Genomic DNA, 55703 nt, shown 5'->3' with positions numbered 1-55703 from the left:
TGTTTCAGGGCCACGGAAGTCATGGCGTAAAACTACTCTAATGCGGCTTGCGCTTCCCGGCGATTTTCCGCTTGAATGCGCCTGAAATCGTCACGAAAGGCCATGCAATGACGAATTTCGTCACCCTCGACGATTTCGACCATCGGTTGCTGGCGCGGGTCCGACGCAACAATCTGGAGCCGGCGCGGGTGACGGCCGAGGCGGTGGGCCTGTCGGAATCCGCCGTGCTGCGCCGGCTGCGTCGTCTGCGGGCCGAAGGGGTCATCGCCGCCGATGTCGCCGTGATCGATCCCGCCCGGGTCGAACCGCGCATCGTCCTTCATGTCCAGGTCGAGATGAACACCCAGGATCGCGGGGTGATGGACGCCTTTCAGCGCGCCATGAAGGCCAGTCCCGAGGTCCAGGGCGCGTGGGACGTGACGGGCGAGACCGACTATCTGCTGACCGTCGCCGTCCGTTCGATGCAGGACTACGAGGCCTTCGGCATCCGCGAACTGATCCCCGAAAAGGGCGTGCGCGGCTTCAAGAGCATGATCGTGATCCGCGAGGTTGTCGGCTTCGATCCGGGCCGCGCGGTGCTGGAGCGTTGAGGCCTCAGAACAGGGGCACGGTGACGCGCAACGACACGACCACCACATTGTCGGCGTCGCGCAGACCGCCGGGATTGCGGATCAACTGGATGTCGGGCTGGATGCCGAACCGGCCGATGGTGTCGGCATAGGTCAGTTCCAGTCCCTCTTCGTGGCGGCCGGGATTCAGGCCGGCGTCGGCGAAATTGGCGCGCGCCTTGCCCGACAGCCATCCCTGATGAAGGCCGAAGGACAGTTGACCCTCAGGCCGTGACGCGAAGATCTGGCGCATCAGGACGCCGGCCTGCCAGCCGCCCTTGAAATCCGTCGTGTCGCCGTCCGACAGGCCAAGGCGGGCGAAGGCGTCGATCTGCAGACCGTCGGCCGCGCCGTAGAGGCGGCCCTCGGCGAGCGCATAGGCGCCCTGGGCCCGGCTGTGGTCGGGGTCGCCGGCGGGGGTCAGGTCGCGGATGTCCTCCTGACGCTGATCATAGCGCCAGACGCCGAACGCATAGCGGACGGGGCCGCCGACGCCCGCCTCGGCGATGCCCAGCACGCCTTCGTCCAGGGTGGTGTCCACCCCGCCGTGGTCGCCCAGGGTCCGGGCGTCGGCGTTGACGACCGCAACCTGACCGTAGAGGGCGTCGCTGTCGCCCAGGCGAAGCCGCGCCGCCAGCGACGACGACGGGAAGATGGCCGGGCCGTTGGGGCCGGTCGAGGCCAGTTCCGAGCCGATGCCGAACGGCGGCGCGATCAGCAGGCCGGACGCCTCGGTGGCGTAGAATTCGCTGTTGAGGTCGTACAGGCCCGCCAGAAGCGAGGCCGATCCGCCCAGGTCCTGTTCGATCCAGGCCTCGAACAGTCGCGCGCCCTGGGCGCCCACCTCGATGTTGTCGACGCCCTGCAGGGTGCCGGCGAGAGCGTTCGGCTCGCCGCCGCCGTTATAGAGGCCCGACACATGCAGCCGTGCGCCACGCCAGCCGACGGCCTGTTCCAGGTCGCCGTCCAGCGCGACCGACAGATTGTCCAGGTAGCGGCCGGCGCGCGAGACGCCGCCCGAGACCACGCCGGAAACATCGGCCGTGTATTCCGCCGAGACCGTCCAGGCTGGATCGACGACGCGGGCGGCGGACGGTCCGGCGATGCAGAAGGCGCAAAGAGCGGCCGCTGCGAAAAGAGGGGTCGTAGTCGTGGGCTTAGCGTTCTGCATGGCCATACATCCGTTCTGTGTTGCAGACCGGTGTAATCCGAGAAGGTGAATATCGCGCTTACGCGCTGAGTGCCAAGGCGAACAAACCGTTAACCAGAATTCATGTACCGGTGTTTCACGATGGGGCGCAGGGGATAACGAAGATGATCTGGACGATCGGCAAGAAGGTTACGGCGACCGGCATCGGCGTTCTGCTGCTCTCCGTCGGCACGGCGGGTGTCGGCCTGATGATGAACACCCAGTTGGGCGATGCGCTGGACAAGGCTTCGGAGTCGTCCAACATTCTGCGCAACCATATGCAGGCCGACATGATGCATGACGCCTTGCGGGCGGATGTGTTCGCGGCCTTGCTGTCTTCCGATCCGGCCAACGGGGTCGCCTTGGACGATGTTCGAGCAGCCTTGGCCGAACACCGTGCGATCTTTGAGAAATCGGTGGCGGAAAATACCGCCCTGGTGACGGACCCGGAAATCAAGGCGGCCTTGGAGTCGGTGGACGCGCCCTTGACGACCTATGTCGAGGCGGCGGGCAATGTGATCGACGCCGCCGGGCGCGATACCGCCGAGGCGCAGCGGCTGATGCCCGACTTCCTGACCCAGTTCACGACGCTGGAGACCGCGATGGGTGCGGCGGCCGACAAGATCGAGGCCGAGGCCCTGCGCAACCACGATGCCGCAGAGGCGTCGGCGGCCAGTGGTCGAATGGTCATGATCGGGGCTGTGATCCTGAGCCTGCTGATCAGCCTGGGCCTGATCCTGGGCGGGACGCGCGGCGTGGTCGCGCCGATCCGGCGGCTGACCGCAGACCTGCGCGCCATGGCCCAAGGCAAGACCGAGGTGCAACTGAGCGAGGCGCGGCGCAAGGACGAGGTCGGCGACATCGCCCGCGCCGTGGTCGACATTCAGGCGCTGATCGTCAAACGCGCCGAGGCCGAGGCGGCCCAGGCCGAACAGCAGCGCCTCAAGGAGGACGAGGACCGGATCGCCGGCGAGCACTCGCGTCAGGCCTCCGCTCGCGAGCAGGCCACGGTCGTGACCGGCCTGAGCCAGGGTCTGGAGGCGCTGGCCGCCGCCGATCTGACCTACCGGATCGTCCAGCCCTTCCCCGCCGCCTATGAGCAGTTACGCTCCAACTTCAACGCCGCCCTGGACGGGCTTCAGGAGGCCATCGGCTCGATCGCCTTCAACGCCGGAGCCATCAACGCCGGCGCCGGAGAGATCGCCCAGGCTGCCGACGATCTGTCGCGCCGCACCGAACAACAGGCTGCGTCTCTGGAAGAGACCGCCGCCGCCCTGGACCAGATCACCGCCACCGTGCGGGCGACCGCTGCGGGCGCCGTCCAGGCCGCCGGCGCCGTCCAGGCGGCCCGCGGCGACGCCGACAAGAGCGGCGACGTCGTTCGCGACGCCATCACGGCCATGGGCGAGATCGAACGGTCGTCTAACGAGATCGGCCAGATCATCGGCGTCATCGACGAGATCGCCTTCCAGACCAACCTGCTGGCCCTGAACGCCGGGGTCGAGGCCGCGCGGGCGGGCGACAGCGGTCGCGGCTTCGCCGTCGTCGCCTCCGAAGTGCGGGCGTTGGCCGAGCGATCGGCCCAGGCCGCCAAGGAGATCAAGTCCCTGATCACCCAGTCCGCGAACCAGGTGGGATCGGGCGTGCGTCTGGTCGGCGAAACCGGCGCGAGCCTGGAGCGGATCGCGGCCCATGTCGCCCAGATCGAAACCCTGGTGACCGACATCTCTGGCTCGGCCGCCGAACAGGCGACGGGCCTTCAGGAGGTCAATACGGCGGTCAACCAGATGGACCAGATGACCCAGCAGAATGCGGCCATGGTCGAGCAATCCACCGCCGCCAGCCATTCCCTGTCGCAGGAGGCCGACAGCCTGAACGCGGCCGTGGCTCGGTTCCAGGTCGGCGCGCCTCAAGGCCAGGCCGCGCGGCCGGCCCCGGCGAGACATGCCGCACCCGCCGCACAGCGCACGGTCACGGCGATGAAGACGGTGGGTCGCGGCGGCGCCGCCCTGGCGCCGACGGTGCAGGCCGACGGCTGGGAAGAGTTCTAGGGGCGGACCTAGGTCGCCGAGGCCTCGACCACCAGGATCGCGCCGACGCCTTCGCCTTCCCCGGCGTCTTTCCCGGAGTGTGGGGCCTGGTTCACGATGGTGCCGCCGATCTGGCGCACCAGGCTGTCGATCACGCGCATGCCCAGGCTGCGGTCGCTGCGGGCGGCGATCAGGTCGAAGCCCTTGCCCTGGTCGGCCACCGTCACGGTCAGGCGTCCGTCCGCGATCCGGCCGGTCACGGTGATGCCGCCGCCGTCGGGGCCATAGGCGTATTTGATGGCGTTGGTGACCAGTTCGTTGACGATCAGGCCCAGCGGAATGGCGATGTCGGCGCCCAGCGGCGCGTCGGAGGCCTCGCAGGTGATGACGTGACGATCGCTGCCGGTGTCGATGGCCGCGCACAGCTGGCACAGGAAGTCGGACAGGATCACGGTCTGGACGTCGGCGCCGCGCCACAGCTGATCGTGGACCTGGCTGATGGCCTGGATGCGCGCGCCGGCGGTGGCCAGGGCGGCGCGCACGTCGTCTGAGGCCGCGCCGCGCGCCTGCATCGACAGCAGGCTGGAGACCAGGGACAGGCTGTTCTTGACGCGGTGGCTGACCTCGCGCGTCAGCAGGGCCTGGTGTTCGATGGCGGCCAAAAGCCGCTGCTCGGTCTGCTGGCGGGCGATGGCGGCGCCGACGACGGCGGCGAAGGCGTCCAGGAACAGGGCGTCGCGGGCGTCGAACTGGCCTTCTTCGGGGCTGTCGACCTCAAGCACGCCCCAGGGTTCACCGTCCAAGTCGGGCCGGATCAGCACGTTGATGGCGCGGCGCACCCCGTGATCGGCCAGCAGTTTGGGCGTTTTGAACCGGTCTTCGATGTCCAAATGGTTCGAGATCAGGGGCTTGCCGGTCTGGAAGGCGTAGCCGGCCGGGGAATCCAGCTCGACGCCCAGCGAGGCGCGGCCCTCGACCTCGCCGCTCCAGCCCACGCCGGCGACCAGGACCAGGCGGTCGCGCGCCTCGTTGTGGATCAGCACCTTGGACAGGGGCGTCTCCAGCCCGTCGGCGCAAACCTCGCAGGCCGCGTCGAGCAGGGCCTGGCGGTCCCGCTCGCGCAGGGCCACCTCGCCGAACCGCGCCAGCAGCGACTGCTGCTTGAGGCGATAGCGCAGCTCGTCGGCGGTCGAGCGGGTCTCGGTCGCCGGGGGCGCCTCGACCTTGGGCGCGACCGGTTCGTCCATGCGGATCTGGGTCTCTGCGGCCGTATCGGCCCACACCTCCGCGACCAGTTCGGCGATCTCTGGCGTCAGGCCGGTGTCGGAAGGCGGGCGGGTGTGGGGCAAGGGAGAAAATCTCGGTTCGCGCGACCGCGTCATATAGGCCTACATAGCCGCTCTGAAAGGGTCGCGCAGAAATGATCGCGTTCGCCCCCTTGCGCCGTGCGGCGAGGCCTTATCTTTTGCGGGCCACAAATTCACGGAGACTTCCCCCATGACCGACTTCAGCTACGACGCGTCCCGCCACCTGAAGAAGGGCCGGGGCAAGGTCTATGACTCGATCGTCGACACCATCGGCGACACCCCCATCGTGCGGCTGCCGCGTCTGTCGGCGGAGTATGGAGCCAAGGCCACGGTGCTGGCCAAGCTGGAGTTCTTCAACCCCATCGCCTCGGTCAAGGACCGGATCGGGGTCGCCATGGTCGAGGCGTTGCAGGACGCGGGCAAGATCAACAAGGATACGGTCCTGGTCGAACCGACCAGCGGCAACACCGGCATCGCCCTGGCCTTCGTGGCGGCGGCCAAGGGGCTGAAGCTGATCCTGTGCATGCCCGAGAGCATGTCCATCGAACGGCGCAAGATGCTGGCCCTGCTGGGCGCCCAGCTTGAGCTGACCCCTGCCGAGAAGGGGATGAAGGGGGCCATCGCGCGGGCGCAGGAACTGCTGGAGACCACGCCGAACTCGGTCAGCCCGTCGCAGTTCGAGAACCTGGCCAACCCCGCCATCCACCGGGTCACGACGGCCGAGGAAATCTGGAACGACACGGACGGGGCGGTGGACATCGTCATCGCCGGTGTCGGCACCGGCGGCACCATCTCGGGCGTGGGTCAGGCGCTGAAGGCGAAGAAGGGCTCAGTGAAGATGATCGCGGTCGAGCCGGAGGCCTCGCCCGTCCTGTCGGGCGGCGCGCCCGGCCCTCACAAGATCCAGGGCATCGGCGCCGGCTTCACGCCCGCCATCTACGATCCGTCGGTGGTCGATGGGGTCGAACAGGTCTCGAACGACGACAGTTTCGACATGGCGCGCAAGGCCGCCCGCGTCGAAGGCATCCCCGTCGGCATCAGCTCGGGCGCGGCCCTGACCGCAGCGTTCAGGCTTGCCGCTATGGACGAGAATGCGGGCAAGACCATCGTGGTCATCATCCCGTCCTTCGCCGAACGCTATCTGTCGACGGCCCTTTTCGAAGGACTTTAGGCGGCTCACGCCCGGTTAACCGCTGGCGCCTAAACTGGGCGAATGGGCGAACTGTCAGCCATGATGGGGGAAGAGGCGACGCCGGAGATGCCGCTGCGCGCACGCCGTGCGCTGCTGAAGCGGCTGGCCGATGTCGTGTCCCTTCCCGCCAGCCGGATCAACGCTTTCGAGCGGGCGGTCACCGGCGATCTGCTGGTCGAGATGCTGCGTCTGGCGTCGCGCGAGGAGCGTCGGCGGGTCGCCTCGCGCCTGGCGCCGCTGGCCGAACTGCCCAACAGCGTGGCGCGCATCCTGTTGCGCGACGAGCCGGAGATCGCCGGTCTGCTGATCGAACAGTGCGCGTCGTTGAGCGACGCCGATATCGTCGGCTGTGCGCGCGACGCCAGTTTCGAGCATCGCCTGCTGATCGCGGCGCGGCGCAATCTGTCCGAGATCGCCACCGAGACCCTGTTCTCCTTCGGCGAGATGGAGGTGATCGAGGCGGTTCTGCGCAACAAGACCGCGCGGCTGTCGCAGGTCGGGATAGAGACGGTGGTGGGCCTGAGCCGTCAGTCGCCGGGTCTGTGCGGTCTGCTGCTGAAACGGCCCGAGCTGAGGCCGTCGGGCGCCTATGTCATGTTCTGGTGGTGCGCCTCTGAGGATCGTCGCACCATCCTGCAGCGGTTCGCCGTGTCGCGCGAAGTCATGCAGGAGGCGTCCGAGGACGTCTTCCCCATGGCCGCCGAAGAGGGCTGGGCCGATCCGGTGGCGCGCAAGGCGCTGCAGTTCATCGAGCGGCGCCAACGCAACCGCGCCGCCATTGAAAAGAGCCCGTTCGACAGTCTGGAACAGGCCGTCATGGTCGCCGCGCGCGACGGGCTGACGCGCGAGACGGCGTCGGAAATCGCCTTCCTGGCGGGGGTCAAGCCGCTGACGGGGGCCAAGCTTCTGGGCGATCCGGGCGGGGAGCCTCTGGCGATCCTGTGCAAGGCGACGGGGATGTCGCGTGTGGACCTGACCAATCTGTGGCGATCGATGCGTCGGCCCGAGACCCTGGCGGACGGCAAGATCCATCCCGACTGGGAGCGGGTGCAGATCACCTATGAGATGCTGGCGGTCGACCGGGCGCAGACGGTGTTGCGATACTGGAACTGGTCTTTGTCGTCGGCTTTGACGCCCAGCCTGTTGCGGGCGATCCGTGACGGCGAGGACGATGCTGTCGACGAATATTCGGCGCCCGAGCGCGCGGCGATGATGGTGCTGGCCGAAGACTTCGGTCGCTGATCCTAACCACTAGAGATACGCGTATCTACGTGCATATCGCACCGCTTTGGCGCGTGTTTGCTTTCAGGCCAAAACAACTCTATCAGGATGTGAGGATGACTCGACTGGAGAATCAGTCGAGCGCACATGGATCATGAAAGCGATGTCGATAATGGAAGATAAGCCCGAACTGCTGGAGATGACTGCGGACATCGTGTCGGCCTATGTCGGCAACAACTCCGTCTCGGCAGACGCTCTGCCGGCGCTTATCTCCAATATTCACGCCGCCCTGTCGGGCGTTTCCAATGGTCCGGTCGAAGCTGAGCCCGAGCCCAAGGAGCCGGCGGTGCCGATCCGCAAGTCGATCGCGCCTGACTTCCTGATCTGTCTGGAAGACGGTCGCAAGTTCAAGTCGTTGAAGCGCCACCTGCGCACCAAATACGACATGAGCCCCGAAGACTACCGCGCCAAATGGGGTCTGCCGAAAGACTATCCCATGGTCGCCCCGAACTACGCCAAGGCCCGTTCGGAACTGGCCAAGTCGATGGGCCTGGGCCAGGGCGGCCGCAAGCCCGCCCGCGCCGCCACGACGGCGCGCGCCAAGAAATAAGCCGGATTTTTTCGGTAAAAGGACGCCCGCTTCCGAAAGGAGGCGGGCGTTTTTGCTTTCTCCCTCCCCTTTATGGGGAGGGGTGATCGCGCAGCGATCGGGGTGGGGTCGAGTGGGCAAGAGCGGGCTTTTGACTGCCCCACCCTGGCTCGGACTGCGTCCTCGCCGTCCCTCCCCATGAAGGGGAGGGAGATTTCCAGTCAGGCCGCCTGGGCGCTGCGGCGCATGCGCCAGAAGCGCAGGGTGCGAAGGGCGGCGTCGCGGGTCAGTTCGCCGTACATCCGGCCGTAGGCGGCGGCCTTGCCCATCGGATTGTCTTCCGAGCCCAGGACGGCGACGGCGTAGGTCAGATAGATGGCGCGGTCCATGTCGGCCGCCTTGCAGACCACCGACAGGGCGTCCAGGTCCTTGCGCTCGACGATGCCGCGCGCGGTGTGGAAGTCGATGTCGGCCAGTTTCGACAGGGCGATCAAGAAGGGCGTGCGGCCGTTCGAGCGCAGGAAGCGGATCAGCACCTGGGGCGTCAGCTGTCCGGCGGCCTTCAGCTCGTCCACATAGGCCAAATTCTCGGCATAGTCGGCGGGCAGGGCGCCGTCGTCGGTGGCGACCCGGGTGCGGCCGGCGGCCAGGGCCGCCTCCAGCAGGTCGGGGTCCATGCGGGCGTTCTGTTCCAGGATCTGGTGACGCAGCCGGGCCTCGACGACGAAATACATCTCGTTCAGCAGGTCGGCGGGCAGGCTCTGGCGCTCGACCGTGGCGGCGTGCAGGGCCGGATTGGCCTTGGCGCGTTCGACGGCGGTCTCGGACGCCGCGCGCGACAGGCGGGCGCCGTCGTTGCGCAACAGAGCGTCCAGGGTGTCGTCGTCGCCGCGTTCCACGATGATGTCGGACACGGCCTCGGACACGGTGGCCCGCTCCGACACGGCGCGCAGATGGCCCTGGCCGCGCCGGCGCACGACGTGGATCAGGTCCTCGTCGGTCAGGACGCTGGAGGCGCGCAGCACCTGTTCGGCGACCTCCAGCTCGTCGTCGGCGAAGCGGCGGATCAGGCTGTGGGGGGCGTTGGGCGCCTCGGCGAAACGGGCGGCCAGTTCGGCGCGGACCGCCAGCTCCATCTCGTCGGACAGCTTGGCCAGGACCGAGCCGTAGAGATCGGTCTCGTTGGCGTTGTGGTCGGGAACGCCGAAGAAGTGATCGGTCAGTTCGCGCAGCAGCAGGCGGCGTTTCTCGCTGGATTCCTCGCCGGCCAGGGCGATCAGCTGCGGCAAGCGCGAGCCGGGGATCACGGCAGGTTCGATCACGACTTGATCGCTCATGGCAGGTTGTCGGCTTCGGTCTGGGGCACGGCGCGCAGGGAGCCGTTGGCGTTGCGGATCAGGGCGGGCGGGCCGTCCGGCTGGGCCAGATCGTTCGAGCGCGGCGTCTGGGTCATCTCGACCGGCAGGGCGTCCAGATAGGTCTGCTGCGGGGCCTGGATGGCGTCGGGGTGACGGCCGGCCTGGCGGTGGACGGAATAATAGCGGGCGCTGTTGTCGCCGGTCGGGGCCATCTGGGCCGCCTGCTGATTGGCGGTGACGGCGGCGCCGTCGAGGGGGACGCCGGCCTGGGGCCGTTGCAGGCGATAGATGGGGGCGTCGCGGCGCGGCGCCATGGGGTCGGCGACCGCGGCGGCTTCGGCCGGTTGCGGCTGGGGTTGCGGCTGGGGTTCGGGCGCGGCCTGGACCGTCTGCTGCGGGGCGGGCGTGGGGGCAGCCTCGGCTTGCGGTTGAGGTTGCGGTTGGCTCTGGACCGGCTCGGGCGCCTGCGGCTGAGGCGCGGGGGTGTAGGGGGCAGGGGTGGACTGAACGGGGGCGGCCTGCGTCGGGGCGGGGGCAGGCTGGCCCATCCAGGCGCTGGCGGGCGTCAGGCCGTTGCTGCGCGGTGTGGCGGCGGAGGGCGCGGGCGCCAGGCGGGCCAGGGGAATGGCGCCGGGGATGGTGCGGTTGGCGGCGACGACGGTCGGCTGCGGGGCCTCCGGCTGCGTTACGGCGGGCCTCGGGGCGGGGCTCGGGGCGGATCGGGCGGCGACCGGCGGCTTGCCGGGCCACGACAGGTAGCGCAGGCCGGACGGATTGGTGGAAGCCTGCTGGGCGACAGCGCCGCTGGCCACGAGGCTGGCGGCGGTCAGGACGGTCGAAAGGACGAGGGCGCTGCGCAAGGCGGCTCTCCGGTAAGGAATTGCAGCCCGCACACTAGGGTTCGACCACTTAATCCCGCGCTAACGCCACGGCCGGTTGCGACAACGAAGGCGTGTCAGCCGCGACCGGGCAGATAGTTGTCGGTGAAGGCGTCGCGCCAGTTCAGGTCCGCCTCATAGACGCCGGCCTGGGAGGTCACGTCGAAGAAGGCCTGCCAGCGCTCCTCGGTCAGGGCGCCCAGGCCGTAGAGTGCGGCGTCGCCGCCGTCGACGATGGCGTAGTCGCGTAAGCGTTCGCGGGCCTGGTCCAGCACGGCTTGCGTCATGTCCGGGTTGTCCTTGCGGATCAGCGCGTCAGCGGCCGAGGCGTCGCCCCGGATATAGTCGCGCCACCCCTCGGCCGAGGCGGCGATGAAGCTGCGCAGGGCCGCCGCATTGTCGCGGGCGAAGGCGTTGGGCGCCAGGACCATGGCGGCGTAGGAGGGATAGCCTTCGTCGGCCATCAGGAAGACGCGCGGGTCGAAATCGGCCGCCTGTTCGATGGCGTAGGGATCGCTGGTCAGATAGCCCTGCTGCACCGCGCGCGTGTTGGCGATGAAGGCGGCGGGGTCATAGGCGTAGGGTCGCAGCTGCTCGTCGGTGAAGCCGTAGCGGGCCTTCAGCCAGACCCAGAAGGTGTTGATCGCCGTGTCGGCCAGCAGGAAGGGTCGGCCGGTCAGGTCGGCGATGGTCTCCAGCGCCGGATCGGGATGGGCCATCAGGACCTGGGGATCCTTCTGGAAGAAGGCGGCGACGGCCTTCACCGGGGCGCCGGCCGCGACCAGGTTCAGGGGGATGAAGCTGTTGGAGCCCATGCCCAGCTCGACCGCGCCCGAGGCCAGCAGTTGCGGCACGTTCACGCCGGGACCGCCCTGGACGATCTGGACGTTCAGCCCGCGCTTCTCATAGGCCCCGCTGGCCAGGGCCTGATAGAAGCCGCCCTGTTCGGCCTGGGCGCGCCAGTCGGTGGCGAAACGCAGGCGCACGCGACCCTGCTCGTCCACCGGCGCCTCGACCCGTCCGCAGGCCCGCAGCCCCACGGCCCCCGCCGCCACGGCCGCACCGCCCGCGATCAGAGCGCGGCGGCGGGTCAGCAGGCGATTCCTCAGCATAGTCATGCGCCTGACTTACGGGGGGATAGGGGCCTTGGGAAGGCGCGGGTTCAGTTCTGATCCGCGTCCATAGGCTTGTCGGTGTCCTGAAGCCTGTAGCGTACCGGAACCACGCATCGGACGCCGGCCTCGAACCCCGGCGTGGCCTGGCTGGTCTGCACCAGCCGCAGGGCGTCGACGCCGAAGGCAGCGGCCGGCTGGGCCTCGATCACCGACGCGTTGCCGATCTGGCCCCAGGGGGCGATGTCGAAGCGTATCAGCGCCCAGCCCTCGACCGAGCGATCGCGGAAGACGGTCGGAAACACGGGATTGGCGCGAACGGAGAACCGGTCGCCGATGGTCGCCGGGCATTGCTGCAGCGGGTCTTCACGCTGATCCTCCGGCGTCACGGGTGGAGCCGCCAAGGTCTCGCCAGAGCGATAGAGGTTGTAGACGCAGCCTTTCCTGGCCGGGCCGGGACGCATCCGCGTCTCTGCCGTCGCGCGACGAGCCTCGGAGTCCAGGTCGGCATCGCCGGACGAGCCAATGGTCTCGACGTCGGTCGCGCGGCCTTCGGCGTCGATGTTCCATCGGGTCACGGACCAGCTGCGACCGCCGGGCGCGGGCTTGCGCCCCTTTTCGAAGTCGGGAAACACGACAGTGTCCGGCTGGCGGCCGCCGAACCGGTCGCCGCAGTCGGCGCCCTCTCCGCCCAAGCGTTTCGCCACGGCGTCGCGCAGGGCGCCCCGATCGCGGTTGATAGCGAAATAGTTCAGCAGGTCCGGCGTCTCGGCCTCGTCCAGTCGAACACTGCGCCAGCGGATCGTCAGGCGGCAATCCTTTCGTGCCCGCGCAGGAAAGCGCCAGACGGCGAGGCTAGCCTGGAAATTGGCGAAGGCTATAGGCGCTGCGTCGGCGGGCCGGATATCGACCGTTCGCCCGTCCCCCGCGACGGAAAACGCCAGGACCGTTTCGGGGTCAGATTCGCCTTGTCGTGCGGCCTGTTGCGCCGGCAGGGTCTCGCTGTAGAGGGGCTGCACCGCAAGGCCCTCGCACGTCGATTCCGTTTCGGGCAGACGCAGGACGGTGTTCTCGACCGGCTGGCCCAGAGCGCCGAACCTGACGGCGACCGGAGGGGGTGGAGGCGTCGGGGTGATGATGGGCGGCCCGACATACTCGGGCTGTTGATCGGCGTGGGCCGAACCCGCTGAAATCACGCCGACGGCGAAGGCGCAAAACGCGGTCTGGATTGCACGCATGACTGTCTCCAACTGCACGGTATGGATGCAGATGTCGGAGCGGCTGTCTAGCGCAAGTCTGTGAACTCAACCCCCGAGTTGAGCGACGCCCAATTGAGCGAGGGGACGAAGCGTGCGGGCAAGCCCGTGCTCTTCGTCCCCTCGCCAAGTCCGGGTTGGACTTGGCCGTTCGGGTCAGGGCCTTGGCGTCAGCGCCGTTTCGAGCGAACCCGAAAGGGCGGTCGGCTTTGTCCTGTCGCGCTCCTGGTCTTGGGCGTCCCACGGCATTGCGTCCGCGTCGTCCGTCGATCCCGATCCGGTTCTCTCGTCCCTCGTCGATCCGAAGACCGTCGAGGACTGGAGCCTGGATCCCGCCTGTCGCACGTTACGATCCGAAGATCGCCCGATCGCGCCGGGTCGGAGAGCCGGGCCGGTTCGCTTGATGTCCGGGGTCTCCCCTGGATTTCCGCGCCGCCGTGTCCCTTGGCCTGTTGACGTTCGGACGAAAGCGGCTATGAGGCAAGCGCCCTATCTCGCCCCGATGTGCACGACTGGCCCGGCGGCGGTGGACAAGCCTGTGAACATCGGTGGACGGATCAAATTCGCTTTGGCGGATCAGCGGTTTGTCTTGTCCACAAGAAGACGATGATGCGGGCTTATGTTCGGCGGCGGACACATTGCGCTGCAACCGCCCGGCGCGCTTTGGGTTCTGTGATCAGCGGATGAGAGTCCTTGGGGGAAATGTTTGTCCATCACCGGGTCTGGCCACGCCTTGTCTAACGGTATCAATCGCGGCCAGCTGGCCCATATGTTCGCCCATGCGCCGGGGTTCATGGCGCTGGTCACCGGACCCGAGCATCGGTTCGAGCTGACCAATCCGAACTATCAGAAGGTCATCGGCCATCGCGAGGTGATCGGGCGGACGGTCGCCGAAATGCTGACCGACGCCGTGGCGCAGGGCTATCTGGACCTTCTTGATCAGGTCTATCGCACGGGCGAGGCGCACCGGGCCGACAGCGCGCTTTACGCCGTTCAGGCCGAGCCCGGCGGCGACGTCGTGGACCGCTACGTCGATTTCGTCTTCCAGCCCCTGAAGGAGGACGGTCAGGTCTGGGGCGTCTTCATCCAGGGCATGGACGTCACGGATCGCCACCGCGCCGACCAAGCCCTGGCGGCGAGCGAGTCGCGATACGGCGCCCTGTTCGCGGCCATGGCGACGGGGTTCTGCGTCATCGAAATGAAGTTCGACGAGGCGGATCGCCCCATCGATTACTGTATCGTCGAGGGCAACCAGGCCTTCGAGGAGATGACGGGCCTGGTCGATCCTTACGGCAAATGGGTCAGCGAGATCGCGCCGGGGCTGGAGCAGCACTGGTTCGACCTGTACGGCCGCGTCGCGCGCACGGGCGAGCCGGCGCGGTTTGAAAACCCCGCCGACATCTTCGGCCGCTGGTATGACGTGCAGGCGCTGAGGATCGGCCAGCCGGGCGCCTATCAGGTCGCGATCCTGTTCAACAACATCACCGAGCGCAAACAGAGCGAGGCGCGCCAGAACGCCCTGCTGGAGCTGAACGACGCCATCCGCGACCTGACCGACGCCGAGGAAATCGCCCAGGCGTCCGCCGAGGTGCTGGCGCAGACGATGGGCGTCAGCCGCGCGGGCTACGGTACGATAGATACGCTCGCCGAGACCATCACCATCGCACGCGACTTCAACCAGCCGGGGGTGACTAGCCTGGCCGGCGTCCTGTCCTTCCGTGACTATGGATCCTACATCGAGAACATCAAGCGCGGGGAGACGGTGGCGATCGACGACGTCACGCGCGATCCCCGCACGGCGGACACCGCCGAAGCCCTGAAGGCCATCAGCGCCGGATCGTTCGTCAACATGCCGCTGATGGAACAGGGCCGGGTCGTGGCCCTGGTGTTCGTCAACCATGCGACGGCGCGTCACTATACCGACAGCGACCTTCAGCTGATGCGCGACGTGGCCGAAAGGGTGCGGATGGCGACCGAGCGCGCCCGCAGCGAGGCCGCCCTGCGCGACAGCGAGGCCCAGTTCCGGGTCTTCGCCCAGGCCACGCCGAACCAGATATGGGCCAGCTGGGCCGACGGGTCGCTGTATTGGTTCAACCCCCAGGTCTATGCCTATACCGGGTTGATCGAGGGCGCGCTGGACGGGACGGACGGGTGGGGCCAGATCGTCCATCCCGATGACCGGGAGAAGGCGACTGCGCGCTGGTCGCAGGCCCTGGCGAGCGGTCAGGTCTATGAGGCGGAGTTCCGCATCCTTCGCCACGACGGGGTCTATCGCACCTTCATGGTGCGGGCCGAGCCGGTCCATGACGAGGAGGGCCGGATCACCCGCTGGGTCGGCTCCAATATCGACATTGAGGAACTGCGTCGCCAGTCGGCCGAACTGGCCCGGTTCAACGAGACGCTGGAAGACCAGGTCGCCGAACGCACCAGCGCCCTGATGAAGGCCGAGGAGGCGCTGCGCCAGAGCCAGAAGATGGAGGCGGTGGGTCAACTGACCGGTGGCATCGCCCACGACTTCAACAATCTGCTGGCGGGGATAAGCGGCAGTCTGGAGCTGATCACCAATCGGATCGCCCAGGGTCGGTATGGCGATGTCGAACGGTTCACCGCAGCGGCCCAAGGGGCGGCGAAGCGGGCGGCGTCCCTGACACACCGGCTGCTAGCTTTCTCGCGGCGTCAGACGCTGGATCCCAAGCCGACCGATCCCAACCGGCTGATCCGCGGAATGGAGGACCTGATCCGGCGCACGACGGGGCCGAGCGTCCATCTGGAAGTGGTCGCCAGCACCGGCCTGTGGCCCGTCCTGATCGATGCGCATCAGCTGGAAAACGCGGTGCTGAACCTGTGCATCAATGCGCGCGACGCCATGCCGGACGGCGGGCGGCTGACCATCGAGACCGGCAATCGCTGGATCGACGCGCGCACGGCCAAGGCCCAGGACCTGGACCCCGGCCAGTATGTCTCCATCTGCGTCAGCGACACCGGCGGCGGCATGGCGCCGGACGTGGTTGCGCGCGCGTTCGAGCCCTTTTTCACTACCAAGCCGCTGGGCGAGGGGACGGGGCTGGGGCTGTCGATGATCTATGGCTTCGTGCGCCAGTCGGGCGGCCAGGTGCGGATCTATTCCGAGCCGGGTCAGGGGGCGATGGTGTGCCTGTATCTGCCCCGTCACCACGGTGCGGTGGACGAGGGCGAAGCCGTTCCCGAGGTCGAACAGGCCCCGCGCGCCCAGGCCGGCGAGACGGTCATGGTCGTGGACGACGAGCCGACGGTGCGGATGCTGGTTGCCGAGATCCTGCACGAGCTGGGCTATCAGTGCATCGAGGCCTCGGACGGCGCAGCGGGTCTGAAGCTGCTGAACTCAGAGGCGCGGATCGACCTGCTGGTCACCGACGTGGGCCTGCCCGGCGGAATGAACGGGCGTCAGATGGCGGACGCCGCGCGGCTGGAGCGGCCGGACCTGAAGGTGCTGTTCATCACCGGCTATGCCGAGAATGCGGTGGTCGGCAACGGGCATCTGGACCCCGGCATGCACGTGATGACCAAGCCTTTCGGGATGGAGGCTCTGGGCAGCCGGATCCGCGAACTGATCGAGAGCTAGAGCCGGGCGCCCAGCCAGTGGCGGATGGCGGCGCGCGCGCCCCGAGCCGCCGGGCCGCCGAAATGCAGGAAGCCGTGCGGGGTCTCGGGGACGCGGATCAGGTCGGCCTCCGACGCCTCGCCCCAGCGGGTCGCCATCAGCAGGCTGTCCTCGAACAGGGGGTCGTCCTCGCCGGCGATGAACAGGGCGGGCGGCAGGCCGGTCAGGTCGGCATAGAGGGGCGAGACGTCGGGCCGGCGCAAGCCCGCCTCGTCGCGGTCGGGCGCCAGCCGGGCCAGGTCGGCGCGCATGGTCGGGCCGTTGAACAGCAGGGTCTCGGGCCCGGCCGAACGCACGCTCTCGGTCCCCGACAGATCGAAGACGCCGTAGGTGAAGACGCAGCCCTTCACCAGGTCGATCAGCCCCTGGTCGCGCAGGGCCACCGCCGTCAGGGCCGCCAGATGGCCCCCGGCGGATTCGCCCGTCAGGAACAGGGTCGAGGCGCCCAGCCGGTCGACATTGGTCACGGTCCAGTAGGCGGCGGCTAAACAGTCGGCGATGGCGGCGTCGATGTAGATCTGGCGACGCTCGGACAGCAGGCGGTAATCGACCGAGACGACGCAGAAGCCGTGGTGCGCCAGATGCGCGTTCAGCCGGTCGTTCAGCCCCGCGCTGCCCAGCACCCAGCCGCCGCCGTGGATGTCCAGAATGACGGCGCGGGGCGTGCCGACGGGATGCAGGATGCGCAAGGGGACGGGATGGTCGCCGTCGGTCTGGATGATCTCGACCGTGACGCCGCGCTTTCTGAGGCGCGGGACCGTGACCCGCCCGGCGGCGGCGTCCAGCCACAGCGACAGCCGCTGGCCCGCATCGATCCGCCAGCCGTCGGTGCGCAGGCGCGGCGCGCGGGCCAGGACGGCGTTGATCCGCCGCACCGCCGCCTGCTGGGGCGGGGCGAACTCGACGAGGTGGGTGCGCAGGGTCATGAAGCTTGAGTGTGCGGCGGCGGATTTGGTTTCAAGCGCCATGAAACCGTCACCCTCGGGCTTGTCCCGAGGGCCTACGGCGGGTTCAGGCGCGGGGCGGATGTGCTTGCGTTGGCGCTGGCCTGCGGCGTCTTGCGGCCGAGGGGTGGAAAGGTGGGCCCTCGGGACGAGCCCGAGGGTGACGGGATTTGAATTTACCCCGCCAGCGCCGCCTTCTTCTCTTCCAGTTCCAGCCATTCCAGTTCGGCGCTTTCCAAGTCCGCGCGGGCCTTGTCGGCGGCCTTCATCGTGGCGTCGAAGGTCTTGGGGTCGCGGGCGTAGAGGCCGGGGTCGGCCAGCGCAGCATCATGTTTTGCGATAGTGGCGGGCAGGGCGTCGATCAGGGCTTCCAGTTCCTTCAAGCGGTGGGCGTCCTTGAAGGTCAGCTTGCCGGCTTTCTTGGGGGCGACGGCGGCCGGTGCGGCCTCGGCGGCGCGCTGGGCGGCGGCCTTGTCCTGGGGGCGGTGGTTGGCGCCGGGCTGGAGGAAGCCGGGGTTCTGGCGGATGAAGTCGGTCCAGCCGCCGGGGGTCTCGACGATGTCGCCGCGTCCGTTCAGGGCCAGGGTCGAGGTGGACAGGCGGTCGATGAAGTCGCGGTCGTGGGAGACCAGGATCAGGGTGCCGTCATAGCCCTCCAGCAGCTCTTCCAGCTTGTCCAAGGTGTCCATGTCCAGGTCGTTGGTCGGTTCGTCGAGGATCAGCAGGTTCGCCGGTTTCGCCAGGGCGCGGGCCAGCAGCAGGCGGTTGCGCTCGCCGCCCGAGAGGGTCGAGATCGGCTGGCGCAGCTGGGCCTCTGAAAACAGGAAGTCCTTGGCGTAGGCGGCGACGTGTTTGGACACGCCGCGCACCAGGATCGAGTCCCCGCCGCCCGGCGTCAGGGCGTCCCACAGGGTCATGTCCGACTTCAGCCCCTCGCGCGACTGGTCCAGATAGACGGACTCCAGATTGGAACCCATGCGGACCGTGCCCTCGTCAGGCGGAAGTTCGCCCAGCAGGGTCTTGACCAGGGTGGTCTTGCCCGCGCCGTTGGGACCGACGATGCCCAGGCGGTCCCCGCGGATGATGCGGGTGGTCAGGTCCTTGAACAGGGTGCGGCCGTTGAAGCCCTTGGACACGCCCTTGATCTCGGCGACCAGCTTGCCCGAGGTGCCGCCGGAATCGACGCCCAGATAGAGCTCGCGCGGGGCGTCCTTCATCTTCTCGGACCGTTCGGCGCGGAGCGCATTCAGCGAGCGGGCGCGGCCTTCGTTGCGGCTGCGGCGGGCGGTGATGGAAGAGTAGAAGGTGGCGGTCTCGCGCTCGATGGTCTTGGTCAGGCGACGCAGGGATTCGGCCTCTTCCTCCATGACCTTGGAGGACCATTCGTCGAACTCGACGAAGCCCTTGTTCAGGGTGCGGACGCGGCGGTTTTCCAGCCAGTGGACGGTGTTGGTGACGCGGTTCAGGAAGGCGCGGTCGTGGCTGACGACCAGCAGGGCGAACCGGGCCTGGATCAGCTCGTTCTCCAGCAGTTCGATGGCCAGGATGTCGAGGTGGTTGGTCGGCTCGTCCAGCAGCAGCAGGTCGGGCTCTTCGGCGAAGGCCTTGGCCAGGGCGGCGCGGCGGGTCTCGCCGCCGGACAACCCTTGCGTGGATTTCTCGGGGTTCAGGCCGAAGGTGGCCAGCCAGGATTCAGCGGTCCAGCTCTCGGCCTCGCCGGAGGAGGCGTAGTCCAGCAGGGTCTCGCCGGTGATGACGGGTTCCTGGGGCACATAGGCGAAGCGTACGGCGGACTGGACCGAACGGTCGCCGCTGTCGGGTTCGATCATGCCCATCACGACCTTCATCAGGGTGGACTTGCCGGCGCCGTTGCGGCCGACGAGGGCCGCGCGGCTGCGCGGTTCGACCGCAAGGTCGACGCCGTCGAAGAGGGGGCGCTGGCCGTCCTGAAGACGGACGTCCTTGAGTGCGACGAGGGGGGGTCTGGCTGCCATGTGACTTTCGATCCTCGCCCGCGAAACGGAGGAGGGGGCCGCGCGTGGCGCGGTAGAGGGGGCGGAAACGGGTGTGATCTAAGGGTTGTGGCCCAAATATTCCACTGGAAAGGTCGGTGGGACGTTCGGCCCCTCCACCGCTTCGCGGTCCCCCTCCCCCGCAGGCGGCGGAGGATTTGCGCCGATATTGACAGTTACCGTCCGGTTGGTATGTAGCGGCCATGGACACGATTACACGCCGCCGCGCGCCCGACGACACCCGCGCCGAGATCATCGACAAGGCCCTGGAGGTCGCCGCCGAGCTGGGGGCGTCGGGCTTTACGCTGGATGCGGTGGCGGCGCGAACGACGGTCAGCAAGGGGGCGCTGCTGCATCATTTTCCCAGCAAGCTCGCCCTGCTGGAGGGGATGGTCGATCATCTGGGGCAGATGCATACCGACGGCATCCTGGCCGAGGCGGCGCGCGATCCCGAACCCTATGGCCGCAATGCACGGGCCTATCTGCGCTCGACGGTGACGGAGCCGGTGACGCCGCAAGATGTCAGCATCGGCCGGGTGATCATGGCCGCCTGCGCCATAGAGCCGTCGCTGGCGAAGCGCTGGGGCGGCTGGATCGATCGGGTGAAGGTGGACGATCCGGGCGACCCGGTCGGCGCCGACGACGCCCTGATGCTGAGACTGATCGCGGACGGGCTGTGGCTGTCGGACCTGTTCGGGCTGCATGAGGTGTCGGCAGAGCAAAGGAAGGCGCTGTTGTCGCTGCTGACGCCCGGCCATCCGATCACCGCGAACGACGCATGAGCCCGCTGACGTGAGCCCGGTCACATGGGCGGCGCTGCTGGGTGCCATCGGGCTGGAGGTGGCGGGGACGACCCTGCTGCAGGCCTCGCAGCAGTTCACCAGGGCCTGGCCGACGGCGGGGATGGCGGCCTGCTATGGACTGGCCTTCTATCTGTTGTCGATCGCGCTGAAGCAGATGCCGGTGGGGATCGCCTATGCGATCTGGAGCGGGCTGGGCGTCGTGCTGATCTCGGTGATCGGGACGGTGGCGTTTCGCCAGCGGCTGGACCTGCCGGCCATCGCGGGCCTGACGATGATCGTCGGCGGGGTGGTGGTGATCAATCTGTTCTCCAAGACCGTGGGTCACTGAGCGGTCAGATTTCCTTAAGCATGTCGGCGCAAACCTTGGCTGTATCCATGGCTGCGCCCTGCTCCCTCTAGGCGACGTCGTGGAGAGGTGGGGATCTCAGATCATGTCGAAAACGGACGCGGGCGTCAGGCCTGAGCGTATTCTCGAACTGTCCGAACGGCTGAATGTCGTGGCGGGCGAGAAGATCGGCGAGATCGCCTCGGTTAACCGGGCGGCCAAGATGCTGGTGGTCAACGCTCAGGTCGTGGCGGCGCGCAGCGGCGAGGCCGGGCGCAGCTTCATGGTGGTCGCCGAGGAGTTCAAGCGGATTTCGGGTCAGATCGACGATGTCGCCGGCGCGCTGGAACAGCAGGTGCGGGCCGACCTGACCGAGCTGTCGGCCATCGGCGGATCGATCCTGGGGCAACTGCGGGGGCAGAGGCTGGCGGACCTGGCGCTGAACGCCATCGAGATCATCGACCGGAACCTGTACGAGCGGACCTGCGACGTACGCTGGTGGGCGACCGACAGCGCGGTGGTGAATTGCGTCGCCGAGCCGGACGAGGCCAAGGCCCAGCACGCCAGCCGCAGGCTGAAGGTCATCCTGGACGCCTATACCGTCTATCTGGATCTATGGATCTGCGGCCGGGATGGGGTGGTGGTCGCGAACGGTCGGCCGGATCGCTATGCGGTGCAGGGCCAGTCGGCGCGGGACATGAGCTGGTTCCGGGACGCGATGGCGACGGCATCGGGCGACGATTTCGCGGTGGCGGACATCGTCCGGCTGGAGGCGCTGAACAGGGCGCCCGTGTCCACCTATGCGACGGCCATTCGTGAGGGCGGGCTGTCGAACGGCAAGGTCATCGGGGTGCTGGGCATCCATTTCGACTGGCAGGCCCAGGCCCAGACGGTGGTCGACGGGGTTCGGCTGACGCCCGAGGAAAAGGCGCGGACGCGGGTGCTGCTGCTGGACCAGACGCACAGGGTGCTGGCGGCCTCGGACGGGGCGGGGGTGCTGAGCGAGACGCTGGAGCTGAACGTCGGCGGCGGCGTCATGGGCAGCTACGCCAAGGGCGGTCGGACCATCGGCTATGCGCGGACGCCGGGATACGAGACCTATGAGGGTCTGGGATGGTATGGGTGTCTGGTCCAGGACGCGGCGGCCATCTGATCGCCGCATGTCGCCGTTAGGCGGCGCGTCCCCTAAAGCCTTCGGTTCGTATGCTGTCAGTTCCCGATCCCGCCCGTCCCTACTGGGAAACCAAGACCCTGGCCGAGATGTCGCCTTCCGAATGGGAGGGGCTGTGCGATGGCTGCGGGTTGTGCTGCGTGATCCGGTTCGAGGACGAGGATACGGGCGACGTCGTTCCGACGCGGGTGCACTGCAAGCTGTTCGATTCCCAGGCCTGTTCGTGCTCGGACTATGCGAACCGCAACGCCCAGGTGCCCGACTGCATCAAGCTGACGCCCAACAATATCGAGGCGCTGGGGTGGATGCCCTTGTCGTGCGCCTATCGCCGGCTGCACGAAGGGCGGCCGCTGGCGGGGTGGCATCATCTGATCTCGGGCAGTCGCGAGACGGTGCATACGGCCGGGGTGTCGGTGCGGGGGCAGACGATCTCGGAACTGTCGCTGGCCCAGCCGGAGGATGCGCTGGACTTCGAGGCGCCCGAATGGATGCTGGAGCGGGGCTGAGGCTGTTAGGGTAGACCCCGCCAGCTAGCGCAATGACGCTGGTGGAAACGTTGCGAAAACAAGCTGTTGGCGAATTATGTGGGCGTTCTTCCGGCCTGAGGACGCTGCTGCGCTATGGTTTGGGCATGACGGGAAATCGGGATGACGAAGAGGGCGGCGGCGACGGTGCTCGCGGGAGCGCTGCGGCCTGCGCCGGGTGGCTAGAGCCGATGTTCCTGATGCTGAAGGCCAAGATGGAAGAGGCCGCGCAGAAGGTTTGCAAGACAGAGATCGAGGACGCGGCCGCAGCCGAAAAGGTCGCGCGTCAGATCGGCGTGATCGCGCGCTCGGCCAAGGCGGTCGAGGCGATGCGGCTGATGTGCCTGAGCGACAACGAAGAGGACGAGATGGGTGGACGAACCTACGATCCCGCAGAAGACGAGCGAATCCGAGGAGAACTGCTCGTCGAATACGAGCGGCTCGACAGCATCATCGAGAGAAAAGATGCTGAAGCGGCTGAGCGGGCAAGAGCTAAGGCTGAAGCGCAATCATGCGCGCCTGCTGGACCACCAACACAAGCCGCGTGATCTCGACCTGCGGACCTGGCTTCTGCTGGGTGGGCGAGGGTCAGGCAAGACCTTCGCCGGATCAGTCTGGGTCGACAAGATGGCCCGGAAGTTGTCGGGCATTACTATCGCCCTGGTCGGCCCCGCCCTGCACGACGTGCGTGAGGTGATGGTGGAGGGGGCGTCGGGGATCAAGGCGCTGGCGGAACCGGGCGATCGGCCGCGCTGGGAGGCGGGGCGGCGGCGGTTGGAGGGCGGACCCAGCCCCGATCGGGCGGACGCACTGGTGTGGGCGGTGTCGCGGCTGATGCTGGGACCACAGTCGGCGGGGCCGAGGGTGCGGGGGCTTTAGCCCTTTCGATTTTCAATGACAGGAGAGAGACATGCCGGCCATTCCCGAGCGGGACGGATTGCTGAACCATGGGCGCGATGCGAGCGGGCCGGCGCGGCGCGCGGGGGGAGTGACGCCCAGCGATACGGTCGATCTGACGACCTATGCCAAGGCGCTGTATGTCGGGGCGGCGGGCAATGTCCGTGTACTGACGGTCGGGGCTGAGGATGGGGATGCGACGACGTTCGCCAATCATCCGGTGGGCTGGTTGCCGGTGCAGGTGCGACGCGTGCTGGCGACCGGGACGACCGCGACGCAGATCGTGGCGGCCTTCGACTGATGTCGGGCGTCGAGATCGGGGCGGCGACGGCGGCGCCGGGCGGGGTGCTGGGGCGGCCTGGGTTTTCCGTGAGCGACCTGCCGGTCTGGTCGGCGGCGGTGCGGACGATGCAGGCGGGCGGGCGCGAGGCGCGGCTGCTGTGCATCGGCGACAGCGTGACGCAAGGGTTTGGCGGTGTCTCCGGCGGCTGGACGCCGAACGGTCGGGCGGGCGCCTGGCCCGAGCGGCTGGCGGCGATGATGAGCGGGCGGGGGCTGCCGGCCTCGGCGGCGTCGGTGGCCGGGGCGGGTGCGGCGGACGGGGCGAGCGGGGGCTATTCGGCCTATGATCCGCGCGTGACGATGGGCGCCGGGTGGGGCGTCAATGCGCTGACGGGGATGGGCGGCAAGCTGTTCTCGGGCGCGACGGCGTCCAGCGGGGGCTGGAGCTTTCAGCCCGATGCGGTCGTGGATCGGTTCGACCTGTGGGCCGTGACCAACACGGCGCTGGGGGTGATGACGGTCGAGACGGACGGGGTGGTGCGCGCGAGCGTGAACACGACCAAGGCGGCGTCGATGGAGGTGACGACCGTGGCCTTTCCCGAGACGAGCGGGCCGGTGACTGTGCGCTGGGCCTCGGGCGGGGCGGTGTTCATCGCCGGCGGGGTCGCGTGGCGGTCGGACGTGCGACGGGCGCGGGTGATCAACGCCGGATGGGGCGGGGCCAGGGTTGCGGACTGGATCACGACGGATCAGCCGTACCGGGCCTATGGATCGATCCCGGCGGCGGCGCCCGATCTGTCGGTCGTCTGTCTGACGATCAACGACTGGAATGGCGGGACGGCGGTGGCGGCTTACAAGGCCGGGCTGGGGTCGTTGGTGGATCGGTGCCGGACGACGGGGGACGTGCTGCTGATGACGGGATGTCCGTCCGATCCGGCGCAGGGCAAGGCGAGTTCTGCGACGCAGGGCGCGATCCGGGATGCGGTATTGGAGGTGGCGGCGGCAAGGGGGCTGGCGACGCCCATCGACGGAACGGCTCTGTTCGGCGGCGGGTTCGCCGGCGGACTGATGTTCGATTCCGTCCATCCCAATGCGGCGGGTCAGGCCAGGATCGCCGAGGCGGTGCGGGCGCGGGTGATGATCTGAGGTTGTCGGTTCTGCGCGCGCGATGTTAACCGTGGCGGATGGGGGAGCGGTTCTACGGGGTGCAGGCGCTGCGGTTCGCGGCGGCGACGGCGGTAGTCGTCGCCCATGCGCTGGACCTGGCGGGGACGCGGCTGGGGCTGGAGACAGTTCTGGCGGGCGGGGCGCTGGAGGATTTCGGCGCCGTGGGCGTGGATGTGTTCTTCGTCATCAGCGGCTTCATCATCGCCACGACGACGCGTGGGCAGGCGGGCAGCGGGGCGGCGGGCGCCTTTCTGTGGCGACGGTTTCGACGTGTGGCGCCGATCTACTGGCTGCTGTCGCTGCCGATCCTGATCGGGATGGCGCGGGGCGGGACGCTGAGCCCGGACGTGGCGGCGGCGACCTTTCTGTTCTGGCCGTTCAGCGGACTGGAGATGACGTTTCCGGCGTTGGGGCCGGGGTGGACCCTGTGTTTCGAGATGCTGTTCTACGCCGGGTTCGGCCTGGCGATGGCGGGCGGGAAGCGCGTCGGCTGGGGCTTGGTGGCGGCCTATGCGGCGATGATGGCGGCCGGGTTGGTCGTGGCGGCGCCGGTGCTGAGGTTCTGGGGCGCGCCGATCATTTTGGAGTTCTTGCTGGGCGTGGGGATCGCGTCGGTGTGGCGGGCGGCGCCGCGTCGGTTGGGCTCATTGGCGGTCGGGCTGGCGCTGGTCGGGTTCGGGCTGACGTTGGTGGTCGGCTATGGCGGGATCGATGATGTGCGGGCGCTGAACGACCCGTGGAACGGGTTGAGGCGGGTGGTGATCTGGGGGCTGCCCAGCGCCTTGATGGTGTTCGGCGTGGTGCGGATGGAGCGGACGGACGCGGCGCCGGGACGCCTGGGGCGTGCGGCGGCCTTCATGGGGGATGCGTCGTATTCGATCTATCTGACGCATGTGCTGGTCATCCGGGCGCTGGGGCGGCTGTTCGAGAGTGGGATGGTCGCCATGCCGGGGGATGCGGTGGTGGGGCTGACTGTGCTGGCGAGTTTGGCTGCGGGGGTGGTGGTGCATCTGTGGATCGAGCGGCCGCTGTTGAGGCTGCTGACACCCTCTCCCAGAGGGAGAGGGCTTGAGCGCCCGAGCGCGTAGCGGTCGGACTTGCGCGAAAGGGTGAGGGGTTACGCTGTGCGATCTTGGTCCACACCGTAACCCCTCATCCGGCCCTGCGGGCCACCTTCTCCCTCAGGGAGAAGGAAGAAGGAAGTTCAGGGAGATTGCGATGGTTTCGATCCGGTGGCCGTTCGGCCAAGCGGGGCGCGGGCGTGCGCCTGAGGCGAAGGAGAGCCGGGCGGGCGGGGTGATCGCGCTGTCGGGCGTGGGGCGGCCGCGGTGGACGCCCAACGACTACGCCAGCCTGGCGCGCGAGGGGTATCAGAAGAATGCGGTGGCCTATCGCTGCATCCGCATGATCGCCGAGGCGGCGGCTGCGGCGCCGTTCGCGGTGTTCGTGGACGGAGTGCGCGACGAGGCGCATCCGCTGGCGAAACTGATCCGCCGGCCCAATCCCGAACAGTCGGGAGCAGAGCTCATGGAAGCGGTCTATGGAGCGCTGCAGGTGTCGGGCAACGCCTATGTCGAGGCGACCGGCGATGCGGACGGGGACGCGGCGCCGGACGAGCTGTGGGCGCTGCGGTCGGACCGGGTCAAGGTGATCCCCGGCCGGTCGGGCTGGCCCGAGGCGTGGGATTATTCCGTGGACGGACGTTCGGTTCGGATCGGGCGGGCGGCGGACGGCTGGGCGCCGGTGATGCATCTGAAGCTGTGGCACCCGCTGGACGACTGGTACGGGCTGTCGCCGATGGAGGCGGCGGCGCAGGGGGTGGATGCGCACAATGCGGCCGGGGCCTGGAACAAGGCGCTGCTGGACAATGCGGCGCGGCCGTCGGGGGCGCTGGTCTATGGGGCGCGGAACGGCGAGCGGCTGACGGACGGGCAGTTCGAGGCGCTGAAGGACCAGTTGTCGAACGTCTACGCCGGGGCGACGAACGCCGGGCGGCCGATCCTGCTGGAAGGCGGGATGGACTGGAAGCCGCTGAGCCTGACGCCGGCGGAGATGGATTTCACGGCCGGCAAACATGCGGCGGCGCGCGAGATCGCCCTGGCCTTCGGGGTTCCGCCGCAGCTGCTGGGTATCCCCGGCGACGCGACCTACGCCAACTATCGCGAGGCCAATGCGGCCTTCTGGCGACAGACGGTGATCCCGCTGGTCAGGAAGGCGGCGGGGGCGATGACGGGCTGGCTGGGCGAGCGGTTCGCCGGGTGCGAGGTGCGGGCGGACCTGGAGGCGGTGGCGGCGTTGCAGCCTGAGCGGGACGCCCTGTGGGCGCGGCTGGAGGGGGCGAGCTTCCTGACGGACGAGGAGCGACGACGGATGGCGGGGCTTGAAGGATGACCGAACATCAAATCCGGCGCGTGCCGACGGCGCTGCTGATCGCCGTGGTCGTACAGACGGTCGGCGGCCTGGTCTGGGCCGGCGGGGCGGCGGCGCGGATCGCGACGCTGGAGCAGCGGGTCGGGGAGCAGAGGCTGGTCGCCGAACGGCTGGCGCGGCTGGAGGTCCAGGGCGAGGCGACGGCGGCGGCGGTGGAGCGGATCGAGCGGCGGTTGGAGGGGGCGAGATGACAGGCGAAACGTCTTCCTTCTCCCCTTGCGGGAGAAGGTGGCCCGAAGGGTCGGATGAGGGGTTTTTAAGCGGTGGCCGCAAGGGGCTGTTCGACCCCTCACCCGACCGCGCCAGGACGACGGCTGCGCCGCCGTGCGCGGTCTCCCTCTCCCGCAAGGGGAGAGGGAGCGTCGAAATCCAAGGCTACGCCTCACTGTGGGGCGTGGCGGATCTGAACGGGGATGTGGTGCAGGCGGGGGCGTTTGCGGACAGTCTGGGCAAGACGGGGGCGCCAGGGGTGCGGATGCTGAACCAGCATGACGCGCGGGCGCCGGTCGGGGTCTGGGAGCAGATCGTGGAGGACGCGCGGGGGCTGTTCGTGCGCGGCCGGATCGAGGACTGGTCGGCCGAGGCGCGGTTCGCCGGCGCCCTGAGCCGGGCGGGGGCGATGGACGGACTGTCGATCGGATACCGCACGGCGCGGGCCCGGCGTCAGGGGCGGCTGAGGGTGCTGAGCGCGGTCGAACTGTGGGAGGTGTCGCTGGTGACGTTTCCGATGTTGCCGGGGGCGCGGTTCAATTTGGCTTGAGGGCCTCGAACACGCCGTTGCGATCCAGGCTGTCGGCGATGTCGGACATCATCACGCGTCCCTTGGGGCTGTGGATGTAGCGCAGCGCCCAGGCGGCGACGACGGCGGCGAAGACCCAGCCGAGATGCAGGACGAACTGGGCAAACAGGACGAACATCACCGCCAACGCATAGGCGCCGAGATAGACCAGGGCCAGCTTGCCGACGCGAGAGGCGGTCGGGTTGGAGGCGCTGGCGAGGATTTCGGACAGGCTGGGCGTGGCGGCGGTCGCCGGGGCGGGGTCCGCAGGCTTGGCGGCAACCGGGGCCTTGGTCTGGATCTGGGCCTGTGGGGCCGGTCGGGCGGCGGGTTTCGGCCTGAGGGCGACGGGATCGGGGGCGCGCCAGGCGGGGCGGTAGAGGACGGATTGGCCACGGGCGTCGACGGTGAAGACCTCGCCGAAGGGGGTGCTGGAGAAGTCGATGGCCCGGGTGTCCTGGCCATAGCTCTGGCCGTGCAGGGCCGTCAGCCGCCCCTGGCGCAGCTCGATCTGGAACCCGATGGGATCGGGCAGGTCGCCGACCATGACATGGACCGTGCCGAACAGGCCGGTGGCGTCGGGATTGCGGGTCGCGCGGTTCGCATCGACGATCATCCGGGAATAGAGGCCGGCGCCGGTGTTGCGTCGCAGGCCCGGCGAGCTGGACGCCGCCTGGGCCGCCAGATCGGGGACGCTGTCGCCCATCTGCCAGACCATGGCGTCCATGATGGCGCTTTCGAGGGGCGTCAGGTGGGACATGGCGCGTCAGTCCGTTTCAGCATTCGCTGATTTTTCTCTTTCGGCCGTGAGCGTCTCGATTTCGGCGGAGATGGCCTCGATTTCGGTTTTGCATTGCTCACGCGTGATCGTCGCGGCACGAGGAGACGACATCCCTCTATCGTAGGCCGCCAACAAGATGGCCGAAGCCAGCCGATTTAGCGGGTCGGCGTCGTTCGCCCCCGACGTTTGAATCCTTGTTCTGGCTTCGGGCGGGAACTGATGCCCGCAGGTACCCACCGTCTCGAAAAAGCGGATCATGCTTCGAAGAGCCGGGCTGACTTGCGCCGCCTGTTCGGGAGTTAGGCCGGGACTATCAGGTTGCGACTGAAGCAAAAGCGCGCCGGAAAAGGCCAGAGCAAGCGCGAGCATGTGAAGCGATCCTCGAGAGAGCCGGATCGGTAGCACGGTTTCGCGGGCCTGCCAGCCGTTCAATCACAGGTTTCGGGCGCTGGCCCGGATCATCGCGTCTTCTGAGGACGCATTCACCGGAGACACCATGAAAGAGACCAAACAGGCTTCCGGCTCGCCGGAGGCGCGCGCTGTCGTGCATGAGATGATGGCGGCGTTCGAGGCGTTCAAAGGGGCGAACGACGTCCGGCTGGACGAGATCGAGAAGAAGGCGGCGGCAGACGTGCTGCTGGAGGAGAAGGTGGCGCGCATCGACCAGGCGGTGGCGGCGGCCCAGGCGCGACTGGATCGGGTGATGAGCCAGAACAGGCGTCCGGCTATCGGAGGCGAGCCAGTGGAACCGGCGAGCGCGCCGGAGGCGAAAGCGGCATGGGACGGCTATCTGAAGACCGGTCAATCTGGTTCGCTGGAGGTCAAGGCCGGCCTGTCGGGCGGCGCGACCTCGGGCGGCTATGTCGTGCCGTACGAGACCGAGCGGGCCATCGAGCGGCGGCTGATGGCGGCCTCGCCGATGCGCGAGATCGCCACGGTGCGGACGGTGGCGGCGGGGGTGTTCAGAAAGCCGGTCTCGACGGCGGGCGTGGCCTGCGGCTGGGTGGCGGAGACCGCCGCGCGGCCGGAGACGGATCCGGCGACCCTGGCCCTGCTGGAGTTCCCCTCGGCCGATCTGTACGCCAATCCGGCGGCGACCCAGGCCCTGTTGGACGACGCCATGGTCGATCTGGACGAATGGCTGGCGGCCGAGGTCGAGGACGCCTTTGCGGCGCAGGAGACCCAGGCCTTCGTGGGCGGCGACGGGGTGAACAAGCCCAAGGGCTTCCTGACCTATCCGACCGTGGCGGATGCGGGCCAGGCCTGGGGTCAGATCGGCTCTGTGGCTTCGGGCGCGGCGGGCGGTTTCGCGCCGACCAGTCCGGCGGACCGTTTGATCGATCTGGTCTATGCGCCCAAGGCCCAGTACCGGCCGAACGGGCGGTTCGTGATGAACCGCAAGACGGTCTCGGCCGTGCGCAAGTTCAAGGACGCGGACGGCAACTATATCTGGCAGCCGGCGACGCGGCTGGGCGAGACGGCGTCGCTGCTGGGCTATCCGGTCACCGAGATCGAGACCATGCCGGACGTGGCGGCCAACAGTCTGTCGATCGCGTTCGGGGACTTCCAGCGCGGGTATCTGATCGTGGATCGGGCGGGGGTGCGAGTGTTGCGCGATCCCTATTCGGCCAAGCCCTATGTGCTGTTCTACACGACCAAACGGGTCGGCGGCGGGGTGCAGAACTTCGACGCGATCAAGGTGATGAAGTTCAGCGCGGGGTGATCTGATGTGATGGCGCTCCCTCTCCCAGAGGGAGAGGGAGACCACGCGCGGCGGCGATAGCCGTCGCCCTGGCGTGGTCGGGTGAGGGGTTACGGTGGCGCCCGTCGAACACCGTAACCCCTCACCCTTTCGCACAAGAACGACCGCAAGCGGTCGTGTGCTCAAGCCCTCTCCCGCTGGGAGAGGGGAGGATATTTGGAGATTCCAACATGACAGCACCCGTCAGCCTGGCGGAGGCGAAGCTGTTTCTGAGGGTCGAGCATGAGGCCGAGGACGGGCTGATCCAGACCTTGATCGAGGCGGCCCAGGCGAAGGTCGAGGGGGATGTGGGGCTGGGCCTGACATCGACCTCGCCGGCGCCGTTGCGGCTGGCGATCCTGATACTGGTGCTGCGGGCCTATGAACGGGGCGAGCCGGTGGCGGTCGAGCCGGTCGAGGGGTGGATCGCGCCGTATCGTGTGGTGCGGTTGTGAGAATTCTGGCGGGGCTGTTTCAGTCGGTCGAGTCTGAGACGCCTTATGGCGGACGCAGCGTGACGTTCGAGGCGGTGGGGTCGGCCTGGCTGAAGTGCGGGGCGCGTCGGCGGACCGAACGCGGCGAGGGCGATCAGCGGCGGGCGGTCGAGACGATGGGGGCGGAGGCGCGGGCGAATCCGAGGCTGGCGGTCGGGCGGGTGCTGCGGTTCGGCGGGGCGGACTGGCGGATCGTGGCGATAGAGGATGCGCGGCCGGGGCGGGTCAGGCTGGATCTGGAGCGGGTGCGATGAGGGATCACGAGAGCGCGCTGCAGAAGGCGGTGGTCGCGGCGCTGAAGGGGGATGCGGCGGTCGGGGCGCTGCTGGGCGGGCGGGTCTGGGATCAGGCTCCCGAGGGGGCCGAGTTTCCGCATCTGGTGATCGGGCGGTGCGAGAGCCGGCCGGTGGCGGCGGACGGGGGCGGGGTCGAGCAGAGGCTGACCCTGACGGGCGTGTCGCGGTTCGCGGGATCGGAAGAGGCCAAAGCCGTGGCGGCGGCGGTGCGGGCGTGTCTGCACGAGGCGGTGCTGGAGGCCGACGGCGTGCAGACGGCGACGCTGAGGGCGACGTTCGCGGACGTGTTCCGGGCGGGCGACGGGCGGCGGACCTATGCGGTGGTGCGGCTGAGGGCGGTAACCGAGGAAGTGGGAGACGGCTGATGACCGCACAGGCGGGCAAGGACATGCTGCTGAAGATCGAGGGCGCGCCGGGCGTGTTCACGACGGTGGCGGGGTTGAGGGCGCGGACGATTTCGCTGAACGCCAAGACGGTCGATGCGACCGACGGCGACAGCGCCGGGCGGTGGCGCGAGCTGCTGGCGGGGGCGGGCGTCAAGTCGGCGGCGGTGTCGGGGCAGGGCATCTTTCGCGATGCGGCGTCGGACGCCCTGGTGCGCGAGGCCTTCTTCGATCAGGCGGCGAAACGGTGGCGGCTGATCGTGCCGGACTTCGGCGTGCTGGAGGGGCCGTTCCTGGTGGCGGCGCTGGAATACGCCGGCGAGCACGAGGGGGAGGCGACCTTTGCGTTGAGCCTGGCCAGTGCCGGGGAGATCGGTTTCAGCGCGATATGAATGGGGGCGCGGGGCGAGGCGGCGGTGACGCTGGACGGCGCGCGGCGGCGGGTGTGTTTGACGCTCGGGGCGCTGGCGGAGATCGAAACGGGGCTGGGCGTCGATGGGCTGGCGGCCGTGGCGGAGCGGATGAAGACGCTGTCGGCGAGAGATCTGATGGTGGTGTTGGCGGCGGTGTTGCGTGGGGGCGGGGAGACGGCGGTGGATGTTGCGGCGGTCGATCCCCGCGAGGCCGCGGTGGCGGTGGCGCAGGCGTTTACGGCGGCTGCGACGTGACGCCCTGGGGCGAGATGTTGAGGCTGGCGGCGGCGATGGGCGTGGCGCCGGAGGGGTTCTGGCGGCTGTCGCTGAAGGAATGGCGGATGTTGACGCAAACGCCGCGCGGCACGGCGCCGCTCGGGCGCGAGGGGCTGGCGCGATTGATGAAGGGTTGGCCGGATGGCGGATGAGTTTGGGCCGGGCGGGATCGATCAGGTCGCCCTGAGAGCGGCGGAGGCCGGGGCGGCGCTGGAGGCGCTGAAGGCGCCGGCGCAGGACGCGGCTGACGCCATCGAGGAGGCGTTCGGGCGGGCGGGCGACAGCCTGACGCGGTCGCTGGCGCGGGCGGCGGCGGACGGCGAGGTGTCGCTGGCCGAACTGGCGCGGGCGGTGCTGAACGCGGTCAATTCGGCGGCGGGATCGCAGGGCGGCGGGCTGAGCGGCGCGATCCAGGCGGCGATGTCCAGTTTCGGCGGGGTGCGGGCGGACGGCGGGCCGGTGCTGGGCGGCGGGGCCTATCTGGTCGGAGAACGCGGGCCGGAGGTGTTTCGACCGACGACGGGCGGCGAGATCGGGCCGGTCGGCGGTATGGCAGGCTCAGGCGGCGGGGTGACGGTCAATGTGACGGTGGATCGCGGGGCGCCGGCCCTGCTGAGGTCCGAGGCGCAGATCGCCCAGATGATGGCGCGGGCGGTCAGCCTGGGCGCGCGGCGGATGTAGAAACGCCGCCCCGTCGAGGACGGGGCGGCGCTGGAGACGTGCCTTACAGGCCCTTGGGGTTCGGGCCGAAGCGGTTTTCGCCCTTCTGGCTGTCCGTTATGCCAATCCAAAGCAGGAAGGCCAGGTTGACGAGCGTGGCGATGGTGAAGGCGCCGAAGGCCGGCCCCATGATGGACAGCGCGGCCATCGGGTTATCCTCGTAATAGCTCTCGTCCATGCCGCTGGCGGCGATGCTGGCGAACATCATCACGAAGCCGGTGATGACCAGTATCGTGGAGATCGCCCAGGGAATGGCGACCAGCCAGCCGCTCTTGCCCATGTCGTGAAGACGCTTCACCGAAATGGCGAGGTTGGGCCAGATCAGGGCCAGGGAGATCAGCCCGCCCAGGAGGGGAATCCAGCCCAGCACCAGGCTGGCGCCGAAGATGATCAGGAAGCCGATCCAGAAGTGCGAACGGCGCAGGCGTCCATTGAACGACAGCATGGCGGACTGGAAGTCGAAGCCCGAGCCGGGCGCGCCGACGGCGGCCGAGGCGGCCGAAGCGGCGTAACCGCCGGCGACGCCGGTGGTGGTCGCCGCGCCGGCGAGGATCAGGATCTGGGTGGCGACGGCGCCTTCGGGCACGAAGTCGACGCGGACGCCGGCGGCGGGAACGGCCGGCGACTGAAGCGCGGCCGAGGTGAAGTCGTAACGGGCGCCGTCGTCGCCGCTGATCAGGCCGGCGCCGGTCGTGGCGTCGTAGCTGAGAATTTCACCGCGCACGGAGGTCTCCTTGGTTGTCGCCGCCCAGCGGCAGTTTGCGAACTTCGCCGGACGACGTGCGCCGACGAAGACTTAAAGGTCAAGCTTGGCGAACGGTTCCTGAGAATTTCTCTCAAATAGCGATTTGGCCTGTGCCCTTGGGCGGCGCGCCGTAGACACTCACGGCCGGTTGCGAGGGCAGGAGGCTGACGATGAACACGAACAGGCCGCCGACGTAGGGAACGAGGCCGATCAGGATCAGCCAGCCGCTGAGGCCGACATCGTGAAAGCGGCGGATGGCGACGGCGACATAGGGAATGAAGAGCGCGAAGTAGATCAGAACGACGATGCAGATCCAGGCGACGCCCCAGGCCTCCATGTCATAGCCGGTCTCGGCGTCGGCGATGGCCAGACCGATGATCGGCATGATGGCGAGCATCATGATCAGGAACTGGAACAGGGCGAACGACCAGTATTCCTTGCGCCGCGCACGCCCCTGTCCCTCGATGTAGAGGTCGGTGACGCAGCGGACGAAATAGCCCCACAACCCGAGATCGGGTTCCGGCGCATAGACGGCCGTGGGCAGGGGGCCGTCACGCAGCACCATCAGGCTGAGGGCGCGGTCTTCCTCAACAACGAAATCGACGCGACGACCGGGTTCGATACCGGCCGTGGTCGAGGTGAAGGCGTAACGCTGAAGATCGTCGCCGCTGATCAGGCCGTCGCCGGTCAGGGGATCGTAGCTGAGAATTTCGCCGCGCAAGGCCGTGCCCCTCGAAAAGGCGGCTTGAGCGCCGCCGCCAAGGTTTGGACCGGGCGGGCGGCTTTGCACAACAGGAGAGTGATCATGGGCGCCTTTCATGAGGTGCGCCTGCCCGCGCGGCTGGCGTTCGGTTCGACCGGCGGGGTGGAGCGTCGGACGGAGATCACGACGCTGGCGTCGGGGTTCGAGCGACGTTCTACGCCCTGGGCGCTGGGGCGCAGGCGGTATCTGATTGGGGCCAACCTGAGGTCGCTGGACGACATGGCGGAACTGGTCGCCTTCTTCGAGGCACGGCGGGGGCGGCTGTACGGGTTCCGGTTCAAGGACTTCGCCGACTTCAAGTCGTGCGCGCCGGGTGGGACGGTCTCGGCGGAGGATCAGGTGCTGGGCGTCGGGGACGGGGTGCGGACGGCGTTCGACCTAGTGAAACGATACGGCGATGTGGAGCGGCCCGTCAGCAAACCGGTCGGGGGATCGGTGCGGGTGGCGGTCGGGGGCGTCGAGGTCGCCGGGTTCGCTGTGGATGCGGCGACGGGGGTGGTGACGCTGGAGCGCGCGCCGGCGGCGGGCGTCGTGGTGACGGCGGGGTTCGCGTTCGACACGCCCGTGCGGTTCGACTCAGACCGGATCGAGACGACGCTGGAGAGTTTCGAGGCCGGGCGGATGGCGGCCGTGCCGCTGATCGAGGTTCGGGTCTGAACCATGAGAAACATACCGGAAGACATGGCCGCCCGCATCGAGAGCGGGGCGGCGATGCTGTGTCATGTCTGGCGGCTGGAGCGGGCCGACGGTGTGGTGATGGGGTTCACCGATCACGACCGCGACCTGGTGGTGGACGGGGTCGTGTGTCGGGCCGCGAGCGGCTGGACGGCGGGGGCGGGCGAGAGCGCCGTGGGGCTGGCGGCGGGATCGGTCTCGGCGGCGGGGGCGCTGGATGACGAGGCCATCGGCGAAGCGGATGTGGCGGCGGGTCTGTTCGATGCGGCGACGGTCGAGCTGTGGCGGGCGGACTGGGCGCGGCCGGATCTGAGGGTGCGGTTGTGGGCGGGGACGCTGGCGAAGATCAAGCGTGAGGGGGATGGGTTCGTCGCCGAGCTGGAAGGGCCGCTGGCGAAGCTGGAGCGGGTGGTCGGGCGGACCTATGGGCGGATGTGCGATGCGCGGCTGGGGGACCAGCGGTGCGGGGTCGCGGAGGCGGCGGGGCGGGTCTGCGACAAGCGGTGGGAGACCTGCGTCGGGACGTTCGGGAATGGGGCGAACTTTCGCGGGTTTCCGGATGTGCCGGGGGACGATTTCCTGACGGCCTATCCGGCCGGGAGCGCGCGGAACGACGGTGGGAGCCGGCGGTGAGGGGCGAAGGCGACAGGATCCTCCACCGCGAAGCGGGGGAGGGGGGCCGCGCGCAGCGGGGTGGAGGGGGCCAAAATCCCACAGGTGTTGACGGTTTCACCTTGGAGGGCGGTGGGGTGTCCGCCCCCTCTACCCCTTCGTGGTCCCCCTCCCCCGTGGACGGGGGAGGATTTTGGGTCGTCGAGGCCGCCCGATCCTGGCTCGGCACGCCCTATCGGCATCAGGCCAGCATGAAGGGCGTGGGCGCGGATTGTCTGGGGCTGGTGCGCGGGGTTTGGCGCGAGGTGGTCGGGGCGGAGCCGGAGGTCTTGCCGGCCTATTCGGCGGACTGGGCCGAGACGGGCGGGCGCGAGACCCTGCTGGAGGCGGCGGGGCGGTGGTTGAGGCCGGTTCCGGTCGAGGCGATGCGGGCGGGGGATGTGCTGCTGTTTCGGATGTCTGCGGGGGCGGCGGTGAAACATTGCGCCATCCTGAGCAACGTCGGCGGGCCGGAGCCGAGGATGATCCACGCCTATTGGGGGCGGGCGGTGGTCGAAAGCTGGATGGGCGTTTGGTGGCGGCGGCGGCTGGTCGCTGTGTTTCGGTTTCCCGAGGAGGTCTGATTGGCCCAGGTTGTATTGAGCGCGGTGGGACAGTCGGTGGGCGGGCCGATCGGGCGGGTGATCGGATCGACCCTCGGGCGGGCGATCGACAATCGCGTGGTCGGGTCGCTGGGGCCGGCGCGGCAGGTGGGGCCGAGGCTGGAGACGCTGAAGGTGCAGGGGACGGCGGAAGGGGCGCCGATGGCCTGCGTGTTCGGGCGGGCGCGGGTGACGGGTCAGGTGATCTGGGCGGCGCGGTTTCTGGAAGGCAAATCGAAAGGGCGGGCGGGCAAGGGCGGGCCGAAGACGGTCGATTATGTCTACTCGCTGAGCTTCGCCGTGGCGCTGTGCGAGGGCGAGATCGACGGGGTCGGGCGGGTCTGGGCCGATGGGCGGCTGATGGACATGACGGGCGTCGTGATGCGTGTGCATCGCGGGGGCGAGGACCAGACGCCGGATCCGTTGATCGAGGCGGTGGAGGGGGCGGCGCCGGCCTATCGCGGCACGGCCTATGTGGTGTTCGAGGACTTGCCGCTGGGGCCGTTCGGGGACCGGGTTCCGCAGTTGAGTTTCGAGGTGTTTCGGCGACCGCGCGGGCAGAAGGCGCGGCTGGAGGATTTGCTGGAGGGCGTGTGCCTGATTCCCGGCGCCGGGGAGTTCGCCCTGGCGACCGAGGCGGTGGTGCGGCGCGAGGGGCTGACGCGGACGGCGGCGGAGAATGTGCATAACGGCGAGGGTCGGGCGGACCTGATCGCATCGCTGGATCAGCTGCAGGCGCAGCTGCCGAACCTGAAGCGGGTCAGTCTGGTGGTCGGATGGTTCGGCAGCGATCTGAGGGCCGGGCATTGCCGCGTGCGACCGGGGGTGGAGCGAAGGGACAAGCCGACGGAGCCGATGGCCTGGTCCGTGGCGGGGGTGGCGCGCGAAGACGCCTATGAGGTCAGTCAGATCGACGGGGCGCCGGCCTATGGCGGGACGCCGTCGGACGACAGCGTGCGTCAGGCGATCCGCGAGCTGAAGGCGCGGGGGCTGGCGGTGACGCTGTATCCGTTCGTCTTCATGGACTGCGCTGGGTATCCGTGGCGGGGGCGTGTGGCGGGCGTGGATGGGGCGGGGGCGACAGCGGAGATCGCGGCCCTGTTCGGCGGGGCCGAGGATTGGGGCCTGGGGCGGATGGCGCTGCACTATGCCCGGATCGCGGCCGAGGAGGGGGCGGACGGCCTGCTGATCGGGTCGGAGATGCGGGGCGTGACCTGTACGCGGGATGCGGCCGGGGGTTTTCCGGCGGTGGAGCAGTTGCGGGCGCTGGCGGCGGAGTGTCGCGCGGTGGTCGGGCCGGAGGTGAAGCTGTCGTACGCCGCCGACTGGAGCGAGTATTTCGGGCGGCAGGCCGGCGGGGAGGTCGTGTTTCATCTGGATCCGCTGTGGGCCGATGCGAACATCGATCATGTGTCGATCGACTGGTATCCGCCGCTCACCGACTGGCGTGAGGGCGACGGCGGCGTGGATGCGGCGACGTTCGACGGGGCGGCGGACCCGGCCTATCTGGCGGCGGGCGTCGCGGGCGGGGATGGGTTCGACTGGTTCTATGCGGATGAGGCGGATCGGACGGCGCAGGTAAGAACGCCCATCGTCGATGGAGCGTATGGCGAGGACTGGGTGTTTCGGCCCAAGGACCTGAAGGGGTGGTGGTCGAACCGGCACCATGACCGGCCGGGCGGGGTGAGGGCGCCGACGCCGACCGCCTGGGTTCCGGGGATGAAGCCGGTGCGGCTGTCGGAGTTCGGCTGTGCGGCGGTCGACCGGGGCGGCAATGCGCCGAACCTGTTCCAGGATCCCAAGAGCAGCGAGAGCAGCTTGCCGCCGGGATCGACCGGCGGGCGAGACGATGCGGTGCAGCGGGCGGCGCTGGAGGCGGTGCTGGGGCATTATGCGGCGGATGAGAACAATCCGACATCGGCGGTCTATGGCGGGCGGATGCTGGAGGCGGCGGACGCCTGGTGCTGGGACGCGCGGCCCTATCCGGCGTTTCCGGCAAGGGGGGATGTCTGGGCGGACGCAGGCGCATGGCGGGGCGGGCACTGGCTGAACGGGCGGCTGGCGGGGGATGGACGCGACGTGATCGAGGCGGTGCTGGCGCGGGGCGGGTTGTCGCCGTCTGAGGTGTCGGTCGAGGGCGTCGAGGGGGCGGCGGCCGGCTATGTGATCGACCGGCCGATGCGGACGCGCGATGCGCTGGAGCCGCTGCTGGCGGCGTTCGACGGGGTAGCGGCCGAGCGGGACGGGAAGGTCGCCGTGCTGGGGCGTGTGGAGATGGTGGTGGAGATCGCGGGCGAGGCGCTGGCTCTGCCTGAAACCGGTGCGGCGGAGGCGACGACGCGGACGCTGGAGCCGAGGGCGGGCGAAGCGCGAGTGCGGTTCATCGATGAGACGGCGGACTATCAGACCGGAGCTGTGGTCGCGCGGTCGGCCGATGCAGCGGCGACGGGCGGCGGGGTGGATCTGGACCTGCCGCTGGTGTGTGGCGGCGGGCTGGCCAGGGCGGCGGCGGAGCGGGCGCTGGATGGCGAGGGCATGGAGGTCAAGACGCTGGCGCTGGGGCCGCTGGAGGCCTTGCGGCTGGAGCCGGGGGACGGGGTGCGGCTGGAAGGTCGGCCGGGCGACTGGCGGGTAATGCGGACGACGGCGGAAGAGACGCCGTCGGCGGTGCTGGAGCCGGTGTTGGCTCGGCGGGTCGTTGAGTACGATGGCGTCTGGCGCGGGGGCGAGACGCCCGCCGTGGTCGGGGCGCCCTTCGTCAGGGTGTTGGACCTGCCGCCCTTGATGGGGCGCGAGGAGGATGGGCGGCCGGTCGTGGCGGTTGCGGCGGAGCCCTGGCGGACGATGCGGCTGCATGCGGGGGCGTCGGCCCAGACGCTGACGGCGCGGGCGGATGTGGAGACGCCGGCGACGGTCGGGGTGCTGGTCGAGGCGCTGGGGCCGGGGGTGCGGCATCGCTGGGACGAGGCTAATGCGCTGGTGGTGCGGGTCGAGGGTGCAGCGCCGGAAAGCGCGGTCGAGGCGGCGGTGCTGGGCGGCGGCAATGCGCTGGCGATCGAGACGGCGGCCGGCTGGGAGGTCGTGCAATATCGGTCGGCGGTGCTGGTCGGGCCGGGGACGTGGCGGCTGACGGGTCTGTTGCGCGGACAGCAGGGGACCGAGGTCGAGATGCGGGCCGGCGCTGAGGCCGGCACGGTCGTGGTGTTTCTGGACGACCGACTGGCGCGAGCAGAGATCGGGCGGGGGGAGCGTGGCCTGCCGCTGGTCTGTCGCGCGGGACCGGCCGGGGCGGCGCCGGGCGGGGCGGGGTTCACCGAGACAGTGTTTCAGTCGAGGGGCGTGCATGACCGGCCGTGGTCGCCGTGTGGAATGGCGGTCGCTTCCGGTGCGGACGGGCTGACGATTCGGTGGACGCCGCGTGTGCGGCTGTTCGGCGACGGCTGGGACAGCGAACCGGCGGCGGTCGATCCGGTGCGGTTCCGTGTGCGGGTGCTGGACGGCGGCGTCGGGGTTCGGACGATGGAGACGGAGGGTTTGTCTACCTTCTATCCGGCGGCGGCCCTGGCGGCGGACTTTCCCGATGGCGTGACGGCGACGGCGCGGATCGCCGTGGCGCAGTGGGGCGAAGGGTTTGGGTGGGGTGTGGAGGCCGAAATCGGGCCGATCTGAGCAAATGACGGGTCCGGCCCTTTGCGTGGGGCGGGGCATGGCTTAACTGACGGCCTCTCGATCTTTTCAGTTGGAGCGGCAACGGACGTGGCAGGCGACCCCTACAAGGAACTGGGCGTTTCGAAGGGCGCGAGCGCGGACGAGGTCAAGAAGGCGTATCGCAAGCTCGCCAAGGAGCTGCACCCCGACAAGAACCCCGGCGACAAGATCACCGAGGACAAGTTCAAGCGGGTGACGGCGGCCTTCGACATCCTGGGCGACGCCGAGAAGCGCGCCAAATACGACGCCGGCCAGATCGACAACGACGGCAACGAACAATATCGCGGCTTCGGCGGAGGCGGTCGCGCGGGCGGCAGTCCGTTTGGCCAGGGTGGTGCGGGCGGCGGCTTCGGCGGCGGGCCGGGCGGCCGGGCCAACTTCGAAGGCGTCGATCTGGACGACCTGTTCGGGATGTTCGGCGGGGCGGGGCGTCAGCGCGGCGCGCGGGACTTCACGTCGCGGGGCCAGGACGTGAAGGCGACGCTGGACATCAGTCTGGAAGACGCCATCGCCGGTGCGACGCGACGGATCCAGTTCTCGGACGGGCGCACGCTGGATGTGACCATTCCCAAGGGCGCGTCGGAAGGCCAGACCATCCGCCTGCGCGGACAGGGTTCGCCGGGGCGGGGGGCCGAGAACGGCGACGCGCTGATCGAACTGAAGATTGAGCCGCATCCGATCTACAAGCGCGACGGGGCGGACCTGACGATGGATCTGCCGGTGTCGGTTCCCGACGCGGTGCTGGGCGCCAAGGTGCGGGTGCCGACGCCCGAGGGCGTGGTGCAGATGACGATCCCGGCGGGGTCGAACTCGGGCAAGATCCTGCGGCTGAAGGCGCGCGGGGCCTATGCGGCGGGCAAGCGGGGGGATCTGCTGGCGCGGCTGGTGGTGACGCTGCCGGACGAGCCGGACGAGGCCCTTACCCGCTTTGCCGACGAATGGCGGGCCAAGCGGCCCTATACGCCGGGGCGGTGAGCGCGCTCAAGCAGCGCGAGGCGCGGTAACGCCAAGGGGAAAGAGCATGAGCGTGAAGCCTGATGTGAAGCCGGCGCGGCCGTGGTTTTCGGCGGGGCCGACGGCGAAACGGCCGGACTACAGCCTGGCGGGTCTGCCGTCCGATCTGCTGGGACGCGGCATCCGCGCGCCGGAAGTGGTTGAGCGGTTCGCGCATGGCCTGCGGCTGACGCGCGAGGTGCTGGACGTCCCCGAGAGCCATGTGATGCTCTATACGCCGGGGTCGGACACGGGCGCGGTCGAGGCGGCGCTGTGGGGCATGCTGGGGCAGCGGCCGGTGCAGGTCGTGGCTTTCGAGAATTTTGGCCTGACCTGGCTGACGGACGTGAAGGATCATCTGGGGCTGGAGCCCGATGCCCTGACGGCGCCGTGGGGCGAACTGCCCGATCTGAGCCAGGCGGACTGGTCCAAGGACGTGGTGTTTCCGTGGAACGGCACGACCTCGGGCGTGCGCGTGCCGGACGCCGACTGGATCGCCGACGACCGCGAGGGGCTGGCCATCTGCGACGCCACCTCGGCCGCCTTCGCCATGCCCTTGCCGTTCGACAAGCTGGATGTCGTGACCTTCAGCTTCCAGAAGGCGCTGGGCGGCGAGGCGGGCATCGGCGTGATGGTGCTGTCGCCGCGCGCGGTGGCGCGGCTGGATGGGTATCGGCCGGATCGGGCGATACCCAAGCTGCTGCGGTTGACGGACGGCAAGGGGTTCGACCGGGCGCTGGCGGACGGGGTGGCGATCAACACCTTCTCGATCCTGACGATCGAGGACTGGATCGACGCCCTGGACTGGGCGAAGGGCATTGGCGGCTTGACGGAGCTGATCCGGCGCACGGACGCCAACTATGCCGCGTTGGCGGAGTGGGTCGACAGGACCGACTGGATCGCCTTCCTGCCGGATCGGCCGGAAATCCGATCGACGACGTCGGTCTGCCTGAAGTTCAACGACGCGCGGATCGCTGCGCTGGACCCCAAGGCGCAGAAAGCCTTCGTCGTGCGGTTCAAGGCCCTGCTGGAAGGTGAGGCGGCGGTGTTCGACATGGAGCCGCATCGCAACGCCCCGCCGGGACTGCGCCTGTGGTGCGGTTGCACGGTCGAGACGGCCGATGTGATGGCGGCGACGCCTTGGCTGGAATGGGCGTTCGAAACGGCTGTCTCGGAGATCGGATAAATCCGACTTCTGGGACGACATCGGATGATTCCCCCGCTATAGGCTGCGCCCGCATTCAGATCGCCGCGATGACGCGGCGCCTGCTGGTTTTGACGCGTTCTCCAAGGAGAACGCTAAGGCGGAGTACGGACCTTGGCGAACGTAGCGGTGGTCGGCGCCCAGTGGGGCGACGAGGGCAAGGGCAAGATCGTGGACTGGCTGTCCAACCGCGCCGACATGGTCGTGCGGTTCCAGGGTGGTCACAATGCGGGCCATACGCTGGTCGTGGACGGCAAGGTCTACAAGCTGGCGCTGCTGCCCAGCGGCGTCGTGCAGGGCAAGCCGTCGATCATCGGCAATGGCGTGGTCGTGGACCCCTGGCACCTGGTGGGCGAGATCGAGAAGATCCAGGCCCAGGGCGTGGCCATCAGCCCCGAAATTCTGACCATTGCCGACAACGCCTGCCTGATCCTGCCCATCCACCCTGCGCTGGATGTGGCGCGCGAGGCCGCAGCGAGCGCGCCGGGCGCCAAGATCGGCACGACGGGTCGCGGCATCGGTCCGGCCTATGAGGACAAGGTGGGGCGGCGGGCGATCCGGGTCTGCGACCTGGCTAATGAAGACGATCTGAAGGTCAAGATCGACCGGCTGCGCTCGCACCACGATCCGCTGCGGGCGGGCCTGGGGCTGGAGCCCATCAATCCTGAGGTGCTGCTGGCGTCGCTGCTGGAGATCGCGCCGAAGATCCTGCCCTATGTGAAGCCGGCGTGGCGGGTTCTGGATCAGGCGCAGAAGGACGGCAAGCGCGTGCTGTTCGAGGGGGCGCAGGGCGCCTTCCTGGACGTGGATCACGGGACCTATCCGTATGTCACCAGTTCGAACACCGTGGCCGGACAGGCTGCGGCGGGGTCGGGCATCGGGCCGCGCGGCGTCGGCTATGTGTTGGGCATCGTGAAGGCTTATACGACCCGCGTCGGAGAGGGCCCGTTCGCCTGCGAGCTGGACGACGAGGTCGGGCAGCATCTGGCGACTGTCGGCCGCGAGGTCGGGGTGAATACGGGCCGGGCGCGGCGCTGCGGCTGGTTCGACGCCGTGCTGGTGCGCCAGTCGGTGGCGATCAACGGCATCGACGGCATCGCCCTGACCAAGCTGGATGTGCTGGACGGGTTGAAGACGCTGAAGATCTGCGTCGGTTACCGCGTCGATGGCGAAGTGCTGGATTATCTGCCCAGCAGCCTGAAGGCCCAGGCCGCCGCCGAGCCGGTGTTCGAGGAGCTGGAAGGCTGGAGCGAAAGCACCGTCGGGGTCCGCAGCTTCAAGGACATCAATGCCAACGCCATCAAATATGTGCGGCGGATCGAGGAGTTGATCGGGGCGCCGGTGGCCCTGCTGTCCACCAGCCCCGAGCGGGACGACACGATCCTGATGCGGGATCCCTTCCAGGGCTGAGGCGGCGGTTTCCTTGATTCAACAGGCTTTAACCAGCGCGCGGTAAGGATAACGGCTCCAACCGGGAGACGGATGTGTTTGCCGCAAACGCCAGAACCTTGAGCCGCATCGAACCCGCCGTCAGGCGGGTGGTGATCGTCGATCCCAACCTGTCGTCCGCACGACTGCTGACGGACATCATGAAGGGGATGGGCGCGCGCGAGGTCTATGCCGAGACCGACGAGGAGCGGGCGCTGGAGCTGCTGCGCGACGTCGAGCCGGGCATGATCTTCACCGAACGGTCCGGAGAGGCGCTGAATGGCGAGACGCTGGCGCGCCGGGTGCGCCGGTCGAGCATGGCGTGCCGGATGTCGCCGATTATCATGGTGACAGGCGAGGCGACCGCCGCCGCCATCAAGGGCGCGCGTGATTCCGGCATCCACGAGTTTTTGAGAAAACCCTTCACGACCGGCGACCTGTTCAAGCGGGTCGAGAACGTGGCGTTGAAGCCCCGGCCCTGGATCGAGGCGGTCGGCTATGTCGGGCCGGATCGGCGGCGATTCAACTCGGGCGAATTTTCCGGTGCGCGCAAGCGGCGCAGCGATGGTTCGGCGGGCGGAGGGCCGGCCGAGGTGAAGGATCAGGCGATCCGCATCCTGATTTCGGCCTTGTCGCAGTTCGATCAGGATCCGTCGCAAGCCACGCGCGCCATTCGACAGCAGGGGGAAACGCTGAACGGGCTGGCAATCAAGACGGCGGACGCCAAGCTGGCGATGGTCGTGGCGACGTTGCAGGCCTATCTGGCCGGTGGTCAGGTAACCAAGGTCGGGCTGGCCCAGCCGATCGGCGCCGTAGTCGCGGCGGCGAAGGCTGCAGAGCAAGCGGCCCCGATGGCGCGGGCGTCCTGAGACCATAAAGGCCTGTCGCGCCGATAGGGCGCGACAGGTTGTTGTCGATCAGGCGTCGACCAGGTTCCGCTCTTCCGCGGCGGCGCGCATGGCCTTTTGCAGCTTTTCGAAGGCGCGGACCTCGATCTGGCGCACGCGTTCGCGCGACACGCCATATTGGCCGGCGAGTTCTTCCAGAGTGACGGGGTCGTCCTTGAGGCGGCGTTCCGTGAGGATGTGCTTCTCGCGGTCGGTCAGCTCTTCCATGGCCTCCTGAAGAAGGCTCATGCGGATGCCCTTTTCCTCGTCTTCGGCGAGTTGGGTTTCCTGGGACACGGCCGTGTCGTCGGCGAGCCAGTCCTGCCACTCGCTTTCACCGTCGGCGCGCAGTGGCGCGTTCAGCGAGGCGTCGCCGCCGAGGCGGCGGTTCATGTTGGTGACCTCTTCCTCGCTGACGCCCAGTTTGGTGGCGATGGCGGCGAGGTGTTCGGGATGCAGGTCGCCTTCCTCGAAGGCCGAGATCTGGCTCTTGGCCTTGCGCAGGTTGAAGAACAGCTTCTTCTGCGCCGCCGTGGTGCCCATCTTCACGAGCGACCAGCTGCGCAGGATGTATTCCTGGATCGAGGCGCGGATCCACCACATGGCGTAGGTCGCCAGGCGGAAGCCCTTGTCCGGGTCGAATTTCTTCACGGCCTGCATCAGGCCGACGTTGCCCTCGGAGATCACTTCGCCGATCGGCAGGCCGTAGCCGCGATACCCCATGGCGATCTTGGCCACGAGACGAAGGTGCGAGGTCACGAGACGGTGGGCGCTCTCGGCGTCCTGGTGCTCAGACCAGCGCTTCGCCAGCATGAACTCCTCGTCCTTGGTCAGCATCGGAAACTTGCGGATTTCCGTCAGATAACGCGACAGGCCTTGTTCAGGCGACATCACCGCGAGCGTACTATTGGCAGCCATATACAGGTCCCTCCGACCGTCTTGAACGAGCGGGCTCTTCGTCATCGGCCACGGTGTGTGCGCCGAAGTCTCACCCCTCAACCGGTGAAGTAGCGATGGGTTGCCGCCATTTTTAGGGGCGGATCGTCACACGAAAGCGTGACCGTGACCCTGGCGCCACTCGCGCCGTTCAGAAGGCTATATAGAACTTTGTCAGTTGCTATTCAAGACGCGCAGTTTTGAGGCTGGCCGACTACGCCGTCAGAGTTCGGACAGCAGGGCTTCGAGGCGAAGCATATCAGTGGGGGGGGCGGTTTCGAAGCGCATCTGTTCGCCGGTGACGGGATGGACGAAGCCCAGGACGGCGGCGTGAAGGGCCTGGCGCGCTAGGCCCGCCTCGGCGATGGCGGCGCGGACGGGAATGGCCGAGCTGCCCGAGCCATAGGTTGCGTCGCCGAGGATCGGCGATCCCTTGGACGACAGGTGGACGCGGATCTGGTGTGTGCGGCCGGTGTGCAGGGTGCAGGCGACGCGGGCGGCCATTGGGGCGCCCCCCGACTTGGCCGGTTCGCCGAAGGTCGTCTGGACGACATAGTCGGTGATGGCCTCGCGTCCGCCGGCCTTGAGCACGGCCATCTTCTTGCGGTCGCCGCTGGAGCGGCCGATGCGGGTTACGATCCGTGCCCTGGACGGCGACGGGGCGCCGCGCGTCAGGGCGATGTAGGTGCGCTCGATGTCGTGGGTGGCGAACAGGGCCGACAGGCCCTGGTGGGCGCGGTCGGTCTTGGCGGCGACCATGACGCCTGAGGTGTCCTTGTCCAGCCGGTGGACGATGCCGGGCCGGGCGACGCCGCCGATGCCCGACAGGCTGTCGCCGCAGTGGGCCAGAAGGGCGTTGACCAAGGTGCCGTCGGGCGTGCCGGGCGCCGGATGGGCGGCCATGCCTGCGGGCTTGTCGATGACGATCAGGTCGGCGTCCTCGTAGAGCACGGTCAGGGGGATGGCCTGCGGCTGGGGCGTGGCGGGCGCCACGGGCGGCAGGGCGACGACATACAGGCCGGGCTGGGCCTTGGCCGAACCGCCGGTCAAAATCGCCCCGTCGCGGGTGACGGCGCCCTCGGCCAGCAGGGCCTGGAGCCGGGCGCGCGACAGGGTCGGAAAGGCGTCGGCCAGGGCCTTGTCCAGGCGGACGCCGGACGCGTCGATGCGCGCTTCCAGCAACTCCGCAGGAGTGGAGGCGGGGGACAGGTCTTCGTCGTCGATCAGGTCAGGGTCGGACACGGCACCTCCCTAGCACGACCGGCCGCTTGCGCGAGGGCCGGACGTGGGGCGATAGTCAAGCTTGGGGCGTAAGAGGGCATCCGATGATGCGGTTGATGATCGCCGGGGGCGCGGTGGCCATGGCGGCGCTGCTGGGCAGTTGCACGACCATGAGCAAGGACCAGTGCCTGGCCGGCGCCTGGGGCGAGAAGGGCTATGCCGACGGGGCGTCCGGCTATCCGATGACGCGGCTGGACGACCACGCAAAGGCCTGCGCCAAATATCAGGTCACGCCCAATCCAGCGGCCTATGGTTCGGCGCGCGAGGATGGCTTGCGGTCCTATTGCACCTTCGAGCGGGGATGGGTCGAGGGGCGGGCGGGCAATACCTATTACGGCGTCTGTCGGCCGGAGGAGGAGCAGGCGTTCCTGCCCGCCTATCGGGACGGACTGAGGCTGCATGAGGTCGAGGACGCGTACGAGGCGGCGCAGGGCGCGCTGAGAAGCGCCGAGGCCCGGATCGAGAACCGCGAGGACAAGCTGGAGGCCAAGCAGAACGAACTGCGGGGCGAGGGGCTGACGGACGAGGAGCGGGAACGGATCCGCGACCGTATCCGGGAGGTCCGGGGCGAAATCCGCGATGCGCGCCGCAACAGCAGAGACGTGCGCGACGCGCTGGACCAGGCCGAATGGGACGTTCGCCGGGTGCGGCGCGAACTGAGCGGCCGCTACCCGGTCTAGACGTAGCTCAGGCGGCCTTTACGGACGCGCTGCGGAAGGACGGATCCAGGTCGCCTGAGGCGTAGCGTTTGGCCATATGGGCCGTGGACAGCGGCCGGATCGTCGAGGCCTGGCCTTCGCAGCCGAACTGGACATAACGCTCCATGCAGAGCTTCTTCATCGCCTCCTTGGCGGGCTTCAGATAGTAGCGCGGGTCAAACTCGCCCGGCTTTTCCATCAACGCTTTACGAATGGCGCCGGTGATGGCCATGCGGTTGTCGGTGTCGATGTTGACCTTGCGCACGCCGTGCTTGATGCCGCGCTGGATTTCCTCGACCGGAACACCCCAGGTTTGGGGCATTTCACCGCCGTACTGGTTGATGATGTCCTGCAGATCCTGTGGCACCGAGGACGAGCCGTGCATCACCAGGTGGGTGTTGGGCAGGCGGCGGTGGATTTCCTCGATCACGTTCATGGCCAGGACTTCGCCGTCCGGCTGGCGCGAGAATTTGTAGGCGCCGTGGCTGGTGCCCATGGCGATGGCGAGCGCATCGACCTTGGTGGCGGCGACGAAATCCACGGCCTGGTCCGGATCGGTCAGCAGTTGCGAATGGTCCAGCTTGCCCTCGAAGCCGTGACCGTCTTCGGCCTCGCCCATGCCGGTCTCCAGCGAGCCCAGCACGCCCAGTTCGCCCTCGACCGAGACGCCGCAGGCATGGGCCATTTCAGTGACGCGACGGGTGACGTCGACGTTGTATTCGTAGGAGGCGGGAGTCTTGGCGTCTTCTTCCAGCGAGCCGTCCATCATCACCGAGGTGAAGCCGTACTGGATGGCGGTGGCGCAGGTCGCCGGGCCGTTACCGTGGTCTTGGTGCATGCAGACCGGGATGTGCGGGTAGAGCTCTGCCAAGGCGTCGATCAGCTTGGCCAGGACGATGTCGTTGGCGTAGTTGCGGGCGCCGCGCGAGGCCTGGATGATGACGGGGGCGTTTACCTCGTGGGCCGCCTCCATGATCGCCAGGCCCTGTTCCATGTTGTTGATGTTGTAGGCGGGCAGGCCGTAATCGTTCTCTGCCGCGTGGTCGAGCAGCTGTCGCAGCGTGATGCGCGCCATGGGATAGTCTCCTGAGCCGAATAGTCTTTTTTGATTGGGCGAGAGACTAGCCGCGAGGCGTGGCGAAGTCACGCCGCGTTACAGCCGTTTCAGCGTGAATTCGGAAGGCCGGGACGCAGGCGTGATCCGCCTGCATCGCCGTCGATCAGATGCGCAGGGCTTCGACGCCGGGCAGGGGCTTGCCCTCCATCCATTCCAGGAAGGCGCCGCCGGCGGTGGAGACGAAGGTCATGTCGTCCGAGACGCCTGCATGGTTCAGAGCCGACACCGTGTCGCCGCCGCCGCCGACGGCGACCAGCACTCCGGCCTTGGCCAGGGCCGCGGCATGACGGGCGACGGTCACGGTGGCGGCGTCGAAGGGCGGCACCTCGAACACGCCCAGGGGGCCGTTCCAGATCAGGGTCTTCGAAAGCGTCAGGGCCTCCAGCAGGCGGGCGACCGTGGCCGGACCAGCGTCTAGGATCTTGTCGTCGGCCGACAGGGCGGCGCCGGCGATGACAGGGCGGGATGCGGCGCCGGGTTTGACCTCCGTCGCCACGACAAAATCGACGGGCAGCAGCAGTGTGCAGCCCCGCGCCTCGGCCTCCGCCATGATCTCGCGCGCCGTATCGGCCATATCACGTTCGGCCAGAGAGCCGCCGATGTCGATCCCTTGGGCGAACAGGAAGGTGTTAGCCATGCCGCCGCCGATGGCGAGCCGATCTAGCTTACCGACCAGGTTCTTCAGCAGGTCCAGCTTGGTCGAGACCTTGGCCCCGCCGACGATGCCCAGAACCGGCTTTTGCGGATTGCCCAGGGCGGCGTCGAGCGCATCGAGCTCGCGGCGCATGGATTCGCCGGCGTAGGCGGGCAGGTGGTGGGCGATGCCTTCCGTCGAGGCGTGGGCGCGGTGGGCGGCCGAGAAGGCGTCATTGACATAAAGGTCGCCCAGGTCGGCCAGCTTCTGGGCGAAGACCGGGTCATTGGCCTCTTCCGCCGCATGGAAGCGGACGTTCTCCAGCAGGACCACGCCGCCGGCGTCCAGGTCGCGGATGGCGTCCACGGCGTCCGGTCCGATGCAGTCGTCGGCGAAGCGGACGGGGGCGCCGAGCAGGTTTTCCAGATCATCCACGACCGGCTTCAGGCTCATCGACGGGACGCGCTGGCCCTTGGGGCGGTCGAAGTGGGCCAGCAGCGCCACCTTGGCGCCGGCGTCGCGCAGGCGCTGTATGGTCGGCAGGGCGACCCGCAGCCGGGTGTCGTCGGTGACCTTGCCGTCCTCCATCGGGACGTTGAAGTCCACACGGACCAGGGCCGTCTTGCCGGCGAGATCCTTGGCGTCGTCGAGGGTGCGGAAGGTCATGGCTTCAATCTCTCATGATCTTCTCCCATGGGGAGAAGGTGGCTCGCGGAGCGAGACGGATGAGGGACGGGCGGTGGGCCAATTCGCACACCGTGCCCCTCACCCTTTCGCGCCAGAACGGCGGCTTGCGCCGCCGTGCGCTCAAGCCCTCTCCCGCTGGGAGAGGGACGCGGGGTTTAGAGGAACTTCGCCATCACCAGGGCCGTGTCGGCCATGCGGGTCGCGAAGCCCCATTCGTTGTCGTACCAGCTGAGGACGCGGGCCAGCTTGCCGTCGACGACCTGGGTCTGGGGCAGGGCGGCGGTGGAGGAGGCGGCGATGTGGTTCAGGTCGCTGGAGACCAGCGGCTCGGTCGTCGTAAACAGGACGCCCTTCATCGGACCGTCGGCGGCGGCTTGAAGCGCGGCGTTGATCTCATCGACCGTCACGTCGCGGCCGGCGACGACCTTCAGATCCACGACCGAGACGTTCGGGGTCGGGACGCGGATCGACGAGCCGTCCAGCTTGCCCTTCAGTTCCGGCAGGACCAGGCCCAGGGCCTTGGCTGCGCCGGTCGAGGTCGGGATCATCGACAGGGCGGCGGCGCGGGCGCGGTACAGATCCTTGTGCATCGTATCCAGCGTCGGCTGGTCGCCGGTGTAGGAGTGGATGGTGGTCATATAGCCGCGCTCGATGCCGAACAGGTCGTTCAGCACCTTGGCGACCGGCGCCAGGGCGTTGGTGGTGCACGAGCCGTTGGACACGACGATGTCGTCGGCGGTCAGGGTTTCGTGGTTGACCTTGAAGACGATGGTCTTGTCGGCGCCGTCGGCGGGGGCCGAGACTAGGACGCGCTTGGCGCCGGCTTTCAGGTGAGCCGAGGCCTTGTCCTTGGACGTGAAGATGCCGGTGCATTCGAAGGCGATGTCCACCTTCAGCTCGGCGTGCGGCAGGTTGGCCGGATCACGCTCGGCCGTGACCTTGATCTTGCCGGTGCCGACGTCGATCCAATCCTCGCCCGTCGTTACCGTGCCGGGGAAGCGGCCGTGGACAGAATCGTAGCGGAACAGGTGGGCGTTGGTTTCGACCGGCCCCAGATCGTTGATCGCCACCACTTCGATGTCCGTGCGGCCGTGCTCGACGATGGAACGCAGGACAAGGCGGCCAATGCGGCCGAAACCATTGATGGCGACGCGAACGGTCATGGGAAGCTCCTCTGAACGATAGGGTGTTGAGCGGTATATAGGTCGGCCGTCTCAATGGAGCGGTCACGCAAGCGATTCAACCCCGTGCGCGTAACATGATGTGATCCCCGATTACGCTTCCGGCGGCAGCCTGATCGGCTTGCGGCAAGAAACACCTTCTCGAGGATCATTTTCGCCCGTTGGCGCAAAATTCTTGCGATTGGGGTTGTGCGTGACCGGCGGCTATGGTTTCTTGGCGTCAGAACAGGGAGCCACCCGTGGCCACGATGACGCGCGACATGATGAAGGGACGCACCGCTCAGGCGGTCGCAGCCGTTCGCGCGCCTGTCGGCCTGGAAAGCCCCGTATTCCTCATTACCCTCGTACTCCTCGGCCTGCTTACGCAAGCGGCGTGGATGCACGCGACCTGACCTAAACACACTCAGGATCGCCTCGCACCACCCCGCCTCCGAAAGGAAGCGGGGTTTTTAGTGCGCGGCGGTTCAAAAAGAACCGGACCGATGACGCAAGATTCTACCTCAGAGCCCAAAAAGCCCAACGCCCGCAGCGCGGCGGTGACGGCTGGCCCGAGCCGGGCCGCCGCCCGTTCGTATCTGCGCGCCGCCGGCATGCAGGACGCCGATTTCGAAAAGCCGATGATCGGCATCGTCAACACCTGGTCGACGGTCACGCCGTGCAACATGCACCTGGACCGGCTGGCCAAGGATGTGCGCGCCGGCATCATCGCGGCGGGCGGCTATCCGGTCGATTTCAACACCATCGTCGTCACCGACGGCATCTCGATGGGCACGGCGGGCATGAAGGCCTCGCTGATCAGCCGCGAGGTCGTCGCCGACTCCATCGAACTGGCCATCGAAGGCCACCAGCTGGACGGCGTGGTCTGCATCGTCGGCTGCGACAAGACGATCCCGGCGGCGGCCATGGCCCTGGCGCGGATGGATATCCCTGGCCTGGTCTATTACGGCGGCACCATCATGCCCGGCGTGATCGGGACCAAGGAGGTCTCGGTCCAGGAGGTGTTCGAGGCCATCGGCGCCCATTCGGCCGGCGCGCTGGACGACGCGGGCTTGAAGGCGGTCGAGCAAGCCGTCTGCCCCGGCGCCGGCGCCTGCGGCGGTCAGTTCACGGCCAACACCATGGCCATGGCCCTGTCGGTCATGGGCATCTCGCCCATGGGCGCCAATGACGTGCCGGCGGTCGATCCGAACAAGGCGGCCGAAGGGCTGCGCTGCGGCCGGCTGATCGTCGAGCGGGTCTTCGCCGGCGACACGGCGCGTAAATACATCACCCGCGCCAGCCTGAAGAACGCCGCCGTCGCCGTCTCAGCCTCGGGCGGATCGACCAATGCGGTCATGCACCTGACGGCCATCGCGGCGGAAGCCGGGGTCGATTTCGGCGTTGAGGACTGCCACCAGGCCTGTGTCGAGGCGCCGGTCATCTGCGACCTGAAGCCGGGCGGTCGCTTCCTGGCCTCGCACCTGTTCGCCGCCGGCGGCACCCGCCTGGTCACGCAACGGATGGCCGAGGCCGGCAAGATCGTGAACACCCCGACCGTCAGCGGCCGCAGCCTGTTCACCGAGGCGGGCGAGGCCGAGGAAACCCCGGGCCAGGTGGTGGTGACCAGCTTTGACGCGCCCGTCATGGCGCGCGGCAGCTACGCCGTCATCTATGGCGACGTCGCCCCCGAAGGCGCGGTCATCAAGCTGACCGGCCACAAGGTCGACACGTTCGAAGGGCCGGCCTGCGTCTTCGACAGCGAGGAAGACGCCTTCCATGCCGTTCAGGACGGTTCGGTCGGCGAAGGCGACGTCATCATCATCCGCTACGAAGGACCCAAGGGCGGCCCCGGCATGCGCGAGATGCTGCAGGTCACCGCCGCCCTGAAGGGTCGCAAGATCGACAATGTCGCCCTGCTGACGGACGGCCGTTTCTCGGGCGCCAGCTACGGCTTCGTCGCCGGCCACGTCTCGCCGGAGGCCGCCGTCGGCGGGCCGATCGCTCTCATTCGCGATGGTGACCGCATCACCATCGACGTCACCAACCGTCGGATCGACGTCAATGTCGATCTGGCGACGCGCCGGGCGGGCTTTACGCCCCACGTAGTCCGCCCGGCGCGAGGTGTCTTCGCCAAATACCGCGCCTCGGTCGCCTCTGCAGCCCAGGGCGCCGTCACCATCCCCAACCCGCCGCCGGCTCAAGTTCCGGCGTCTCACAAGACAACCACTGCTCAGGACGCCTGACCCATGGCCATCACCATCTACACCAACGACGACATCCGCCCCGGCGCCATCGCCGGTCAGCGTATCGCCATCATCGGCTATGGCTCGCAAGGCCGCGCCCACGCCCAGAACCTGAAGGACAGCGGCCATGACGTGGTCGCCGGCGTCCGTCACGGCGGCACGGGCTGGAAACACGCCACCGAAGACGGCGTGCCGACCGCCGAGCCGGCCGAGGCCGTCAAGGGCGCGGATATCATCGCCATCCTGACCCCGGACATGGTCCAGGGCGACGTCTATCGCGACATCATCGAGCCCAACGCCAAGGAGGGCTCGGCCCTGCTGTTCGCCCACGGCTTCTCGATCATCTACGAGCGCATCACCCCCCGGGCCGATATGGACGTCATCCTGGTCGCGCCGAAGGGGCCGGGCGATCTGGTTCGTCGCGAGTTCCAGCGCGGGCGCGGCGTGCCCAGCCTGTTCGCCATCGAGAAGGACGTCACCGGCAAGGCCCGCGACCGGGCCATGGGCTATGCCAAGGGCAACGGCGGCGCGACCGGCGGCCTGCTGGAAACCACCTTCCGCGAAGAGACCGAGACCGATCTGTTCGGCGAACAGGCCGTCCTGTGCGGCGGCGCCAAGGAACTGGTGATGCAGGGCTTCAACACCCTGGTCGAGGCCGGCTACCAGCCCGAGATCGCCTATTTCGAATGCCTGCACGAGCTGAAGCTGATCGTGGACCTGTTCTACGAAGGCGGCATCTCGAAGATGCACCACTTCATCTCGGAGACGGCCAAGTACGGCGCCGTCGCCAGCGGCCCGCGCGTCGTCAACGAAGAGACCAAGGCCCGCATGAAGACCATCCTGGACGAGATCCAGGACGGCACTTTCGCGCGCAACTGGATCGCCGAGAACGAGGCCGGCAAGCCGCAGTACGAAGCCTGGCTGAAGGCGGACCGCGAAAGCCAGATCGAACAGGTCGGCGCCCGTCTGCGCGAGCGGATGGCCTGGCTGAACACGCCCAAGTCCGAAGCGGCCTGAGCCGCGAGCGAAAGACCGGATGATCCTGATGACCGCCGCCGCCTTCAAATCCTCAGCCGAGGCCGCCCCGCAATCGGGGGCGCGCCTGCTGGTCTCCACCCTGGAGCGGCTGGGCGTGGAGGTGGTGTTCGGTTATCCGGGCGGCGCCATCATGCCGGTCTATGACGCCCTGGCCGGATCCAAGCTGAAGCATATCCTGGTCCGCCACGAGCAGGGCGCGGCCTTCGCCGCCGACGCCTATGCGCGCAAGAGCGGCAAGGTCGGGGTCTGCATCGCCACCTCCGGCCCCGGCGCCACCAATCTGATCACCGGCATCGCCAATGCGCTGATGGATTCCGTGCCCATCGTCTGCATCACCGGCAATGTCGCCCAGGGTTTGATGGGCACCGACGCCTTCCAGGAGATCGACATCCTGGGCGTCACTCTGCCGATCGTGAAACACTCGATCCTGGTCCGGTCCGCCGCCGATGTTCCGGCCGCCATCGAGGAGGCCTTCCATATCGCCGCCTCGGGGCGCCCCGGTCCCGTCCTGGTCGATCTGCCCAAGGACGTGCAGTTCGCCACGACCAGCGACGACTACGGCTTCCACATCCCCAACGACACGCCGCGCATCGACCACGACGCGATCGCCGCCGCCGAGGCCGCGATCCGGGCCGCGAAGAAGCCGCTGGTCTATATCGGCGGCGGGGTAAAGATCGGCCGCGCGACCGAGGCCCTGCGCGCCTTCGTCGCGGCGACCGGCATCCCCCAGGTCTCGACCCTGAACGCCCTGGGCACCATCCCGACCGACGCGCCGGGCATGCTGGGCATGCTGGGCATGCACGGGACGCGCGCCGCCAACCATGCGGTGCAGGACAGCGATCTGCTGATCGTCGTCGGCGCCCGGTTCGACGACCGCGCCACCGGCAAGCTGGCCGAGTTCGCGCCCAATGCCCGGATCGTCCATTTCGACATCGACGCCTCGGAAGTCGGCAAGCTGCGGGCGGCCAACGTCGCCGTCGTCGGCGAACTGAAGGACGGGGTCGAGGCCCTGACGGCGCGCATGGCCGGCGGCCCGGCCCTGGACATCCAGCCCTGGGCCGAAGACTGCGCCCAGGCCGCCGCGACCCACGCCTATCGCTATGACGCGCCGGGCGAGGGGGTCTATGCCCCGGCCCTGCTGAAGGAAGTGTCTGAAGCGGCGGGCGATGATTTCGTCGCCGCCTGCGACGTGGGCCAGCATCAGATGTGGGCGGCCATGCACTGCCGCTTCTCCCGGCCCGAGGCCCACATCACCTCGGGCGGACTGGGGGCCATGGGTTTCGGCCTGCCTGCCGGCATCGGCGCCAAGCTGGCCGATCCGTCGGCGACCGTCGTCACCATCGCCGGCGACGGCGGCTTCATGATGAACATCCAGGAGCTGGCGACGCTGAAGCGTTACGGCATCCCGCTGAAGATCGTGCTGATCGACAATTCCT

General features: G+C 68.4%; 57 protein-coding genes (1 of these 57 running past the window's edge). 39 read left to right on the top strand and 18 right to left on the bottom strand.

All coding sequences use genetic code 11. The features are described 5' to 3' along the window. Positions 1 to 23: the start of an EamA family transporter gene (locus ACK4MH_RS12870; RefSeq protein WP_409719002.1), read on the bottom strand. It extends 886 nt beyond the left edge of the window; only the first 23 of its 909 coding nucleotides appear in the window; the start codon lies at positions 21 to 23; the stop codon falls past the left edge of the window. Between the two features lie 84 nt (positions 24 to 107). Here ACK4MH_RS12870 and ACK4MH_RS12865 point away from each other — a divergent pair, with 84 nt between their 5' ends. Next, positions 108 to 590 carry an Lrp/AsnC family transcriptional regulator gene (locus ACK4MH_RS12865; RefSeq protein WP_409719000.1) on the top strand — a complete coding sequence of 161 codons (483 nt, stop codon included), beginning with the start codon at positions 108 to 110 and terminating at the stop codon, positions 588 to 590. Positions 591 to 594: 4 nt separating this feature from the next. Here ACK4MH_RS12865 and ACK4MH_RS12860 read toward each other — a convergent pair whose 3' ends face one another. Further along, the gene (locus ACK4MH_RS12860; protein ID WP_409718998.1) at positions 595 to 1779 is read right to left on the bottom strand and encodes a carbohydrate porin; all 1185 of its coding nucleotides are present in this window, start codon (positions 1777 to 1779) and stop codon (positions 595 to 597) included. Positions 1780 to 1922: 143 nt separating this feature from the next. On the opposite strand from ACK4MH_RS12860, the gene ACK4MH_RS12855 reads away from it, so the two are divergent. After that, positions 1923 to 3848, top strand: a complete 1926-nt coding sequence (locus tag ACK4MH_RS12855) for a methyl-accepting chemotaxis protein (protein ID WP_409718996.1) — start codon at positions 1923 to 1925, stop codon at positions 3846 to 3848. Between the two features lie 8 nt (positions 3849 to 3856). Here ACK4MH_RS12855 and ACK4MH_RS12850 read toward each other — a convergent pair whose 3' ends face one another. Continuing rightward, a complete protein-coding gene (locus ACK4MH_RS12850) occupies positions 3857 to 5176 on the bottom strand; it encodes a sensor histidine kinase (protein WP_409718994.1) in 1320 nt (439 codons plus the stop codon). Positions 5177 to 5324: 148 nt separating this feature from the next. Here ACK4MH_RS12850 and cysK point away from each other — a divergent pair, with 148 nt between their 5' ends. The 3 genes from cysK to ACK4MH_RS12835 all read left to right on the top strand — a co-directional run bounded on the left by cysK (position 5325) and on the right by ACK4MH_RS12835 (position 8157). Beyond that, positions 5325 to 6305, top strand: coding sequence for a cysteine synthase A (gene cysK / locus ACK4MH_RS12845; RefSeq protein WP_409718992.1), 981 nt, complete (start codon positions 5325 to 5327; stop codon positions 6303 to 6305). Between the two features lie 42 nt (positions 6306 to 6347). Further along, entirely contained in the window at positions 6348 to 7568 is a 1221-nt protein-coding gene (locus ACK4MH_RS12840; protein ID WP_409718990.1) for a DUF2336 domain-containing protein, read from the top strand. Positions 7569 to 7719: 151 nt separating this feature from the next. Next, entirely contained in the window at positions 7720 to 8157 is a 438-nt protein-coding gene (locus ACK4MH_RS12835; RefSeq protein WP_135194080.1) for a MucR family transcriptional regulator, read from the top strand. Positions 8158 to 8357: 200 nt separating this feature from the next. Here the strand turns inward: ACK4MH_RS12835 and ACK4MH_RS12830 are convergent, their stop codons facing one another. The 4 genes from ACK4MH_RS12830 to ACK4MH_RS12815 form a co-directional block, all read right to left on the bottom strand. Further along, complete coding sequence (locus ACK4MH_RS12830) at positions 8358 to 9473, bottom strand: DUF2336 domain-containing protein (protein ID WP_409718988.1); 1116 nt, start codon at positions 9471 to 9473, stop codon at positions 8358 to 8360. Continuing rightward, positions 9470 to 10354 (bottom strand): hypothetical protein, encoded by an 885-nt coding sequence (locus tag ACK4MH_RS12825; protein ID WP_409718986.1) that lies wholly within the window; start codon positions 10352 to 10354, stop codon positions 9470 to 9472. Before ACK4MH_RS12825 ends, ACK4MH_RS12830 begins: the two co-directional genes overlap by 4 nt. 95 nt (positions 10355 to 10449) lie before the next feature. Beyond that, positions 10450 to 11490, bottom strand: coding sequence for an ABC transporter substrate-binding protein (locus ACK4MH_RS12820; protein ID WP_409718984.1), 1041 nt, complete (start codon positions 11488 to 11490; stop codon positions 10450 to 10452). 44 nt (positions 11491 to 11534) lie between these two features. After that, positions 11535 to 12722 (bottom strand): TonB family protein, encoded by a 1188-nt coding sequence (locus ACK4MH_RS12815; protein WP_409718982.1) that lies wholly within the window; start codon positions 12720 to 12722, stop codon positions 11535 to 11537. A gap of 751 nt (positions 12723 to 13473) precedes the next feature. Between ACK4MH_RS12815 and ACK4MH_RS12810 the strand changes: the two genes are divergently transcribed. After that, a complete protein-coding gene (locus ACK4MH_RS12810; protein ID WP_409718980.1) occupies positions 13474 to 16341 on the top strand; it encodes a PAS domain S-box protein in 2868 nt (955 codons plus the stop codon). Here the strand turns inward: ACK4MH_RS12810 and ACK4MH_RS12805 are convergent. Together ACK4MH_RS12805 and ACK4MH_RS12800 are read right to left on the bottom strand one after the other, a co-directional pair. Next, a complete protein-coding gene (locus ACK4MH_RS12805) occupies positions 16338 to 17348 on the bottom strand; it encodes an alpha/beta hydrolase (protein WP_409718978.1) in 1011 nt (336 codons plus the stop codon). The genes ACK4MH_RS12810 and ACK4MH_RS12805 overlap by 4 nt on opposite strands. 152 nt (positions 17349 to 17500) lie before the next feature. Further along, complete coding sequence (locus ACK4MH_RS12800; protein WP_409718976.1) at positions 17501 to 19318, bottom strand: ABC-F family ATP-binding cassette domain-containing protein; 1818 nt, start codon at positions 19316 to 19318, stop codon at positions 17501 to 17503. Between the two features lie 221 nt (positions 19319 to 19539). On the opposite strand from ACK4MH_RS12800, the gene ACK4MH_RS12795 reads away from it, so the two are divergent. From ACK4MH_RS12795 to ACK4MH_RS12740, 12 genes are all read left to right on the top strand, one after another. Continuing rightward, positions 19540 to 20118 carry a TetR/AcrR family transcriptional regulator gene (locus ACK4MH_RS12795; RefSeq protein ID WP_409718974.1) on the top strand — a complete coding sequence of 193 codons (579 nt, stop codon included), beginning with the start codon at positions 19540 to 19542 and terminating at the stop codon, positions 20116 to 20118. Between the two features lie 10 nt (positions 20119 to 20128). After that, the gene (locus ACK4MH_RS12790) at positions 20129 to 20467 is read left to right on the top strand and encodes a DMT family transporter (protein WP_409718972.1); all 339 of its coding nucleotides are present in this window, start codon (positions 20129 to 20131) and stop codon (positions 20465 to 20467) included. A gap of 103 nt (positions 20468 to 20570) precedes the next feature. Continuing rightward, a complete protein-coding gene (locus tag ACK4MH_RS12785; protein WP_409718969.1) occupies positions 20571 to 21617 on the top strand; it encodes a chemotaxis protein in 1047 nt (348 codons plus the stop codon). 50 nt (positions 21618 to 21667) lie between these two features. Beyond that, entirely contained in the window at positions 21668 to 22141 is a 474-nt protein-coding gene (locus tag ACK4MH_RS12780; RefSeq protein WP_409718967.1) for a YcgN family cysteine cluster protein, read from the top strand. 32 nt (positions 22142 to 22173) lie between these two features. Then, positions 22174 to 22707 carry a hypothetical protein gene (locus ACK4MH_RS12775; RefSeq protein ID WP_409719046.1) on the top strand — a complete coding sequence of 178 codons (534 nt, stop codon included), beginning with the start codon at positions 22174 to 22176 and terminating at the stop codon, positions 22705 to 22707. Next, positions 22625 to 23038, top strand: a complete 414-nt coding sequence (locus ACK4MH_RS12770) for a terminase large subunit domain-containing protein (RefSeq protein ID WP_409718965.1) — start codon at positions 22625 to 22627, stop codon at positions 23036 to 23038. The genes ACK4MH_RS12775 and ACK4MH_RS12770 overlap by 83 nt, the downstream gene beginning before the upstream one ends. A gap of 31 nt (positions 23039 to 23069) precedes the next feature. After that, a complete protein-coding gene (locus ACK4MH_RS12765) occupies positions 23070 to 23357 on the top strand; it encodes a hypothetical protein (protein WP_409718963.1) in 288 nt (95 codons plus the stop codon). Then, a complete protein-coding gene (locus ACK4MH_RS12760; RefSeq protein WP_409718961.1) occupies positions 23357 to 24484 on the top strand; it encodes an SGNH/GDSL hydrolase family protein in 1128 nt (375 codons plus the stop codon). The genes ACK4MH_RS12765 and ACK4MH_RS12760 overlap by 1 nt, the downstream gene beginning before the upstream one ends. Positions 24485 to 24522: 38 nt before the next feature. Then, positions 24523 to 25593 carry an acyltransferase family protein gene (locus ACK4MH_RS12755; RefSeq protein WP_409718959.1) on the top strand — a complete coding sequence of 357 codons (1071 nt, stop codon included), beginning with the start codon at positions 24523 to 24525 and terminating at the stop codon, positions 25591 to 25593. A 130-nt stretch (positions 25594 to 25723) separates the two neighbouring features. Beyond that, positions 25724 to 26896, top strand: coding sequence for a phage portal protein (locus ACK4MH_RS12750; RefSeq protein ID WP_409718957.1), 1173 nt, complete (start codon positions 25724 to 25726; stop codon positions 26894 to 26896). Then, positions 26893 to 27126: a hypothetical protein gene (locus ACK4MH_RS12745; protein ID WP_295184406.1), complete on the top strand. Its 234-nt coding sequence runs from the start codon at positions 26893 to 26895 to the stop codon at positions 27124 to 27126. The genes ACK4MH_RS12750 and ACK4MH_RS12745 overlap by 4 nt, the downstream gene beginning before the upstream one ends. A 176-nt stretch (positions 27127 to 27302) precedes the next feature. Next, a complete protein-coding gene (locus tag ACK4MH_RS12740) occupies positions 27303 to 27695 on the top strand; it encodes an HK97 family phage prohead protease (RefSeq protein ID WP_409719044.1) in 393 nt (130 codons plus the stop codon). Here ACK4MH_RS12740 and ACK4MH_RS12735 read toward each other — a convergent pair. After that, on the bottom strand, positions 27682 to 28473 hold the full coding sequence (locus ACK4MH_RS12735; protein WP_409718955.1) for a hypothetical protein: 792 nt from the start codon (positions 28471 to 28473) through the stop codon (positions 27682 to 27684). The two genes, ACK4MH_RS12740 and ACK4MH_RS12735, sit on opposite strands and share 14 nt — an antisense overlap. Before the next feature lie 6 nt (positions 28474 to 28479). Then, complete coding sequence (locus ACK4MH_RS12730; RefSeq protein WP_409718953.1) at positions 28480 to 28863, bottom strand: hypothetical protein; 384 nt, start codon at positions 28861 to 28863, stop codon at positions 28480 to 28482. Between the two features lie 127 nt (positions 28864 to 28990). On the opposite strand from ACK4MH_RS12730, the gene ACK4MH_RS12725 reads away from it, so the two are divergent. From ACK4MH_RS12725 to ACK4MH_RS12690, 8 genes are all read left to right on the top strand, one after another. Then, positions 28991 to 30217 (top strand): phage major capsid protein, encoded by a 1227-nt coding sequence (locus ACK4MH_RS12725; RefSeq protein ID WP_409718951.1) that lies wholly within the window; start codon positions 28991 to 28993, stop codon positions 30215 to 30217. Positions 30218 to 30426: 209 nt separating this feature from the next. Beyond that, the gene (locus ACK4MH_RS12720) at positions 30427 to 30690 is read left to right on the top strand and encodes a head-tail connector protein (RefSeq protein WP_409718949.1); all 264 of its coding nucleotides are present in this window, start codon (positions 30427 to 30429) and stop codon (positions 30688 to 30690) included. Further along, positions 30687 to 30983 carry a head-tail adaptor protein gene (locus ACK4MH_RS12715; protein ID WP_409718947.1) on the top strand — a complete coding sequence of 99 codons (297 nt, stop codon included), beginning with the start codon at positions 30687 to 30689 and terminating at the stop codon, positions 30981 to 30983. Before ACK4MH_RS12720 ends, ACK4MH_RS12715 begins: the two co-directional genes overlap by 4 nt. Next, complete coding sequence (locus ACK4MH_RS12710; RefSeq protein WP_409718945.1) at positions 30980 to 31390, top strand: DUF3168 domain-containing protein; 411 nt, start codon at positions 30980 to 30982, stop codon at positions 31388 to 31390. The genes ACK4MH_RS12715 and ACK4MH_RS12710 overlap by 4 nt, the downstream gene beginning before the upstream one ends. Further along, positions 31390 to 31800: a phage major tail protein, TP901-1 family gene (locus ACK4MH_RS12705; protein WP_409718943.1), complete on the top strand. Its 411-nt coding sequence runs from the start codon at positions 31390 to 31392 to the stop codon at positions 31798 to 31800. The genes ACK4MH_RS12710 and ACK4MH_RS12705 overlap by 1 nt, the downstream gene beginning before the upstream one ends. Next, positions 31801 to 32076, top strand: coding sequence for a GTA-gp10 family protein (locus ACK4MH_RS12700; protein ID WP_409718941.1), 276 nt, complete (start codon positions 31801 to 31803; stop codon positions 32074 to 32076). It abuts the gene before it with no gap. Then, positions 32073 to 32249, top strand: a complete 177-nt coding sequence (locus ACK4MH_RS12695; protein ID WP_409718939.1) for a phage tail assembly chaperone — start codon at positions 32073 to 32075, stop codon at positions 32247 to 32249. The genes ACK4MH_RS12700 and ACK4MH_RS12695 overlap by 4 nt, the downstream gene beginning before the upstream one ends. Next, entirely contained in the window at positions 32239 to 32778 is a 540-nt protein-coding gene (locus tag ACK4MH_RS12690; protein WP_409718937.1) for a phage tail tape measure protein, read from the top strand. The genes ACK4MH_RS12695 and ACK4MH_RS12690 overlap by 11 nt, the downstream gene beginning before the upstream one ends. Positions 32779 to 32821: 43 nt before the next feature. Here the strand turns inward: ACK4MH_RS12690 and ACK4MH_RS12685 are convergent, their stop codons facing one another. Both ACK4MH_RS12685 and ACK4MH_RS12680 read right to left on the bottom strand, forming a co-directional pair. Next, positions 32822 to 33541: a DUF805 domain-containing protein gene (locus tag ACK4MH_RS12685; RefSeq protein WP_409718935.1), complete on the bottom strand. Its 720-nt coding sequence runs from the start codon at positions 33539 to 33541 to the stop codon at positions 32822 to 32824. Positions 33542 to 33653: 112 nt separating this feature from the next. Next, positions 33654 to 34283: a DUF805 domain-containing protein gene (locus ACK4MH_RS12680; protein ID WP_409718933.1), complete on the bottom strand. Its 630-nt coding sequence runs from the start codon at positions 34281 to 34283 to the stop codon at positions 33654 to 33656. Between the two features lie 84 nt (positions 34284 to 34367). On the opposite strand from ACK4MH_RS12680, the gene ACK4MH_RS12675 reads away from it, so the two are divergent. The 8 genes from ACK4MH_RS12675 (at position 34368) to ACK4MH_RS12640 (ending at position 44455) form a co-directional block, all read left to right on the top strand. Next, positions 34368 to 34982, top strand: a complete 615-nt coding sequence (locus ACK4MH_RS12675; protein ID WP_409718931.1) for a TIGR02217 family protein — start codon at positions 34368 to 34370, stop codon at positions 34980 to 34982. Between the two features lie 3 nt (positions 34983 to 34985). Beyond that, positions 34986 to 35633, top strand: coding sequence for a DUF2163 domain-containing protein (locus ACK4MH_RS12670; RefSeq protein ID WP_409718929.1), 648 nt, complete (start codon positions 34986 to 34988; stop codon positions 35631 to 35633). Between the two features lie 116 nt (positions 35634 to 35749). Beyond that, positions 35750 to 36235 carry an NlpC/P60 family protein gene (locus ACK4MH_RS12665; protein ID WP_409718927.1) on the top strand — a complete coding sequence of 162 codons (486 nt, stop codon included), beginning with the start codon at positions 35750 to 35752 and terminating at the stop codon, positions 36233 to 36235. Further along, positions 36236 to 39922, top strand: coding sequence for a glycoside hydrolase/phage tail family protein (locus tag ACK4MH_RS12660; RefSeq protein WP_409718925.1), 3687 nt, complete (start codon positions 36236 to 36238; stop codon positions 39920 to 39922). 87 nt (positions 39923 to 40009) lie between these two features. Then, positions 40010 to 40936 (top strand): DnaJ C-terminal domain-containing protein, encoded by a 927-nt coding sequence (locus ACK4MH_RS12655; RefSeq protein WP_409718923.1) that lies wholly within the window; start codon positions 40010 to 40012, stop codon positions 40934 to 40936. Positions 40937 to 40982: 46 nt separating this feature from the next. Further along, a complete protein-coding gene (locus ACK4MH_RS12650; protein ID WP_409718921.1) occupies positions 40983 to 42140 on the top strand; it encodes a phosphoserine transaminase in 1158 nt (385 codons plus the stop codon). 132 nt (positions 42141 to 42272) lie between these two features. Beyond that, a complete protein-coding gene (locus tag ACK4MH_RS12645; RefSeq protein ID WP_409718919.1) occupies positions 42273 to 43568 on the top strand; it encodes an adenylosuccinate synthase in 1296 nt (431 codons plus the stop codon). 98 nt (positions 43569 to 43666) lie between these two features. Next, the gene (locus ACK4MH_RS12640; RefSeq protein ID WP_409718917.1) at positions 43667 to 44455 is read left to right on the top strand and encodes a two-component system response regulator; all 789 of its coding nucleotides are present in this window, start codon (positions 43667 to 43669) and stop codon (positions 44453 to 44455) included. Positions 44456 to 44503: 48 nt separating this feature from the next. Here the strand turns inward: ACK4MH_RS12640 and rpoH are convergent, their stop codons facing one another. Further along, positions 44504 to 45391, bottom strand: coding sequence for an RNA polymerase sigma factor RpoH (gene rpoH, locus ACK4MH_RS12635; RefSeq protein WP_135193456.1), 888 nt, complete (start codon positions 45389 to 45391; stop codon positions 44504 to 44506). Between the two features lie 240 nt (positions 45392 to 45631). After that, complete coding sequence (locus ACK4MH_RS12630; protein WP_409718915.1) at positions 45632 to 46651, bottom strand: RluA family pseudouridine synthase; 1020 nt, start codon at positions 46649 to 46651, stop codon at positions 45632 to 45634. An 83-nt stretch (positions 46652 to 46734) separates the two neighbouring features. On the opposite strand from ACK4MH_RS12630, the gene ACK4MH_RS12625 reads away from it, so the two are divergent. Next, positions 46735 to 47370, top strand: a complete 636-nt coding sequence (locus ACK4MH_RS12625; RefSeq protein WP_409718913.1) for a DUF2799 domain-containing protein — start codon at positions 46735 to 46737, stop codon at positions 47368 to 47370. 7 nt (positions 47371 to 47377) lie between these two features. On the opposite strand, the gene fba is transcribed toward ACK4MH_RS12625, so the two are convergent. The 3 genes from fba to gap all read right to left on the bottom strand — a co-directional run bounded on the left by fba (position 47378) and on the right by gap (position 50989). Then, positions 47378 to 48463, bottom strand: a complete 1086-nt coding sequence (gene fba, locus ACK4MH_RS12620; protein ID WP_409718911.1) for a class II fructose-bisphosphate aldolase — start codon at positions 48461 to 48463, stop codon at positions 47378 to 47380. Positions 48464 to 48608: 145 nt separating this feature from the next. Next, the gene (locus ACK4MH_RS12615; RefSeq protein ID WP_409718909.1) at positions 48609 to 49805 is read right to left on the bottom strand and encodes a phosphoglycerate kinase; all 1197 of its coding nucleotides are present in this window, start codon (positions 49803 to 49805) and stop codon (positions 48609 to 48611) included. Positions 49806 to 49981: 176 nt separating this feature from the next. Continuing rightward, a complete protein-coding gene (gap, locus tag ACK4MH_RS12610; protein WP_409718907.1) occupies positions 49982 to 50989 on the bottom strand; it encodes a type I glyceraldehyde-3-phosphate dehydrogenase in 1008 nt (335 codons plus the stop codon). Between the two features lie 257 nt (positions 50990 to 51246). Between gap and ACK4MH_RS12605 the strand changes: the two genes are divergently transcribed. From ACK4MH_RS12605 to ilvB, 4 genes are all read left to right on the top strand, one after another. Next, the gene (locus tag ACK4MH_RS12605; RefSeq protein ID WP_409718905.1) at positions 51247 to 51399 is read left to right on the top strand and encodes a hypothetical protein; all 153 of its coding nucleotides are present in this window, start codon (positions 51247 to 51249) and stop codon (positions 51397 to 51399) included. A 90-nt stretch (positions 51400 to 51489) separates the two neighbouring features. Next, positions 51490 to 53229: a dihydroxy-acid dehydratase gene (locus ACK4MH_RS12600; protein ID WP_409718903.1), complete on the top strand. Its 1740-nt coding sequence runs from the start codon at positions 51490 to 51492 to the stop codon at positions 53227 to 53229. Positions 53230 to 53232: 3 nt separating this feature from the next. Further along, positions 53233 to 54246 (top strand): ketol-acid reductoisomerase, encoded by a 1014-nt coding sequence (ilvC, locus tag ACK4MH_RS12595; RefSeq protein WP_409718901.1) that lies wholly within the window; start codon positions 53233 to 53235, stop codon positions 54244 to 54246. Positions 54247 to 54265: 19 nt separating this feature from the next. After that, positions 54266 to 55703, top strand: a 1438-nt coding sequence (gene ilvB / locus ACK4MH_RS12590; protein ID WP_409718899.1) for a biosynthetic-type acetolactate synthase large subunit, incomplete at its 3' end; no start/stop codon positions are given.

The organism is Brevundimonas sp., from assembly GCF_046295075.1.
In the GTDB taxonomy this organism is placed as follows: domain Bacteria; phylum Pseudomonadota; class Alphaproteobacteria; order Caulobacterales; family Caulobacteraceae; genus Brevundimonas.
This window is presented reverse-complemented; position numbering and strand designations above follow the sequence as displayed.

Excerpts from the sequence above, each read along its gene's own strand:
- ACK4MH_RS12865 (WP_409719000.1), top strand. The coding sequence starts at position 108 with ATGACGAATTTCGTCACCCTCGACGATTTCGACCATCGGTTGCTGGCG.
- ACK4MH_RS12860 (WP_409718998.1), bottom strand. The coding sequence starts at position 1,779 with ATGCAGAACGCTAAGCCCACGACTACGACCCCTCTTTTCGCAGCGGCC.
- ACK4MH_RS12855 (WP_409718996.1), top strand. The coding sequence starts at position 1,923 with ATGATCTGGACGATCGGCAAGAAGGTTACGGCGACCGGCATCGGCGTT.
- cysK (WP_409718992.1), top strand. The coding sequence starts at position 5,325 with ATGACCGACTTCAGCTACGACGCGTCCCGCCACCTGAAGAAGGGCCGG.
- ACK4MH_RS12840 (WP_409718990.1), top strand. The coding sequence starts at position 6,348 with ATGGGCGAACTGTCAGCCATGATGGGGGAAGAGGCGACGCCGGAGATG.
- ACK4MH_RS12835 (WP_135194080.1), top strand. The coding sequence starts at position 7,720 with ATGGAAGATAAGCCCGAACTGCTGGAGATGACTGCGGACATCGTGTCG.
- ACK4MH_RS12830 (WP_409718988.1), bottom strand. The coding sequence starts at position 9,473 with ATGAGCGATCAAGTCGTGATCGAACCTGCCGTGATCCCCGGCTCGCGC.
- ACK4MH_RS12820 (WP_409718984.1), bottom strand. The coding sequence starts at position 11,490 with ATGACTATGCTGAGGAATCGCCTGCTGACCCGCCGCCGCGCTCTGATC.
- ACK4MH_RS12815 (WP_409718982.1), bottom strand. The coding sequence starts at position 12,722 with ATGCGTGCAATCCAGACCGCGTTTTGCGCCTTCGCCGTCGGCGTGATT.
- ACK4MH_RS12805 (WP_409718978.1), bottom strand. The coding sequence starts at position 17,348 with ATGGCGCTTGAAACCAAATCCGCCGCCGCACACTCAAGCTTCATGACC.
- ACK4MH_RS12800 (WP_409718976.1), bottom strand. The coding sequence starts at position 19,318 with ATGGCAGCCAGACCCCCCCTCGTCGCACTCAAGGACGTCCGTCTTCAG.
- ACK4MH_RS12795 (WP_409718974.1), top strand. The coding sequence starts at position 19,540 with ATGGACACGATTACACGCCGCCGCGCGCCCGACGACACCCGCGCCGAG.
- ACK4MH_RS12785 (WP_409718969.1), top strand. The coding sequence starts at position 20,571 with ATGTCGAAAACGGACGCGGGCGTCAGGCCTGAGCGTATTCTCGAACTG.
- ACK4MH_RS12780 (WP_409718967.1), top strand. The coding sequence starts at position 21,668 with ATGCTGTCAGTTCCCGATCCCGCCCGTCCCTACTGGGAAACCAAGACC.
- ACK4MH_RS12775 (WP_409719046.1), top strand. The coding sequence starts at position 22,174 with ATGACGCTGGTGGAAACGTTGCGAAAACAAGCTGTTGGCGAATTATGT.
- ACK4MH_RS12770 (WP_409718965.1), top strand. The coding sequence starts at position 22,625 with ATGCTGAAGCGGCTGAGCGGGCAAGAGCTAAGGCTGAAGCGCAATCAT.
- ACK4MH_RS12765 (WP_409718963.1), top strand. The coding sequence starts at position 23,070 with ATGCCGGCCATTCCCGAGCGGGACGGATTGCTGAACCATGGGCGCGAT.
- ACK4MH_RS12760 (WP_409718961.1), top strand. The coding sequence starts at position 23,357 with ATGTCGGGCGTCGAGATCGGGGCGGCGACGGCGGCGCCGGGCGGGGTG.
- ACK4MH_RS12755 (WP_409718959.1), top strand. The coding sequence starts at position 24,523 with ATGGGGGAGCGGTTCTACGGGGTGCAGGCGCTGCGGTTCGCGGCGGCG.
- ACK4MH_RS12750 (WP_409718957.1), top strand. The coding sequence starts at position 25,724 with ATGGTTTCGATCCGGTGGCCGTTCGGCCAAGCGGGGCGCGGGCGTGCG.
- ACK4MH_RS12745 (WP_295184406.1), top strand. The coding sequence starts at position 26,893 with ATGACCGAACATCAAATCCGGCGCGTGCCGACGGCGCTGCTGATCGCC.
- ACK4MH_RS12735 (WP_409718955.1), bottom strand. The coding sequence starts at position 28,473 with ATGTCCCACCTGACGCCCCTCGAAAGCGCCATCATGGACGCCATGGTC.
- ACK4MH_RS12730 (WP_409718953.1), bottom strand. The coding sequence starts at position 28,863 with ATGCTCGCGCTTGCTCTGGCCTTTTCCGGCGCGCTTTTGCTTCAGTCG.
- ACK4MH_RS12725 (WP_409718951.1), top strand. The coding sequence starts at position 28,991 with ATGAAAGAGACCAAACAGGCTTCCGGCTCGCCGGAGGCGCGCGCTGTC.
- ACK4MH_RS12720 (WP_409718949.1), top strand. The coding sequence starts at position 30,427 with ATGACAGCACCCGTCAGCCTGGCGGAGGCGAAGCTGTTTCTGAGGGTC.
- ACK4MH_RS12710 (WP_409718945.1), top strand. The coding sequence starts at position 30,980 with ATGAGGGATCACGAGAGCGCGCTGCAGAAGGCGGTGGTCGCGGCGCTG.
- ACK4MH_RS12705 (WP_409718943.1), top strand. The coding sequence starts at position 31,390 with ATGACCGCACAGGCGGGCAAGGACATGCTGCTGAAGATCGAGGGCGCG.
- ACK4MH_RS12700 (WP_409718941.1), top strand. The coding sequence starts at position 31,801 with ATGGGGGCGCGGGGCGAGGCGGCGGTGACGCTGGACGGCGCGCGGCGG.
- ACK4MH_RS12690 (WP_409718937.1), top strand. The coding sequence starts at position 32,239 with ATGGCGGATGAGTTTGGGCCGGGCGGGATCGATCAGGTCGCCCTGAGA.
- ACK4MH_RS12675 (WP_409718931.1), top strand. The coding sequence starts at position 34,368 with ATGGGCGCCTTTCATGAGGTGCGCCTGCCCGCGCGGCTGGCGTTCGGT.
- ACK4MH_RS12670 (WP_409718929.1), top strand. The coding sequence starts at position 34,986 with ATGAGAAACATACCGGAAGACATGGCCGCCCGCATCGAGAGCGGGGCG.
- ACK4MH_RS12650 (WP_409718921.1), top strand. The coding sequence starts at position 40,983 with ATGAGCGTGAAGCCTGATGTGAAGCCGGCGCGGCCGTGGTTTTCGGCG.
- rpoH (WP_135193456.1), bottom strand. The coding sequence starts at position 45,391 with ATGGCTGCCAATAGTACGCTCGCGGTGATGTCGCCTGAACAAGGCCTG.
- ACK4MH_RS12625 (WP_409718913.1), top strand. The coding sequence starts at position 46,735 with ATGATGCGGTTGATGATCGCCGGGGGCGCGGTGGCCATGGCGGCGCTG.
- fba (WP_409718911.1), bottom strand. The coding sequence starts at position 48,463 with ATGGCGCGCATCACGCTGCGACAGCTGCTCGACCACGCGGCAGAGAAC.
- ACK4MH_RS12615 (WP_409718909.1), bottom strand. The coding sequence starts at position 49,805 with ATGACCTTCCGCACCCTCGACGACGCCAAGGATCTCGCCGGCAAGACG.
- gap (WP_409718907.1), bottom strand. The coding sequence starts at position 50,989 with ATGACCGTTCGCGTCGCCATCAATGGTTTCGGCCGCATTGGCCGCCTT.
- ACK4MH_RS12600 (WP_409718903.1), top strand. The coding sequence starts at position 51,490 with ATGACGCAAGATTCTACCTCAGAGCCCAAAAAGCCCAACGCCCGCAGC.
- ilvC (WP_409718901.1), top strand. The coding sequence starts at position 53,233 with ATGGCCATCACCATCTACACCAACGACGACATCCGCCCCGGCGCCATC.